This is a genomic window from Pseudoduganella sp. OTU4001, from assembly GCF_038440195.1.
GTDB lineage: Bacteria > Pseudomonadota > Gammaproteobacteria > Burkholderiales > Burkholderiaceae_D > Rugamonas.
In genome coordinates this window covers 1-55,056 of the sequence record NZ_JASATG010000026.1, presented here as the reverse complement: position 1 = coordinate 55,056, position 55,056 = coordinate 1, and the positions used below count along the sequence as shown (strand labels likewise).

Sequence of the window (55,056 nt, the reverse complement as noted above, 5' to 3'; positions counted from 1 at the left end):
GATGTCATCGGCGGCGAAACCAAGCTGCGCGAGATGGTTGACCGTTTTTACGACCTGATGGAGCTGGAGCCGGAATTTGCCGGCATCCGCGCCATGCACCCGCCCAGCACCGATGGCTCGCGCGATAAGCTGTTCTGGTTCCTCAGCGGCTGGATGGGCGGGCCTGACCTGTTCATCGAGCGCTTTGGCCACCCGCGCCTGCGCGCGCGCCACCTGCCGTTTGCGGTCGGCTCCAGTGAGCGCGACCAGTGGTTGCGCTGCATGGCGTGGGCCATGCAGGATGTCGGCATCGCCGAAGACTTGCGCCTGCGCCTGATGGAATCCTTCTACCAGACCGCCGACTGGATGCGGAACAAGGATGATTAATGGAGCTGTATATCCTGCTGGCGCTGGCCGCCGTCATCATCGTCCTGCAAATTGTGATGCTGCTGCGCAGCCGCGCTAGTGATGTGGCCGACCAGTTGGACCGGGTGGAACGCGAGGTGCGCATGCAGCTGCAGGCCACGGCCCAGGCGCAGCGCCAGGAGATGGGGCACACGCTGGCGCAATCGCATGCCGCCACCGTGCAGCAGCTGGAAACCATGCGCCGCCAGATCGAGGTGCTGACCGAGTCCAATACCCGCCGCCTGCTGGAAGTGCGCGTGGCGCTGGAAACCAAGATGCGCGAGCTGCAGGCCGACAACGGCGCGCGGCTGGAAGAAATGCGCAAGACAGTCGACGAAAAGCTGCACGAAACGCTGGAAACGCGCCTGACCGAATCGTTCCGCCAGGTGTCAGAACGCCTGGAGCGCGTACACCAGGGCTTGGGCGAGATGCAGCAGCTGGCGCTGGGCGTGGGCGACCTGAAACGCGTGCTGACCAATGTGAAAACGCGCGGTACCTGGGGCGAAGTGCAGCTGGAAATGCTGCTTGAGCAAATCCTCACACCCGACCAGTACGCGAAGAATGTCGAAACCGTGGTGGGCACCAACGCCCGCGTCGAATTCGCGCTCAAGCTGCCGGGCCAGAAGGAGGGCGGGGCGCCGGTGTGGATGCCGATCGACGCCAAGTTCCCGAAAGAACAGTACGAGCGCCTGCTGGAAGCGGCCGACCGCGCCGATGCCGAAGCGGTGGCCGCCGCCGGCCGCGAGCTGGAACGCGCGGTACGCAACGAAGCGCGCACCATCGCCGAGAAATACCTGTCGCCGCCGATGACGACCGACTTCGCGATCCTGTTCCTGCCGACCGAAGGCCTGTACGCCGAAGTGATGCGCCGTCCCGGCCTGGCCGACGAACTGCAGCGCGTGAACCGGGTCAGCATCGCCGGCCCGTCCACGCTGACCGCGCTGCTGAATAGCCTGCAAATGGGCTTCCGCACGCTGGCGCTGGAGAAGCGTTCGTCGGAGGTGTGGCAAGTGCTGGGTGCCGTGAAGACCGAGTTCGCCAAATTCGGCGACGTCCTCGCCGCCACCAAGACCACCCTCGAACGCGCCGCCCGCAACATCGAATCCGCCGAAGTGCGCAGCCGCCAGATGGCCCGCAAACTCAAATCCGTCGAAGCGCTGCCTGCTGAAGCGGCCCTGCTGATGCTGGGCGCCGCTGATGCTGCCGATGCCGCCGACGCGGCGGATGCCGACGCGCTTTAAAGCAGTCCCTCGAAGGTGATGACGTCCACCATATCGCCCTCGGCGACGTTACCCTGATCGTCGTGCAGCACCACCATGCAGTTCGCCTCCGACATGGAGCGCAGGATGCCTGAACCCTGCGAGCCGGTGATGCGGACCTCGCGGGTGCCGTCGAGGCTGGTGGTCAGGATGCCGCGCTGGTATTCGGTGCGTCCCGGTTTTTTGCGGATCGCTTGTGCGGAACGGACGCGCAGCAGCTGGTCCGGCGCTGCGTCGGCGCCCATCATGCGCAGCAGCGCGTGGCGGGCGAAGAAGTAGAAGGTCACCATCACGGCGACCGGGTTGCCGGGCAGGCCAAACAGGTAGGCGCTGTGGCCATTGGAGCGGATGCGTCCGAAGGCCATCGGGCGGCCGGGGCGCATGCCGATTTTCCAGAAGTGCACATCACCCAGCGTGGCCATGACCTGCTTGGTGTAATCCGCCGCGCCCACCGAGACGCCGCCGGAAGTGATCACGGCGTCGGCGCATTCGCAGGCCGTGCGCAGGGCGTCTTCCAGCGACTCGGCATCGTCTTTCACAATGCCCATGTCGACGATATCGCAACCCAGGCGCTGCAGCATGCCGAACAGGGTGTAGCGGTTGCTGTCGTAGACGCAGCCTTCGGCCAGCGGTTCGCCGATCGAGCGCAGTTCGTCGCCGGTGGAGAAGAAGGCCACGCGCAGGCGGCGCTGCACCGGCACTTCGGCCAGGCCGAGCGAGGCCACCAGGCCAAGGTCGGCCGGGCGCATCACTTTGCCGCGCTTCAGCGCAGCGCAGCCCGCGGCCAGGTCCTCGCCTTTGAAGCGGCGGTTGTCGCCGGTGCGGATGGTGCCGGGGGCGATCGTCACGGCGACATCGCTCAGGTCCGCCGCCAGCTCCTGCGGCAGCACGGTGTCGCAGCCTTCCGGCATGACGCCGCCCGTCATGATGCGCACGCATTCGCCAGGGCCCGGCTTGAGCGCCGAAGGGCGCCCTGCGTAGATGGTGCCGACGACTTTGAGCGTGGTGTTGCCGTCCGCCTTGAGCTGGCTGCCGGCAAAGGCGAAACCATCCATTGCGGAATTGTCATGCGCCGGCACATTGATCGGGGAAATCACGTCCGCTGCCAGCACGCGGTCCAGGGCGCTGCGCAGCGCCACTTTTTCGATGCCGCGCACCGGCTGGATGAAGTCGCGGATTATGCGTTGCGCGCTGCGCACCGGCAGCGCGTCCGGATCGTAGCCGGACAGGCAGCTGGCCACATCCTTCAGCGATGGATTGGCGGCAGCTTCTTCCTCTTTCTGCAGCTCGACCAGCGTATTGATATTGCGGAAGGCAGCTGCATCGTTGAACAGCACTTCCGCCACCTTGATCGACTTGTACCAGCCATCCATGCGGCGCGCGCCGGATTCGAGGTAAGCGTTCAGAGCGGGCAGGGCGCTCTTGCGCACCAGGCAGAACACCGGATGCAGCTGCGTGTGCGTGCTGCCCGTTTCGTCGGTTTCCAGCGTGGCGGCAACGGCCAGGTCGGCGCCCTGCGCGTGCAGCGCTTCATACAGGCGCTGCGCCAGGTCGGCTGGCAGGAAGGGCGAATCGCAAGGAGCGGTCAGCAGGAACTCGGTCTCGCAGTGGCGCAGGCCAGTCTGCACGCCGGCCAGCGGGCCTTCGTAGCCTTCCAGTTCATCCTGCAGGACTTTGACGCCCAGCGCACTATAGGCGCCCAGGTTGCGGTTGGCGTTGATGGTGACGCTGGCCACTTGCGGCGCCAGCCTTTGCAGTACATGTGAAGCGAGCGTGCCGCCGCGGAAGGGCTGCAAGCCTTTATCCACGCGGCCCATGCGGGTGCCGCGGCCGCCCGCCAGGATCAATGCACTGATGCTGTTTTCCATCGCCAGCTTATCCCCCGATATAAGACATTTCGACTTTGCGGCCGGCGCCTTGCACCAGGCCTTCGGTATTGATGGTGCGCAGTTCTGAGTAGCGGTCGCCGCGCACGCGCCACAGCGCGCCGATGGCGGCCGAGATTTCGGCATCGCTGCGCCCTGCGCGCACCAGTGCGCGCAGGTCGTGGCCGCGCGTGGCGAACAGGCAGGTGTACAGCTTACCCTCGGTCGAAAGGCGGGCGCGCGAACAGTCCTTGCAGAAGGCTTGCGTCACGCTGGAGATCACGCCGATCTCGCCGCCGCCGTCGACGTAGCGCCAGCGCTCCGCCGTTTCACCGCTGTAGTTCGGGTCGACGGTGGTGAGCGGCATTTCGGCGCCGATCATGCGCACCACTTCGGCCGACGGTATCACGTCGCGCATATTCCAGCCGTTCGAACTGCCGACGTCCATGAATTCGATAAAGCGCAGGATGACCGGCGTGCCTTTGAAATGGCGCGCCAGCGGCAGGATCTCCTGTTCGTTCATGCCGCGCTTGACCACCATATTCACCTTGACCGGGCCCAGGCCGACGCTGTGCGCCACGTCGATCCCGTGCAGCACGTCTGCCACGGCGAAGTCGACGTCGTTCATTCGTTTGAAGATGGCGTCGTCCAGCGCGTCGAGCGAGACGGTGACGCGTTGCAGGCCGGCGTCTTTCAGCGACTGCGCCTTGCGCGCCAGCAGGGAACCGTTGGTGGTCAGGGTCAGGTCGAGCGGCTTGCCGCTCGGCGTGCGCAGGCCCGCCAGCATTTCAATCAGGCGTTCGATATTCTTGCGCAGCAGCGGCTCGCCACCGGTCAGGCGGATCTTTTCCACGCCATGTTCGACGAACAGGCGGGCCACGCGGGTAATTTCTTCAAACGTCAGCAGGGCGTTGTGCGGCAGGTACTGGTAGTCCTTGTCGAACACTTCCTTCGGCATGCAGTAGACGCAGCGGAAGTTGCAGCGGTCGGTGATCGAAATGCGCAGGTCGTGCAGCGGACGGGCGAGCTGATCCCGCAGGCTGCCGCTGGGCGCCTCGAGCGTTTCGGGGATGGCGGGCGTCTGGCTGCGGCCATCATTCAGGAGGATGATTTTTTCGGTCATGCTGGGTGTTCGGTTACACCCAGTACGATAGCACGACGCCAGCAATTGCACAGGCAAGCAGAACGCGGATCGTGCCTTGCTTGAACCGCATTAGCGCCAGGGCGGCTGCGGCAGCGATGGCCATGGCCGGCCACTCCCAGCGGCTGGCCGGGTGGAACACGTGCATGCCGAAAAATAGTGCCAGGCTGGCAATCACGCCCACCACGGCGGCGGAGATGGCGGTGAGCGGGGCGGTCATGCGGATATTGCCGCGTGTGGATTCGACCAGCGGGCCGCCGGCCAGGATGAAGATGAACGAAGGCACGAAGGTGAACCAGGCTGCCACCACCGCCCCCAGCACGCCGGCCAGCGCAGGCTGGCCGGCGATGGCTTCGTGCGTCCAGGCGCCGACGAAGCCGACGAAGGCCACCACCATGATCAACGGGCCGGGCGTGGTTTCGCCCAGCGCCAGGCCGTCCACCATCTGGGCGGCGCTCAGCCATTGGAAATGCTCGACGCCGCCCTGGTAGACGTAGGGCAGCACGGCGTAGGCGCCGCCGAAGGTCATCATGGCGGCTTTGGTGAAGAACCAGCCCATCTGGGCCAAGATTTTGTCGATGCCGAAGATCCAGGCCAGCAGCAGCCAGGCGCCGGCCATCAGCATGATGCCGGCGGCGGCGGCGCGCGCCAGTCCGGTCCAGCTGAAGCGGGCATGCGGTGGCGTGGGTGTGCCGTCGTCGATCAGGGCCGGCACGTGCGGGGCCGCCGGCTCCGTCGTGGGGGCGCTCGCGTGGGCGCTGCCGCCAAGGGCGAATTGCTGCGGGCGCAGGCGGCCGCCGAGCCATCCCAGCAGGGCGGCGCTGGCGACGATGGCGGGGAAGGGCAGATGCAGGACGCTGATCGCAATGAAAGCGGCGACGGCGATGGCGCCGAGCAGGCGGTTGCGCAAGGTGCGCTGGCCGATGCGCCAGGCGGCGGCCAGCACAATGGCGACCACTGCGGGCTTCATGCCGTACAGGATGCCGGCGACGGCGGGCAGGCTGCCATACGCCATATAGGCCCACGACAGGCCGATCAACAGTAACAGCGAGGGAAGGACGAAAAGTACGCCGGCAATGATGCCGCCCAGCGTGCGGTGCATCAGCCAGCCGATATACACCGCCAGCTGGGTGGCCTCGGGGCCGGGCAGCAGCATGCAGTAATTCAGGGCGTGCAGGAAGCGCTGTTCGGAAATCCAGCGGCGGCGTTCAACCAGTTCGGCGTGCATCATGGCGATCTGGCCGGCGGGACCGCCGAAGCTGATGAAGCCCAGCTTTAGCCAGTACAGGATGGCTTCCGATAAGGGGACGTAAAAAAGGGAAGCACCTGGCTTCCCTTTTTCGTTGGCATCTGGCCGATTAGCCATTCACCTTGGTTTCAACCTGTACCAGCGGCTCGTTGGCGATCGGTGCTTGCGGCTTGCGCTCGCGTGGCACACGGATCGGCTGCGCGCTGGCGGCAGCGTTGGCTGCTTCCTGTGCGGCACGGACTTTGGCTGGGTCGGTCACTGCCATCGACAGGCCGGCGGCCGCCAGCATGGAGTCGACGTCGGCCGCGGCCGGCGCTGGTGCGGCGGCTACTGGTGCCGGGGCCGGTGCCGGGGCTGGCGCGGCGGCTGGAACCGGCGCGGCAACTGGGGCCGGCGCTGCGGCGGCAGGTTCCACCACTTCAGCGGCGACTTCCTCGGCGGTGGCTGGTTCGGCAGCGGCTGGAGCAGCCTCAGCGAATGGCAGCACGCCTTGTGGCGATGCCGGAGCGGCAGCTTCGACTGGTGCTGCTTCAGCGGCCGGGGCGGCGACTGGCAGGTCTGCAGCAGCCGGCTCGGCAGTGACTGGTTCAGCGGCGGCAGGCTCGAGCGCGACGGTAGGCTCGATCGCGACGGCTGGCGCTGGAGTCGCTGGCGCAGCAGCGGCAACCGGCTCGGCTGCAACTGGGGCTTCGACTACTGGCGCTGCGACGACCGGCTCGGCAGCGGCTGGTGCCTCGACGGCTGCAACAGCTGCAGCTTCGGCAGCGGCGCCTTCCACGGCAGCAGCGGCAGCAGCTTCGCTGGCGGCAGGAGCAGCGGCAGCGGTCACGGCAACACTCGCAGCAGCCGACGCTTCGCCTTCAGCCGGAGCCACGGTGAAGGTGGCTTCGGTCATGCCTTCCGCCCCTTCAACGCCTTCCGCGCCATCGCGCTCGCGACGGTTACGGTTACGGCCACCGCGACGGCGGCGGCGGCGTGGCTCATCGCCACCTTCCGCGCCTTCGTGTTCTTCACCTTCCGGACCCACGTTGGCTTTCACCAGGACTGGAGTCTCAGGCGCGCCGGTGCCGGTGCCCACTGGGCCGACGCCTGCTGCTGCCAGTGCCAATTCTTCCGCCTTGGCTTCCGCTGGAACTGCTTTCTCGGCGCGTGGTTCGCGTGGCTGGCGCGGCTGGCGTGGTTCACGCGGCTCGCGTTCAGCGCGTGGCTCGCGCTCGGCGCGCGGCGCCTGTGCTTCAGCGCCTTCACGCTGCTCACGTGGCTCGCGTGGTTCACGCGGCGGGCGAGGTTCGCGCGGCTTGCGGGCTTCCGCTGCCGGTTTGGCCTCCTCGGCTCCTGGACGGGAACCTGGCTCGCGGTCTTCACGCTCGCCACGGCCGCCTTTGCCGCCACGGTTACGGCCACGCTGGCCACGGTCCTTGCGCTCGCCGCGTTCGGCGTTGGCAGGAGCCTTGGTAACGATGACCGGCGCTTTCGGCTGCACTGGCTCTTCCTTGTCACCACCGGTGAAGAAGGAAACCAGCTTGGCGAAGAAGCCTTTTTCAGCTTTTGCGGCTGGCGCGGCGGCAGCGCGTGGCGCAGCGGCCTTAACAGCTTCCGGCTTGTGCTCGACCAGCGGTGCAGGTTGTTCTGGAGTAATGGTCTTGACGACAGCTTCCTGGCGCGGCTTCGACTCTTCCTTCTGGCGCTTGCTGAAGGACATGTCGGTCTCGGCAGCTTCCGCCATGGTGTAGGACGCAGCGTGGTCTTCCAGGCGTGGATCGTCGTGCTTGATGCGTTCCAGCTTGTAGTGCGGGGTTTCCAGATGCTTGTTCGGGATCAGGATCACGGTGATGCGGTGACGGGTCTCGATCTTCAGCACTTCGCCGCGCTTCTCGTTCAGCAGGAAGGCAGCCACGTCGACTGGCACCTGCACGTGGATGGCGGCGGAATTTTCCTTCATCGCCTCTTCCTGGATGATGCGCAGCACCTGCAGGGCGGACGATTCGGTATCGCGGATGTGGCCGGTGCCCGAGCAGCGCGGGCAAGTCACGTGCGAGCCTTCCGACAGGGAAGGGCGCAGGCGCTGGCGCGACAGTTCCATCAGGCCGAAGCGGGAAATCTTGCCCATCTGGACGCGCGCGCGGTCGTGGTGCAGGGCGTCTTTCAGGCGCTGTTCCACTTCACGCTGGTTCTTCGACACTTCCATGTCGATGAAGTCGATCACGATCAGGCCGCCCAGGTCGCGCAGGCGCAGCTGGCGGGCCACTTCGTCGGCGGCTTCGCAGTTGGTGTGGAAGGCGGTGGTTTCGATGTCCGAACCGCGGGTCGCGCGGGCCGAGTTGACGTCGATCGACACCAGGGCTTCGGTGTGGTCGATCACGATGGCGCCGCCGGATGGCAGCGGCACGGTGCGCGAGTAAGCGGTTTCGATCTGGTGTTCGATCTGGAAGCGCGAGAACAGCGGCACGTCGTCGCTGTAGCGTTTCACGCGGTGCACCATGTCCGGCATCACGTGCGACATGAACTGGTGCGCCTGTTCGTAGATCTCGTCGGTGTCGATCAGGATCTCGCCGATATCAGGCTGGAAGTAGTCGCGGATCGCGCGGATCACCAGCGACGATTCCTGGTAGATCAGGAACGCGCCGGAGGCTGCCTTGGAGGCGCCTTCGATTGCGCGCCACAGCTGCATCAGGTAGTTCAAGTCCCACTGCAGCTCTTCCACGGTACGGCCGATGCCGGCGGTACGGGCAATCACCGACATGCCTTGCGGCAGGTCCAGCTTGTCCATGGTTTCGCGCAGTTCCTGGCGCTCTTCGCCTTCCACACGGCGCGAAACACCGCCGCCACGTGGGTTGTTCGGCATCAGCACCAGGTAGCGGCCGGCCAGCGAAATAAAGGAGGTCAGTGCCGCGCCTTTATTACCGCGTTCTTCCTTCTCCACCTGCACCATGATTTCCTGGCCTTCGCGCAGCGCTTCCTTGACGGATGCATTGCGGACGTCGACGCCTTCGCGGAAATAAGAGCGGGCAACTTCTTTAAAGGGGAGGAAGCCGTGGCGGTCTTCGCCGTAGCTGACGAAGCAAGCTTCGAGGGAGGGTTCGATTCGAGTGATGACGCCTTTGTAGATATTGGACTTGCGCTGCTCTCGTCCGGCGGTCTCGATGTCGATGTCGATCAATTTTTGACCGTCGACAATTGCTACGCGCAGCTCTTCCTGCTGCGTAGCATTAAACAACATGCGTTTCATTTTTATTAACTCCGCGACCCTTGGGCCATGTCAAAGCCGCCTCCACAGAGGCGGCGAAGTACAAGGATATACGCGTGAATTAAGGAGGCTGTAGGGGGAAATGCCTCGTCATGCGGCGCAGCTGCGCGAAGCGCTGCCGCCGCATTGGGCGCATGAAGCCGATCGTCTTGCCGAGTTTGCGCACAGCGTGCAACACCATCCAGCGGCCCGAAACGTGTCGGGGGGCAGGAGAGTGCAGGCGTGCGCACATCGTCGGGCCAGGGCATCTTGTATGGTGCCTTGGCGAAACGGCAAGCGTTATCCACTTCATCAAACCAGCGAGCAACGACTGTAGTGCTTGCTCACCGGACTTATCCTAACAATCCAGCCAGTCTAATCCAGCACCCGCGCGCTCAACCCGATGACAACAGTGGTTGCGACCCTGATCGGCGCACGAATGTGCGTATACAATTTTTTCCACTGAATTTGCGTTTGGCGAGGCCAGTAGATACGCCCCTGTGTAAAATGTCTGTTTATTCTCTTACACATGCAGCAGTTAAAACCGCGGCAAAACGATTATATATTCAAAATGAAGGACTTAGAGAGATTTTCTGGGAAGTCGGGCCAAAATAAGGCGCAAAAAGCCGATTCCGCTTCCGCCCAACAGGTCCTGCCGCAAGCGCAATTCGTCACCATTACTGAGGAAGAGGCCGGTCAGCGTATCGATAATTACCTGTTGCGTGTTTGCAAAGGCGTACCCAAGAGCCACGTCTACCGCATCCTGCGCTCGGGTGAAGTGCGTGTCAACAAGGGCCGTATCGACCAGCTGTACCGCCTGAATGCCGGCGACTTGGTCCGTATTCCGCCGATCCGCATTGCCGAAAAGCAAGAGGCGAGCGTTCCTGCTGCCGAATTCCCGGTGGTGTTCGAAGACGCCCACCTGCTGGTGATCGACAAGCCGGCCGGCGTCGCCGTGCACGGCGGCTCCGGCGTGTCGTTCGGCGTGATCGAGCAGCTGCGTTCGGCCCGCCCGGATGCCAAGTTCCTGGAACTGGTACACCGCCTGGACCGCGAAACCTCTGGTATTTTGTTGATCGCAAAGAAACGTTCTGCCCTGAACAGCTTGCACGACCAGATGCGCGACGGCCTGACCGACAAGCGCTACCTGACCCTGTGCGTGGGCGACTGGAAGAACAAGCGCCAGCACGTCAAGTTGGCATTGCATAAATACACGCTGCCGGACGGCGAGCGCCGCGTGCGCGTGCAGGCCGACGGCCAGGCTTCCCATACCGTCTTCAGCCTGCTGAAAAAGTTCGACGGGTTCGCCCTGCTGGAAGCCGAACTGAAAACCGGCCGCACCCACCAGATTCGCGTTCACCTGCAATCTTCGGGCTTCCCCATCGCAGGTGATGACAAATACGGCGATTTCGCACTGAACAAGGCGCTGCAAAAGGCCACCGAGACGCGTGGCGCCCTCAAGCGCATGTTCCTGCACGCCCACCAGATTACGTTTACCCACCCGGAAACCGGCAAGCCGATGACGCTGAACGCGCCTTTGGCCGCCGAATGCCAGCGATTCTTGGTAAGCTTGGGTAATCCATTGAATTGAGAAAAAAATAATGCCGAGAAAGCAATTTGACCTGATCGTTTTCGATTGGGATGGCACGCTGATGGACAGCACTGCCACCATCGTGAAATGTATCCAGGCCGCCGCCAAGGACCTGGCCTTGCCGATCCCGAGCCGGGACCAGGCCGCCCACGTGATTGGGCTGGGCCTGGGCGAAGCCATGCAAGTGGCAATGCCGAATATCGATCCGAAGTATTACCCGCGCATGGTGGAACGCTACCGCTACCACTACCTGGCCAAGGACCACGAACTGACGCTGTTCGACGGCGTTCCTGAAATGTTGCAGGATTTATCACAGCAAGGCTTCTTCCTGGCCGTCGCCACCGGCAAGAGCCGCGTCGGCCTGAACCGCGCCCTGAATGCGGCCGGCCTGCTGTCGACCTTCGACGCCACCCGCTGCGCCGACGAAACCTTCTCCAAGCCGCACCCGGCCATGCTGCAGGAACTGACCCGCGAACTGGGCCAGGACCTGAAGCGCACGGTCATGATCGGCGACACCACGCACGACCTGATGATGGCGCAAAATGCGGGATCTTCCGGTATCGCCGTCGAATATGGCGCCCATCCGGTCGACCAGCTGACGGCCTGCAACCCGGTGTTCTCGGCGCGGACCGTGCCGCAGTTGCACCAATGGCTGAATGAGAACGCGTAATGACGGCTGAAATCCTGGTGTGCGCGGCTGACGCGCTGCTGGATGGCGGCAAAGGTATCCGCTTCCCGCTGCGCGCCGGTGGCGAAGACACGACGGGCTTCGTGGTGCGCTACGGCGGCAAGGTGTACGGCTACCTGAACCGCTGCGCCCATGTACCAATCGAGCTGGACTGGGCAGAAGGGGAGTTCTTCGAATCCAGCGGCTTATATATTATGTGTTCCACACACGGCGCTATTTATATGCCGGAGAATGGACAATGTGCCGGCGGTCCATGCAGAGGCGGCCGCCTGCGCCCGATCGCAGTGAGCGAGCACGACAACAATATTTACTGGCAGCCTGACGATTACGTAGGCCCGCGACCATGAGCGACAACAACGACAATACCGGCCAGCCGACCCCGCCACCTGCGCCCGGCCCGGCCCCAGCCCCGGCCCCGGCCGACAACCCGCCGATCAAGTGGGAACGCGAAGTCCTGGAAAAACTGGTCTTCGCCACCTTGAAAGAGCAGCGCGCCAACCGCCGCTGGAGCATCTTCTTCAAGGTCTCGATGCTGGCGATCATTTTCTTCGCCGTGGCCAATTATTTCGGCATCAACCTGATGGGCGGCGATGCGGAGGCGCTTGGCCGCCACACTGCCCTGATCGAGATCGAAGGCAGCATTGAGTCCGAAGGCAGCGGCGCCGCCGACACCGTGATTCCGTCGCTGAACAAGGCGTTCGCGGATACCGGCTCGGTGGCCATCGTCCTGCACATCAATAGCCCGGGCGGCAGCGCCGTCCAGGCCGGCATGATCGTGGACGAGATCCACCGCCTGCGCCGTGGTTACCCGCAGAAGCCGCTGTACGTGGTGGTGGATGAGATTTGCGCCTCCGGCGGCTATTACATCGCCTCGGCCGCCGACCGCATTTATGTCAACAAGGCCAGCATCATCGGCTCGATCGGCGTGTTGATGGATGGCTTCGGCTTTACCGGCACCATGGAAAAGCTGGGCGTCGAACGCCGCCTGCTGACGGCCGGCGAGAACAAGGGCTTCATGGACCCGTTCAGCCCGCAGTCCGAAAAGCAGAAGCTGCACGCCCAGACCATGCTGAAGGAAATCCACCAGCAATTCATCGACGTGGTGCGCACCGGCCGCGGCAAGCGCCTGAAGGAAACGCCGGACATGTTCTCCGGCCTGTACTGGACCGGCGCCCGCGCCATCGAGATGGGGCTGGCCGACGACCTGGGCAGCGTGGACAGCGTGGCGCGCGACGTGGTCAAGGCGGAAGACATTGTCGACTACACCCAGCATGAAAACCTGCCTGAGCGCGTGCTGAAGAAATTTGGCGCGGCCGTAGGCCACGGCGCCATCAAGGCTGCAGCGGAAGCGGCCAAGCCAAGCCTGCGTTAAGGTGTCGCCGGGCTTGGCTCAGCAGTCAACATTGGCATTTTTGCTTGCCATTTCCCCGAGGTGGACTATATTGACGGTGTAGTTCGAGATCAAGGGGAGGGCGACAAGCAATCAATTCTTGAGGCAGACTACGCAGCCGCATCACGGATGCGGAGTTGAGTGAATTTATATTCCTCGTCACTGTCTCTTTGGGAGGCAAGAGAACGGCGGCCATTGGCCGCTGTTTTCGTTTCTGACGGGGCAGCGGCGCCGGCAAAGCCGCCATGCACCAGCCACTGTTCCAGCTCGACCTGGCGCTGCCGGCGCCACGCGGCTTGCGGCATCGCTTCCGGCCGGCCGCTCCAGCGCGCCATCGCCAGACGGGTTTCCAACGACGCGGCATAGGCTTGCGCCAGGGACTTACGGTTGATGATGTCTTTCATTTTGCTGAGATCTCCCTAAGGTATTCCTATAGCCCATTCAGCAGATTCCTAATGCTATTTAAGTGTAACAACTCGATCAGCACACCCTTTGATCTGCATCAATAGGAAGGCTTGCGGTAGCGTAAATCCGGTAAAATCCCGCCCCATGAGCAAATTATCCCTGGACCGAATCCTGCAGTCGCAAGGCTTCGGCACCCGAAAGTACTGCCGCGCCCTGATCGAAGACGGTGACGTCCTCGTCGGCGGTGAGGTGCAGGACAACTACAAAGCGACTTACGAGGCCGAAGGCCTGGTTCTGGAAGTATTCGGCGAGGAATGGGTGGTGCGCGAGCGCGTCTATATCGCCCTGTACAAGCCATCCGACTACGAATGCTCGCGCAAGCCCAGCCACCATCCCGGCGTGCTGACCTTGCTTCCAGAGCAATTCACTTGGCGCGACGTGCAGCCGGTTGGCCGCCTCGACCACGACACCACGGGCATGCTGCTGATGTCGGACGACGGCCCCTTCATCCACGCCCAGTCTTCGCCCAAGCGCCACGTGCCTAAGGTCTACCAGGCCACCACCGCTGAACCTGTAACGGACGAGCTGGTGGCCCAGTTGCTGGCGGGCGTCCAGTTGCACGACGAACCGGCGCCGCTGGCGGCCGTCACCTGCATCAAGCGCGGCGAGCATCAGCTCGAAATCGTGCTGGAGCAGGGCAAATACCACCAGGTCAAGCGCATGCTGGCCGCCGCCGGCAACCACTGCGCCGCGCTGCACCGTTCCGCCATCGGCGGGCTGGAACTGGCCTCCCTTGGCATCCAGGAAGGCGAGTGGTGCTACCTCACGCCTGAACAGCTGGCGCTGCTGGCTCCCGTCTGATTCATTTCTTCAGCATGGCCGCGTGACCCGCGGCCATTTCTTCCTTGCTCAGCATGCCGTCCTTGTTCGCGTCCATTTTTGCGAACATGGCTGCGGCGCCTGCTGCGTGCTCTTGTGCTGTGAGCACGCCGTCGCCGTTGTTATCCACCGCCTTGATCTTGTCTGCCGCCGACATATCGCCTGGCTTCGTGTCCTGACCCGTGATCGCCTTGTGCGCAGCAGACATCTCCGTCGCCGTCACCTTGCCGTCGCGGTTGCCATCCATGGTGTCAAACATCGACTTCGCGCCTGCCGCATGTTCGACGGCTGAGACTTTGCCGTCATGGTTTGCATCCATGCCTGCAAATTCCTTGTCGATCGCGGGTCCCGCCAGCAGCGCGCCAGCAATAATGAAAAGTGCATTCATGCCAGCCTCCTATCCGCTCCCAATGCTGAGGATATTGCCCTCCGCATCCCGGAACCACGCCACCTTCATCTGGCCGCCGGAATGGATATCGCCATCGCGCGTCAGGCCCGGCATGTCGTAGTGCTCAAAGACCACGTCCTTCGCCTTCAGGCGCGCCGCAATCGTCTCCAGTTCGCTGCCCACATTCCACATCACACAGGTGGCCTTATTGGTCCCCGCGTACTCCGAACGATATACATTGATCTTGCTCGCGCCGCTGCGATAAATCAGCACTTCCTCCTCGGGACTTTCCAGTTTCTCCAGGCCAAGCACCTCGCCATAGAACCTGGCCGCCGCTGCGAGATCCTTCACCGCGATCATTCCTATCGCATCCTTGTCAGCAAGCATGATGCGTCTCCCGGTTGCTATTGACTCGTGGAGCGTAGCCCAATCGCTCCGCCCCCTCTGTTCGCTGACACACGCCGAAATTTGAACTCTCTTTGTGCTGCGCCAAAACTCCCAAGGCTTTCCACTTTTAGACTGCTAGGATGGCATTGTCATCGGATTCCGGGTTCAAGCAGCTATTCGCCTTCCCAGAGTTGGTGCTGGAGTTGTTGCGCTGCGCAGTATTCGAAGGCTGGACAAAGCGCTTGCATCTATCGAGCCTGGCGCATATGAATGGCAGCTATGTCGGACCGGGAGGCCTGCAGCGTCATGATGATATGGTCTGGCGAGTTCAGGTGAACAGGAAGCAATGCGTTTATATGGTTTTGGAGTTTCAGGCGCGACAGGATAAATTGATGACAGCACGCATACGAAGCTATATATCTTTATTGGGCGAGGATCTGTTACGACAGGGCGGCGTTAAGGCAGTGAGCCACCCAATTTTGTTGCCGATCGTACTCTATGGTGGACGAGCCCAGTGGAAATATCCTGAGGATCCGGAATCCCTGGCGGGACAAAATTTTCTTGGTCTCGCGAACCTCCAAGGGGAACAAAAGTATCTCGTTGTAGATCGAAGCACTCGGTCAAGTGTGATTAAGGCTTTGATTGAGTTGGATTACGGCGATGATCGGACGACTGATCCTCGGCGCTCAATTGCAGCACTAAAGACTTGGCTGCGCCGGAAAAATAATGACGCGTTGACACGTGGGGTGACCGACTGGGTCAAAGCACGTGTAACAAGGCAATTTCCGGATCTCTGCGTGGAAGGTATTTGCGATTTGGAGGACATTCATATGATGTTTGAACATGACTTCAAGACATACAAAGAGCTACTTGAGTATCAAACGCTTATGCGTGGACGCGAAGAAGGGCGTGAAGAAGGGCGTGAACAAGGGCGTGAACAAGGGCGTGAACAAGGGCGTGAACAAGGGCGTGAAGAAGGGCGTGAAGAAGGACGGCGGGAGGGACAGTGGGAAGCGACGCAGCGTGAGCGCCGGAATACGGTAATGCTGCTAATGAAGCACACTGGAGCGCCACTTTCGACTAGAGGCGCTGATTGCCTGGCCGATGCGGGCTCCGAGCAATTGCTGGATTGGATTAACCAGCTCGATGCAGGGTGCGCGCCGTCGGAGCTTGTTGAATAGCTACTTCGCAGACTTATTCATCTCTGCGACTTTTTTCTGCATTTCCTCACGCGGCATGACCCCGTGGGCTTGCCGCTCTGCGTCTGAGACAGCCGACTCGTCGAGTTGGTAGACTTCCCACAGCGCTTTGCCGTGCGGTTTGGTGATTTGGGTGCCGTACCATTGCGGTTTGCCGAGATTCATCATGTGGCGATCCCAGGCGGCGGCCATCAGCCATTTGCCGCTTTTGTAGGCTGGTGTGAAGCTTTTGCTTTCAGGGTCGATTTCGGCGCTGATGTTGGCGAGCGAGAAGGCGAGTTTGTAGTCCTGCACTTCGCTGCCATGCTGCATGATCAACGCGGCATTGTAGAAATCCTCGGCGGTTTTCACGCTGCCAGCGGCCAGCATGGCGCGTACGCGTACGCGCCGTTGCGTGTCCTCGGCGCCAAGCACATCCCAGTTGATGTTGCCGGCTTTTCGGCCCGCCTGGTCGGCCTGTGTCATGGCGCGTAGTTCAAGGTTGCTGTCGGCTGCCCACGACAGGGATGGCAGCAGCAGGAATAGGGGAAGTAGATTGCGCATATGCGGGAGAATAGCAGCCCGCATGCCGCTCAAATTGCGCCAATTGTCACGCAGCGGCCGCCACTGTGGCGGTGCGCAGCACGTGGCGCTCGAACAGGCGGTCGTGGAAGGGCAGGGCGATCACGTTGATGATCGGCTCCAGCACCGCCGCCAGGCCGCCGAACGCCAGCGAGCCGGTGGCGGCGTACATCATGCCGAAAGCGACGCCGGCATGCATGACCGTTTGGGAAGCCTTCTCGGCCGCCAGCAGCGCCAGGCGGCGTGCGGCGAAGCGCGCTCGCAGGGCGTGCCAGCCACGCTCATGATAGGGCAGCAGCGCCACATTGATCACCGGCTCGAGCACGGCCGCCAGGCCGCCGAAGGCCACCGAGCCGGTCAGCAGGTACATCAAACCGAACGCGATCCCCATGTGGGTGGTGACTTGACTCATCTTTTTCGCTGCGATTGCCATGATCGATTTCCTTTCCAGATGAGCCAAATGGTAATGATTCTCACCTAAGAGGTAAAATTGATTATCTCTACCGAATCAATAGCATTCCTATGAAACTCGCCACCCTCAAAGACGGTACCCGCGACGGCCAGCTGATCGTCGTCTCCCGCGACCTGAAGACCGCCGTGGTCGCTGACGGCATCGCCCGCAGCCTGCAGCGCGCGCTGGACGACTGGGCCTTCATCGCGCCCCAGCTCGACGACCTGTACCGCCAGCTGAACGAGGGCAAAGCCCGCCGCAGCTTCGATTTCGAGCCGAAAAACTGCATGGCCCCGCTGCCGCGCGCGTTCCAGTGGGCGGACGGCTCGGCCTACGTCAACCACGTGGAGCTGGTACGCAAAGCGCGTAACGCGGAAATGCCCGCCTCCTTCTGGGAAGACCCACTGATGTACCAGGGCGGCAGCGATGACTTCATCGGCCCTTGCGACGATATCGTGCTCAAGCACGAAGAGTGGGGCATCGATTTCGAATCGGAGATCGCCGTCATCACCGACGACGTGCCGATGGGCGCCACCCCCGACCTGGCCTTCCAGCAAATCCGCCTGCTGATGCTGGTGAACGACGTCTCCCTGCGCAACCTCATCCCCGCAGAGCTGGCGAAGGGCTTCGGCTTCTTCCAGTCCAAGCCCGCCAGCAGCTTCTCGCCGGTGGCCGTGACCCCGGACGAACTGGGCGAGGCGTGGAAAGACGCCAAGGTCCACCTGCCGCTGCGCTCGACCTGGAACGGCAAGCTGGTCGGCCAGCCGAACGCCGGCGTCGACATGGTGTTCAATTTCGCCCAATTGATCAGCCACCTGGTCAAGACGCGCAACGCCCGCGCCGGCACCATCGTCGGTTCCGGCACCGTGTCCAACAAGGATGCGAAAAAGGGCTACTCCTGCATCGCCGAAAAGCGCTGCCTGGAAATGATCGCTGATGGCAAACCGACAACATCCTTCATGTCCTTCGGCGACACCATCAAGATCGAAATGCTGGATGCCGACGGTAAATCGATCTTTGGCGCGATCGACCAGCAAGTTTGGGAGCTGGGCCGCGCCAAGGCCACTCCGGAGGCCGAGCAGGCCGCCAAGCTGGCCGAGGAAGCCGAGTAAAGCCCGATTTCCCTCCCTTTTCCATCGATAGCTTTTGCCCGGCCGCAGCGATAATGGCACGGTCGATAACAGGAGCGGTGAATGGCTGAAGACAGCGAAGCCGAGAAAACAGAACCCGCGTCACAGAGGCGCCTCGAGCAGGCGCGTGAAGAAGGGGACGTACCCAGGTCGCGGGAAGTCGCGACCTTTACCGTCCTCATGGCAGCGGGTGCCGGCCTGTGGATGACCGGTTCCGGCCTGGTGCGCGAATTGAGCCGCAGCCTCACCTCGGGGCTGTCGCTGACGCGCGAGCAAGTCTTCAATCCCGACGTCCTGGTCACCCGCATCCTGTCGGACGTGGTGCAGGTCATGCTGGCCTGTCTGCCGGTCGGCCTGGCCGTGATGGTGGTGGCCCTGGCATCGCCGCTGCTGGTCGGCGGCTGGCTGTTTTCCAGCAAGGCCTTCACCCCGAATTTTATGAAGCTCAATCCCCTGACGGGCTTGGGCAATATGTTCTCCACCAATTCGCTGGTGGAATTGATCAAGGCGATCATCAAGTCCATCGTGGTGGGCGTGGTGGCGTACATGGTCATCTCGCGCCAGCAGCAGGAAGTGATCGGCCTGATGGCCGAGCCGCTGCATATGGGCAGCGTGCACGTGCTGAACATGCTGGCCTTCAGCTTCATGGTGATCGTCGGCGCGCTGGGCCTGATCGCCGCCATCGACGCGCCGTACCAGATGTGGCACTACGCGAACAAGCTGAAGATGACCCGCCAGGAGTTGATCCAGGAATCCAAGGAATCCGACGGTAACCCGCAGATCAAGGGCAAGATCCGCCAGCTGCAGCGCGAAATGGCGAAGAAACGCATGATGCAGGAAGTGCCGACCGCCGACGTCGTGGTGACCAACCCGACCCACTATGCGGTGGCGCTGAAGTACACCGAAGGCGGCCAGGGCGCGCCGCGCGTGGTGGCCAAAGGTACCGACGAAGTGGCGGCCAAGATCCGCGAGCTGGCGAAAGAACACCGCGTCGCCATCCTGGAAGCGCCGCCGCTGGCGCGCGCCCTGCACAAGCACACCGAAATCGGCGACGAAATCTCGCCGCGCCTGTACGCCGCCGTGGCGGAAGTGCTGGCGTATGTGTTCCAGATCAAGGCCTATCGTCCAGGCCTGCGTTACCCAGACCGTCCGACCAAGCTCGATGTACCGGACGATATGGACCCATTGAACAAGAAATAACGGAGTAGAACAGTATGAACGCCCTGAATATGCCGCCATGGATGAAAGGCCTTTCCGGTAACGGACAAGCCTTGGCTGCGCCAATCCTGATCATCATGCTGCTGGCGATGATGATCCTGCCGCTGCCGGCGTTCGTGCTGGACCTGTTCTTCAGCTTCAATATCGCGCTGTCGATCATCGTGCTGCTGACCAGCCTGTACACGGTGAAGCCGCTGGACTTCATGGCTTTCCCGACCGTGCTGCTGATTTCCACCATGCTGCGCCTGGCCCTGAACGTGGCGTCGACCCGCGTGGTGCTGACCGAAGGCCACACCGGCCCGGATGCGGCAGGCAAGGTGATCGAGGCCTTCGGCCACTTCCTGATCGGTGGTAATTACACGGTCGGTATCGTGGTGTTCGTGATCCTGACCATCATCAACTTCGTGGTGGTGACCAAGGGCGCGGGCCGTATCGCTGAAGTGGGCGCACGATTCGCTCTGGACGCAATGCCTGGTAAGCAGATGGCGATTGACGCCGACCTGAATGCGGGCCTGATCGGCGAGCCGGAAGCACGCCGCCGCCGTAACGAAGTGGCGCAGGAAGCGGAATTCTACGGCGCCATGGACGGTGCTTCGAAATACGTGCGCGGCGACGCGATCGCGGGCATCCTGGTGACCGTGATCAACGTGGTCGGCGGCCTGCTGGTGGGCATGATCCAGCACGATATGGGCTTTGCCGATGCGCTGAAAAACTACGTGCTGCTGGCAATTGGTGACGGCCTGGTGGCGCAGATCCCTTCGCTGGTGATCTCGATCGCAGCCGGTATCGTGGTGTCGCGCGTAGCGTCCGAATCCGACATCGGTACCCAGGTGATCAGCCAGCTGTTCGCCAAGCCGCAAGTCATGTACATCACCGCCGCCATCATCGGCGGCATGGGCCTGATTCCCGGCATGCCTAACCTGGTGTTCATCCTGCTGGCCGCTGCACTGGGCGGTACCGGCTACCTGCTGCAGAAGCAGGCCAGGGAAAAAGAGCAGGCGGCGGCCGCGGAAAAGGCGGCGGGCCCCGGCGGCGCAGGCGGTCCTGGCGGCGCTGCGCAGGCCGCGCCGGAGCAGGAAGAGGCGACTTGGCAGGACGTGCTGGCGGTCGATACCCTGGGCCTGGAAGTGGGTTATCGCCTGATCCCGCTGGTCGACAAGACCCAGGGCGGCGAGCTGCTGAAGCGTATCAAGGGTATCCGCAAGAAGTTCGCGCAGGAGGTGGGCTTCCTGTCGCCACCGGTGCATATCCGCGACAACCTGGAACTCAAGCCTTCGGCCTACCGCATCACGCTGAAGGGCGTGGAAGTCGGCACCGGCGAGGCTTTCAATGGCCAGTTCCTGGCGATTAACCCGGGCATGGCCAGCGGCACGCTGCCCGGCATGGTGACCACCGATCCGGCCTTCGGCCTGCCGGCGATCTGGATCGACGCTTCGCTGCGCGACCAGGCGACCGGCATGGGCTATACCGTGGTCGATGCGGGCACCGTGGTGGCGACCCACCTGAACCACTTGATCACCACCCATGCTTCCGAGCTGCTGGGCCGCGCCGAAGTGCAGTCGCTGCTCGACCACCTGGCCAAGGAATCGCCGAAGCTGGTGGAAGACCTGGTGCCGAAGATGCTGTCGCTGTCGGCCTTGCAGAAGGTGCTGCAAAACCTGCTGGCGGAAGGCGTGCATATCCGCGATATGCGTACCATTATTGAAACCCTGGCGGAATTCACCCCGCATACGCAGGATCCGAATGAGCTCACCGCGCAGGTGCGTATTGCGCTGGGCCGCGCGATTGTGCAGCAGCTGTTCCCGGCCGGCGGCGAGCTGTCGGTGATGACGCTGGATAACCGCCTGGAACGCTTGCTGTTGCAGGCGATGCAGACCGGCGGGGCGGATGCTGCCGGCATCGAACCAGGCCTGGCCGACACTATCGCGCAGCAGGCCGCGTCGGCCACCGCGCAGCAGGAGGCGCTGGGCGTGACGCCGGTGCTGCTGGTGCCGGGCGCTTTGCGTCCGCTGCTGTCCAAGTTCCTGCGCCGCGCGCTGCCGCAGCTGAAAGTGCTGTCGCATTCGGAAATTCCGGAGACGAAGACCATCCGCGTGACCTCGCTGGTAGGCGCACAATAAGGGGCCATTTCCGCAGCTATTCCTTCGATTGTTTCTGTCGTGCATCGTCAATAATTTGACCATGTGAGCAATCTGCGGAGTAGCTGGAAATGAACGTCAAAAAATTTACCGCCCCAACATCGCGTGAAGCGCTGCGCAAAGTGCGGGAAGCACTGGGCCCGGATGCGGTGATCCTGTCCAACCGCGCTGTCGACGGCGCGGTGGAAATCCTGGCCCTGGCAGGCGACGATGCCGCCTCCCTGGCCCCGCATTCCGCCGATTCCCCAATGTCCGCCCCGGCGCCGCAACTGGAGCTGCCTACCACGGTTGCCCCGGCCTTCGTCCCGCCGATGGAAGCCACGCCAGCCCTGGTCGCCCAGCCCGTAGCGCCGGTGGTACGCGCCACCACCCCACGCCCAGCCCCACGCGCCGCCGCCCCCGCAGCGCCGGTCGCACCGGCAGTGGACATGGACCGCGTCGCCGCCCTGGTCGCCGAAGCCGTCGCCAGCGCCAAAGCCAATGCCGCCGCCGAAATGAGCAGCATGATGAGCGAACTGCGCGCCATGCGCGGCATGATGGAAACCCAGCTTAACGAACTGTCCTTCTCGAACACCGCCCAGCGCGAACCGCACAAGACCGCGGTGATGCGCGAACTGCTGGCCGCCGGCTTCTCCGCCAGCCTGGCGCGCTACCTGGCCGACAAGCTGCCGGCCACCCGCGACGCCGCCGAAGCGCTGCAATGGTCGCGCACTGCGCTGGCCCGCAATATCAACGCCATGAACAACGAAGACGCGCTGCTGGAAAAGGGCGGCGTGTTCGCCCTGGTCGGCCCGACCGGCGTCGGCAAGACCACCACCACCGCCAAGCTGGCCGCGCGCTGCGTGATGCGCCACGGCCCGGAAAAGCTGGCCTTGATCACCACCGACGCCTACCGTATCGGCGCCCACGAACAGCTGCGCATCTACGGCAAGATCCTGGGCGTGATGGTGCATTCGGTGAAAGACGAGGCCGACCTGCGCATCGCCCTCAATGAACTGAAAAACAAGCACACCGTCCTGATCGACACCGTTGGCGTCAGCCAGCGCGACCAGATGGTGGCCGAGCAGGTCGCCATGCTGCAGGGCGTCGGCACCGACGTGCAGCGCATCCTGTGCATGAACGCTACCTCGACCCAGGAAACCCTGTCGGAAGTGGTGCGCGCCTACCAGGGCAGCGGCCTGGCCGGCGCCATCATCACCAAGCTCGACGAAGCCGCCTCGATCGGCTCCGCGCTGGACGTGGTGATCCGCCACAAGCTGCGCCTGTTCTACGCCTCCAACGGCCAGCGCGTGCCGGAAGACCTGCACCTGGCCGATCCGGCCGCCCTGGTGGAGCGTGCCTTCGGCGGCCAGTCCGCCCCAAAATTCGGCGACGCCGAACTGCCGCTGCTGATGGCCGGCGCCGCCCAAGACCCGATGCTGCGCGAGGTACGCCTTGGCTAATTTCGATTTCGACCAGGCCGAAGGCCTGCGCCGGATGCTGGCCGGCCCCCGGCCACGCATCATCACCTTCCTGTCGGCCACCCCGCAGGACGATAAAGGCGCCATGCTGGTTAACCTGGGCGCCTCGCTGTCGCAAGCTGGCAACGATGTGCTGCTGGTCGACGCCTGCGCCAGCGCCCACGGCGTGGCCTCCCGCCTCGGCCTGGATGCCGGCGGCAGCCTGCTCGACGTGGCGCGCCAGCGCAGCGCCCTGAACCAGGTGCTGCACGCCGCCCCGCAGGGCTTCAATGTGGTGTCGATGACGCGCGGCGAGGCGCGCCGCGGCCCGGACGAAGGGCGCCGCCTGGCCAAGGCCTTCGGCGTGCTGGCCAGCCAGAGCGGCATCGTGCTGGTCGATGGCGAGTTCGATGGCGAGGCCTTCCCGGTACCGGTCATGGCCAGTTCCGAGATCGTGGTGCAAGTGTCAAACAGTGCCACTTCCATCAAGAATGCTTATATGATGATCAAGCGGCTCAACCATGAGCTGGGCCGCCGCCCGTTTGGCATCCTGGTCACCGGCGCTTCCGAGGCCGAAGCGAGGGTGGTTTACGATAATATGGCGCATGCGGCAAGCCGTTACCTGGCAGTCAACCTCGTTTCCATGGGGTCGGTGCCAGCCGACGAATACCTGCAGCGCGCTGCCCGGCTGGGTCGTGCGGTGGTGGACGCCTTCCCGCTGGCCGGGGCTTCAGTAGCCTTCCGCCAGCTGGCGGGCCGTTTCGCGATGGGGAGCTGCAACCATTTTAGAGCCTGATAAGAATTAGAACCTTTATGTACACGGTCAAAGGGAAGGTGGATAAGGATTCCTTGCTGACGGAGCACATGCCGTTGGTCAAGCGCCTGGCCCACCATATGAAGGCAAAATTGCCGCCCAGTGTGGAAGTGGATGACCTGGTACAAGCAGGCATGATCGGCTTGCTCGATGCGATCAACCGCTATGAAGAAACCCACGGCGCCCAGTTCGAAACGTACGCAGTGATGCGTATCCGTGGCGCCATGCTGGATGAGCTGCGCAGCTCCGACTGGATGCCGCGCTCGATGCGCCAGGACATGCGCAAGATCGAAAACGCGATGGCCACGCTGCAGCAGCGCCTGGGCCGCCCGCCGACCGAGTCGGAAGTGGCGAAATCGCTAAAACTGTCGCTGTCCGACTACCAGGAAATGCTGTCCGAAGGCGGCGGCCACCAGCTGGTGTATTACGAAGATTTTCACGAGGAAGACGGCAACGACAGCTTCCTCGACCGCTATGCCCATGATGAAGATGCCGATCCGCTGCGCGCGCTGCTCGACACCGACTTCCGCCAGGCTGTGATCGATGCGATTGATGCGCTACCGCCACGCGAGAAAATGCTGATGGGCCTTTACTACGAGGAAGAGCTGAACCTGAAAGAGATCGGCGCCGTGATGGGTGTTTCCGAGTCGCGGGTTTCGCAGTTGCACACACAAGCCGTGGCGCGCCTGCGTGCCTCGCTGCGGGAGCAGGCATGGACTGGTCCAGCGTAGCCGGCGTACTGCTGGCGCTGGCCGGCATCATCGTCGGCCAGGGGCTGGAAGGGGGCAAGATCACCTCCCTGCTGCAGCCGGCGGCCTTCGCCATCGTGGTGATCGGCACCTTCGGCGCGGTCATGCTGCAAACCCGTACGCCGACCTTGCGCCGTGGCTTGTCCATGCTGCGCTGGGTTTTCAAACCGCCGGTCGATACGCGCGCCCAGCTGGCGCGCGACATCAACAACTGGAGCCACATCGCCCGCCGCGACGGGCTGCTGGCGCTGGAGCGGCCCATGCTGGGTGCCAAGGACAAATTTGTCGCCAAGGGATTGCGCATGATCGTGGACGGCATCCAGCCGGACAAGATGCGCCAGATCCTGGATATGGAAATCACAGCCTTTGAAACGGCTGAGCGGCAGGCGGTGCGTATCTGGGAATCGGCGGCCGGCTATTCGCCGACCATCGGCATCCTCGGTGCGGTGCTGGGCCTGATCCATGTGATGGAAAACCTGACCGACCCGAGCAAGCTCGGTTCCGGCATTGCGGTGGCCTTCGTTTCGACCATCTACGGCGTCGGCCTGGCCAACCTGTTCTTCTACCCGATTGCCAACAAGCTCAAGACCATCGTCACACGCCAGGTTTACCTGCAGGAGCTGACGGCGGCCGTGTTCTACGATATCGCCACCGGCGACTTTACCCGCGTGGTGGATGAACGCATTGCGACCCTGATGCGGGAGCCGTGATATGCAATACCGCCGCGCGCGCCGCAAGTTCGATGACGATCCGGAAAACCACGAGCGTTGGCTGATCTCCTACGCCGACTTCATCACGCTGCTGTTTGCCTTCTTTGTCGTGATGTATGCGATTTCCTCGGTCAACCTGGGCAAGTACAAGGTGTTTTCGGACGCGCTGGGCGATGCCTTTGGCGGTGCCGGCGCGGCGCCGCCCACTACCACCGAGGTGCAGAGCCTGCCCATTCCGAATCCGGCCCAGCGCAAGCGCAATGAGCAGATCAAGCGCGAGAAGGAGCAGATGCAGCGGCTGGCCAAGGATTTGTCCAGCACCCTGGCGCCTTTGGTGAAAGAAGGGAAGGTGCGGGTGACGCAGAATTTGCGCGGGGTCAGCGTGGAGATCAACGCTTCCGTGCTGTTCAATCCGGGCGACGCGCGCCTGACCGACGAATCGCGCGAGGCGCTGACGGCGGTGGCGACCTTGCTCAGGGATGACCCGCATGCGGTGCAGGTAGAGGGGCATACCGATAATGTCCCGATCCGGAATACGCTTTATCCGTCGAACTGGGAATTGTCGGCGGTGCGGGCAGGCAGTGTGGTGCGCCTGTTTATTGAATCGGGGATCGCGCCGTCGCGCATGACGGCGGTCGGGCATGCTGATAACCAGCCGGTCGCACCCAATACCGATCCGGAATCGCGCGCGCGCAACCGGCGGGTGGCGGTGACGATCTTGTCGGGGATTCCTGATCCGGGGACGGAGATTCCAACCCCTCGGTTCTAAATTAAAAGCGAAAATTCAGCCAGCGATAAACCCGCGGCGGGTCGTCCCGCCGGAAGTCATCCCACTTGGCCCATAAACCGTGGTCTGCTGCGGCCGCAGCGCTTGCAGCGCGCCCTGGGTCTGCCCCAGGTGCTTATTGATCAGCACGCCATTCAGGCGATTCAATTCCTTGGCCGCCCGGGTCTGGTCCAGCAGCCTTTGCCACAGCATATTGGCAGCATCATCGTGCTGGACTTCCAGCCACGACTCCATGCCCGCTTCCATCGCAGGGAAGCCGGCCTCAGCCAGCGCCTGGTGGCGTGCGGTGGCCAGCGAGGCCATTTCATTGACCAACGCCGACTTTTGCGGCGTGAGCGAGGTCAGGTGCTCAATGTCCGCCGCGACCAGATCCTGCTGCTCCTGTTTCAGGACTACCAGCAATTCCGTGATCTTGTCCAACTCAGCCTGCAGGCTGTGTTTCGGCGAGACAGTTGCCATTATTTGAATCCTTAGCGTTGCTTACGCGAGTGCAGCAGGTCGCGGACTGTTTCCAGCAAACCGTCTGCCACTTTTTCCGAATTGACCTGGAACTGGCCGTCAGCAATCGCCATCTTGATACGTTCGACTTTCTTGGTATCGAATACGGCATTGCTACCGGCAGCGCCACTGGCCGCCAATGCCTGTCCTTGCGCGGACAGGCGCACATTGTCGGTACTTGCCTGCGGTGCGGCAGTGTTCGTTGCGGCGGCCTTGTCCGCGCCGCGCGCGTTCCCGGTCGTCGCGGGCGAACTTGGCAAGCCCGGCGTGTTCTTCAATGTATCGTTGATCTTCACAGCTTTATCCTCGTCTGGTTGGAGGCCTTTACCCCGGCATACGAGTCTATAACGGCAGCCTGCCGCCAAACTTTAGCTGGCTGTCGGCAATTCCTTATTACTTTTTGTCAAAATGTCACTTCAACCAAGCCACCAGTGCGGGCAATTCCGCTGATTTGCTGGCCGTTGCCAGTGCGCACAGCCACCACCTGGCCCTCGGCCGCCGAACCGGCTGCCTTACCCTCGGCCGAGACCGAGAAACCGTTGCCTTTCGACACCAACTTGACCAGCTGGCCCTGCAGGATCACCGGTTTGGCTTTCACCAGGTCCAGCCGCAGCGGCGTACCTGCCGAAATGGAAAGATTGCTGGTGCGTCCAATCAGCTGCGCCTTGTCGGTGGCAATGCCCGGCGGCAGGGCGGTCAGTTCGCCCTGCATGATGGCCAGCTGGCTTTCCTCGATGGACTGGCCCTGTACCAGCGGCACGGCGGCGGCGACATAGCTGCCAAGCACGGATACCTGGGATTGAATATATACCGTCCACGGCGAAGGCGCCGCACAGCGCACGCCCACCGTGGTCTTGCCCCAGGCGCGTGCACCCGGCATCAGGAAAGCTTCCGGCGCCGGGCAGGGCGCCAGGTTCAGGCGCGGATCGACGGCGCCCACGCTGACCGTGACCTTGCCGGGCAGGCCGGCCGTCTGCACGGTCAGGAATTGCTCGGCGACTTGGCGCAGCGCGGCGTGATCCATGCGGGCCGGGGCGGCCGGCGCCGGCGCGGCGATGGCCACGGCGGTGACGGCAATAGTGGCTGCGAGCAGGGCGACGGTAATGAGTTTGCGTTTCATGCAGCACATCTTAGCCTTCGCGCGAGGCGGGCAAGCCATGAATAGGGGCAAAAACCCCGTCTTTCTCTTCCGATCAAGCAAGGGCATTGCTCCGTATCATCGAACCTGTCATCAAGCGGAGAAGCGCCATGTTAGGCAAACTCGACAACCACCTGCTGTTCAACGAAACCGCCCTCAGCCTGCGCGAGAAGCGCCAGGCCGTGCTGGCGTCGAATATTGCCAATGCCGATACGCCGAACTACAAGGCGCGCGACATCGACTTTTCCGCCAACCTGCAGGCGGCGCTGGACCGCGCCAAGAACCCGCCGCCGCTGAATACCACCGCCAGCAAGCATTTCCCGCGCCCCCAGCAAGACGGCAGCACGCTGCCCGACGGCACGCCGCTGCTGTACCGTACGCCGGCCCAGGGCGCGGTGGATGGCAACACGGTCGACATGGACGTCGAGCGCAATAACTTTGCCGACAACGCCCTGCGCTATGAAGCGGGCGTGACCTTTATCAATTCGCAGATCAAAGGCCTGCTGGCCGCGATCCAGGGAGGCCAGTAATGTCCTTGTTCAGTATTTTCAATGTATCCGGTTCGGCCATGAGCGCCCAGGCCCAGCGCCTGAACGTGGTGGCCTCCAACTTGGCCAACGCCGACAGCGCGACCTCGGCCAGCGGCGAAGCCTACCGCGCCAAGCAGGTGGTGTTCGAAGCCACGCCAAGCGCCAACGGCGCCGCCACCAGCGTCAAGGTGCGCCAGGTGGTGGAAGACCCGTCGCCGATGAAGCAGGTCTACGACCCCAAGCACCCGCTGGCCGACGACAAGGGCTATGTGACGATGCCGAACGTGAACGTGGTCGATGAGATGGTCAATATGCTGTCGGCCTCGCGCTCCTACCAGACCAATGTGGAAACCATGAACGCAGCCAAGACCATGCTGCTGAAAACCTTAACGATTGGACAGTAATCATGGCCGTCACCGCAACCGATACCTCCGCCGGCGTACCGGCAGCCCTGCTGAATACCATGAATCCGAAGGCCAAGACCCAGACGGGCGTGGAGGCCGAGCAGGACAAATTCATGACGCTGCTGATCACGCAGCTGAAAAACCAGGATCCGCTGAATCCCCTGGATAACGCCCAGGTCACCAGCCAGCTGGCGCAGCTGAACACCGTGACCGGCATCAACAAGATGAATGAGACGCTGGCTTCGCTGAAGACCGACTACCAGAGCACGCAGAACCTGGCGGCCACCAACCTGATCAACCGCGGCGTCCTGGTGGACGGCAACAAGCTGCAGCTGTCCGACGGCAAATCGCTGTTTGGTGTTGAGCTGGGCTCGTACGCCGACAAAGTCCAGGTCGACATCGTCGCCTCGGGCGGCAAAGTGGTGCAGACCGTCACGCTGGACAACGTCGAGCCCGGCGTGCTGCCGCTGACCTGGGATGGCAAGCTGCCCGACGGCACCACCGCCGCCAACAACCAATACACCTTGAATATCACCGCCAGGTCCGGCGGCAAGGAATTGAAAGACGCCAAGACGCTCGAACTGGGCACGGTCGCCAGCATTTCGACCGGTGCCGGCGGCGTCAAACTGAATATCCCGTCCGTTGGTCAGGTGACCATGGACGCGATCAAGCAAGTACTGTAAGCGCAATCTGAATAGGGGAATACCATGTTTCAACAAGGTCTCAGCGGCCTGAACGCCGCCTCCAAATCGCTGGACGTGATTGGTAACAACATCGCCAACGCCAGTACCGTTGGTTTCAAGGGGTCGTCGGCGCAATTTGCCGACCTGTACGCGAACTCCCTGAACGGCCTGGCCGGCAATAATCCGGGTATCGGCGTATCGATCTCGCGGATTGCGCAGCAGTTCACCCAAGGTAATATCGAAACCAGCAACAACCCGCTGGACGTGTCGATCAATGGCGGCGGCTTCTTCCGCACCGTGACCCCGGGCGGCTCGGTGCAGTACAGCCGCAATGGCCAGTTCCAGCTGGATAAGAACGGCACCATCATCAACGCCCAGGGCGCGGCCATCACCGGCTACCTGGCCAACAACGATGGCGTGATCCTGGCCGGCGCGCCGAAGCCAATCACCATCGACTACTCCGACCTGGTGCCGGTGGCGACCACCAAGGCCAATTTCCAGCTCAACCTGAGCTCCAACGCGGTGCCGCCAACCAAGGTGCCGTTCGATGTGAACGACCCGCTGACCTACAACAAGCAGTCCGTGCTGGACGTCTACGACAGCCTGGGCAACGCCCACGTGATGTCGATGTTCTACGTGAAGACGGCCGCCAACAACTGGGACGTCTATACCGCCATCGATGGCGTTGAACAGACTGCCCAGGCAGCCTCGGCCTTCCTGTTCACCGATCCGGCTTCCGCTGCGGTGGAAGCGGCGGCGCGCCAGGTGTACCTGGACGCGGTGGCCACCGGTGGCGATATTGCCGCCGCCAACCTGGCCTATTCGGCTGCCGTCGGCCCGATCATTTCCGGCGCCGCCGCCGCCGCCAACGCCACCGCGGCCCAGATCGCTGCGATCGACGCCACCTATACCGGCACCACCGATGTGGGCGCCATCGCCGGCACCAACCCGGACAAGATACTGGCCGCGATTGCCGCTTCGGTCCAGGTGCCTGCCGTCAAGACCGGCAGCCTGATCTTCAGCCGCGAAGGCCAGCTGGACACCGCCGCCATGGCGGCGCTGCCGGTCCCGCAGACCCTGCCATTCTCGATCAGCCTGCCGCTGTTCCCGGACAAGGGTTCGGTCATGCCGCTGGTGGTCAGCACCGACTTCGTCGGCACCACCCAGTTTGAAGGCGCGACGGCCGAGAAATTCTCGACCCAGGACGGCTACTCGTCCGGCCAGCTGCAGCGCTTCAGCACCGGTCCCGACGGTGTGATCACCGGCCAGTACAGCAACGGCAAATCGCGTGCGCTAGGCCAGTTCGTGCTGGCGAACTTCGCCAATCCCGATGGCCTGATCCCGCTCGGCAACAATGCCTGGACCGAGAGCGATGCCTCCGGCCAGCCGCAGATCGGCACGCCGAACACCGGCCAGTGGGGCCAGCTGCGTTCGTCCTCGGTGGAGACCTCCAACGTGGACCTGACCGAAGAACTGGTCGACATGATCACTGCGCAGCGCGTCTACCAGGCCAATGCGCAGACCATCAAGACCCAGGACTCGGTGCTGCAAACCCTGGTCAACCTGCGTTAAACGCCGTAAGCGAGTAAGCCATGGACCGTCTGATCTACACCGCCGCCACCGGCGCCCGTCACCTGCTGGACCAGCAGGCGACGACGTCGAACAACCTGGCCAACGCCACCACCACCGGCTTCCGCGCCCAGCTCGATTCGTTCCGGGCGGTGCCGGTGGTGGGCGACGGCGGCTTGCCGACCCGCACCTTTGTGGTCGACAACACGGTCGGTTCGGACTTCCGGCAGGGCGCGATGCAGACCACCGGCCGCGCGCTCGACGTGGCCCTGCGCGGCGATGGCTTCATCGCCGTGCAGTCCGCCGACGGTTCGGAAGCCTACACCCGCAACGGCAGCCTGAAGGTCAGCGAAAACGGCATGCTGCAAACCGCCGCCGGCCTGACCCTGGTGGGCGAGAACGGTCCCATCGCGATCCCGCCCGATGCCCAGGTGGCGATTGCCGCCGACGGTACCGTGTCGGCCATCGACACCACCCAGACCCAGCCCGGCCCATCGAATGTGCTGGGCCGCATCAAGCTGGTCAATCCCGACACCAAGGGCCTGGTGCGCGGCGACGACGGCCTGTTCCGCCAGCAAAGCGGCCAGCCGGCCGATGCCGACCAGGCGGTGCGCCTGGTGGACGGCACGCTGGAAGGCAGCAACGTCAACGCCATTGATGCCATGGTCAATATGATCACATTGGCACGTTCTTTCGAAACGCAGATGAGTCTGCTGAAGAACGCCGAAAACAATGCCGCCAAGGCTACACAAATCCTGGCCTTGAATTAAGGCACCTGCAATTTCGTTGCTTTCTGGTAACAGCATAGACTTTCGTACATTGCGCACACGGCAGGGAATGCGCATCATGGGAACTTTCTACCCTACTGGCCAAGCCCATGCGTTCGTCCCAGGAACGATATGCCGCCGTGGTATTGCCGTTTGCGCTGGCGGTCGCCGCGCTGACGCTGGTGGCTGTGCTCAGCGTGTCCATCATGTCCACGCTGCGCGCCTATGTGGCGGGCGAAAGCCACTGGTCCAAGGGCCAGAAGGCCGCCATCGCCACGCTGCAGCGCTACCTGGTCACCGCTGACGAGCAGGACTTCCACCAATTCCGCACCGAACTGGCCGTGCCGCTGGCCGATCTCAGCGCCCGGCGCGAGATGGACAAGGCGCAGCCCGAGTGGGACGTGGTGCGCGCCGGCTTCCTCGGCGGCCGCAACGCCGACGAAGACATCCGCGGCATGTATTGGCTGTACCGCAATTTCAACGGCCTGCCGCTGATGGCGCGTGCCATTGCTTACTGGAAGCACAGCGACGAACACCTGCTGCGCCTGCGCGACCTGGGCGAGCGCCTGCACAGCACGCCGATTGCACAGCGCCCGTCGCAGGACGTGTTCCTGCTCGAGCTGCAGGAAATCGACCGCCGCCTGTCGCCGCTGGCGCTGGGCTTCCACTCCGCCATCAACGAAGCGGCGCGCCAGGTCACCAATGCCTTGCTGGCGCTGCTGGTGCTGGCGGCCGCCGTGCTGGCGGTGAGCGGCCACCGCTACCTGCGCCGCTCCTTCGTGCGCCGTGCGCGTCTGATGGCGCAGCTGCAGCAAAGCGAGGCGGAAGCCTTTGCCGAGAAAGAACTGGTGCAGGTGACGCTGGGCTCGATTGCCGACGCCGTCATCACCACCGACCAGCAGCACAACATCAGCTACTGCAACCGCAACGCCGAACAGATGCTGGGCTTGCCGGCTGCGGCCATGCTGGGCCGCCCGCTGGCCGAGGTGTGCCGGCTGGAAGGCGCGGCCGGCAACCTGCAGCTGCTGGCCGCCGACGGCCGCCAGCTGCCGGTCGAGCGCTCGCTGGCGCTGATCCACGCGCCGGACGGCCAGCCGATCGGCCAGGTCATCGTGCTGCACGACGCCAGCGAAGCGCGGCGCCACGCGGCCCAGCTGTCCTACCAGGCCACGCACGACGAGCTGACCGACATCCTGAACCGGCGCGAGTTCGAACGCCGCCTGTGCGAACTGCTGGCTGGCATGCAGGACGGGCGGGACGGCGAGCACGCCGTGCTGTATCTCGACCTCGACCGCTTCAAGGTGATCAACGACACCAGCGGCCACGCCGCGGGCGATGAATTGATCCGCCACGTCAGCCAGCTGCTGCAGGCCACCTTGCGCGAGCGCGATATTGTCGGCCGCCTCGGTGGCGACGAGTTTGGCGTCGTGCTGACCTACTGCACCCACGCCGATGTGCTGCGCGTGGCCGAAAAGGTGCGGCAGGCGGTGGTCGACCTGCGCTTCGTGTGGGGCGTGCGCAGCTACCGCGTCGGCGTCAGCATCGGCGTGGTGCTGCTGGCCGGGCGCCAGGGCAACCTGAAGGAAGTCATGAAGTCGGCCGACGCCGCCTGCTATATGGCCAAGGAAAAGGGCCGCAACCGCATCCACCTGTACAGCGACGACGACGCCGAACTGTCGGTGCGCCAGAACGAGATGGAAGCCGTCTCCCGCATCCGCGCCGCGCTGGAAAACGACCGCTTCTGCCTGCACCTGCAAACCATCGCCCCGCTCAAGCCGGGCGGCCAGGCCCACGCCGAAGTTCTGGTGCGCATGATCGACGAGCAGGGCGGCCTGGTGCCGCCGATGGCCTTCATCCCCGCCGCCGAGCGCTACGACCTGATGCCGCTGCTCGACCGCTGGGTGATCCACCATGCCTTCGCCGCCCTGGCGCAGCAGCCGCGCGGCACCAGCTGGGCCATCAACCTGTCCGGCGCCTCGGTATGCGACGAAGGCTTGCTGGAATACGTGCTCGAGCAGCAGCGCGCCAGCGGCATCGCGCTGGAAGACGTTTGCTTTGAAATCACCGAAACCGCCGCCGTGGCCAACCTGGCCCACGCCGCCAGCCTGATCCAGGACTTGCAAGCCCAGGGCTGCCGTTTCGCGCTCGACGATTTCGGCGCCGGCATGTCCTCATTTGCCTACCTCAAACACTTGCCGGTCGATTACGTGAAGATCGACGGCAGCTTCATCAAGGGCATCCTGCACAGCCCGACCGAACGCGCCATGGTCGAATCGATCAACCAGATCGCCCACGTGATGGGCAAGCAAACCATCGCCGAGTTCGTCGAGGACGATGCAATTCTGGCCTGCCTGCGCAGCATGGGCATCGATTACGCCCAGGGTTACGGGGTAGGGCGCCCGCAACCGTTGTCAGCGTGGCAAGCGGCGAATAAGGCCGCGAAAACCAGCCAGATCGACGCTTTGAGTTGACCCGCCCCAACGGATAATGCCTGCATAGGAAAACCGTATTTGGAGCAGGCAAATGATTCGATCACTGTGGATTGCCAAGACTGGCATGGAAGCGCAGCAGACCCAGATGGACGTCACGTCCAACAACCTGGCGAACGTGCAAACCAACGGCTTCAAGAAGTCGCGCGCCGTCTTCGAAGACTTGCTGTACCAGAATATCCGGCAGCCGGGCGCGGCCTCGTCGCAGCAGACCCAGCTGCCATCGGGCATGCAGCTTGGCACCGGCGTGCGTCCGGTGGCCATCGAGCGCATCCACACCCAGGGCAACCCGCAATCGACCGGCAACGACAAGGACCTGATGGTCAACGGCAACGGCTTCTTCACCGTGCTGCTGCCGGACGGCACCCAGGCCTACACCCGCGACGGTTCTTTCCAGCGCGATAACAACGGCCAGATGGTGACCTCCAGCGGCTTCGTGCTGCAGCCGGCCATCACCATCCCGATCAATGCGCAGAGCATCACCGTGGGCCGCGACGGCACCGTGTCGGTCACCTTGCCGGGCCAGGTGGCGCCGCAGCAGATCGGCAACATCCAGCTGGCGACCTTCATCAACCCGACCGGCCTGGAATCGAAGGGTGAGAACCTGTACGTGGAAACCGGCGCTTCCGGCGCGGCCACCGTCAACCAGCCGGGCACCAACGGCACCGGCGTGATCCTGCAGGGCTATGTGGAAACCTCCAACGTCAACGTGGTGGAGGAAATGGTCAATATGATCCAGACCCAGCGCGCTTACGAAATCAATTCGAAGGCGATCACCACCTCCGACCAGATGCTGCAGCGCCTGTCGCAGCTGTAAGGATCCGCCATGCGCTCCGTCTCCGCCATCGCCGTTACCGCCGCCGCGCTGCTGCTGTCCGCCTGCGCGGCCGCGCCGTCTTCCATCGTCGCCGGCCCGACTTCCGCGCGCCCGCTGCCGCCGCCGTACCCGCCGGTGGCGCAGAACAATGGCGCGATCTACCAGACCAACAGCTACCGTCCGGCCTTCGAAGACCGCCGTGCGCGCCATGTGGGCGATGTGATCAACGTCGTCATCACGGAAAACACCGCCGCGGTGAAGAACGGCGCCAGCTCCGGCAGCAAGTCGGGCAGCGTCAACTTCGGCATTCCGGGGGTGTTCCAGAACAAGCTGGGCACCAATGTCGCCACCAGCGCCGACAACAAGTTCGCCGATGCCGACAACCAGAGCATGAGCAATACCTTCACCGGCACCATCGGCGCCACCGTGGTGGAAGTTCTGCCGAACGGCAACCTGATCATCGCCGGCGAAAAACAGGTTGGCCTGAACAAGGGCACCGAATACATCCGCATCAGCGGCATGGTGAATCCGGACTCCATCGTCAACGGCAACTCGGTCACCTCGACCGCGATTGCCGACGCGCGCGTCGAATACCGCACCAAGAGCAATCTCGACCGCGCTGAGGTGCAGTCGATGCTGTCGCGCTTCTTCCTCAGCCTGCTGCCATTCTGACCATGAAGACTTTCAAACTCCTCGCCCTCGCCGCCGCACTGGCCTTGACGCCAGCCGTGCAGGCTGAACGCCTGAAGGACCTGGCCAGCATCGCCGGCGTGCGCCAGAACCAGTTGATGGGCTATGGCCTGGTGGTCGGCCTGGACGGCTCCGGCGACCAGACCACGCAAACCCCGTTCACCGTGCAGTCGGTGGCCTCCATGCTGCAGCAGATGGGCGTGGCGCTGCCGCAGGGCACTACCTTGCAGCTGAAGAATGTGGCGGCCGTGATGGTCACCGCCAGCCTGCCAGCGTTTGCCCAGCCGGGCCAGCAGATCGACGTTACCGTCTCCTCGATGGGGAACGCCAAATCGCTGCGCGGCGGCACGCTGCTGATGACGCCGCTGAAAGGCGCCGACGGCCAGGTCTACGGTATGGCGCAAGGCAATATCCTGGTCGGCGGCGTGGGTGCGCAGGCCCCGGGCGGCGGCGCTTCCGTGGTGGTCAACCACCTGTCGGTGGGCCGCATTTCGGGCGGCGCCACGGTCGAACGCGCGGTCCCGACCACGCTGGGTGACGGCAACCAGATCCGCCTCGAACTGAACAACACCGATTTCGCCACCGCCAGCCGCGTGGTGGCCGCCATCAACGACAAGTACGGCGCCGGCGTGGCGTACGCGCAGGATGGCCGCACCATCCGCGTCACCGCGCCATCGTCGAGCGACGCGCGGGTGGCCTTCATCGGCGACCTGGAAGGCATGGACGTGCGCCCGGCGCGCCAGGCCGCCAAGGTCATCATGAATGCGCGCACCGGTTCGGTCGTGATGAACCAGGAAGTTACGCTGGAGACGTGCGCCATCTCGCACGGCAACCTGTCAGTATCGGTTAGTGCCGATACCCAGGTCAGCCAGCCCAACGCGCTCAGCGGTGGCCAGACCGTCGTTTCCCAGCAGGGTAACGTGGACATCAAGAAAGATGCCGGCAAGGTCATCATGCTGAAAGGCGGCGCTTCGCTGGCCGATGTGGTCAAGGCGCTCAACGCCATCGGCGCCTCGCCGCAAGATTTGCTGGCCATCCTGCAGGCGATGAAGTCAGCGGGTTCGCTGCGCGCCGAGCTGGAAATCATTTGAGGACGCCGCCATGATCCCTCGCACCGTCTCCAACGACTTGAACAACGGCCTGGCCATCGACAGCAAAGGCTTCGGCGAGCTGCGCCAGTCGGCGCGCGCCGGTTCGCCGGAAGCGCTGAAGACGACTGCCGTGCAGTTCGAAGCCATGTTCGTCAACATGATGATGAAGAGCATGCGCGACGCCACCCCGCAAGATGGCATGTTCGACAACCAGCAGACCAAGATGTTCACCACCATGCTGGACCAGCAAACCAGCCAGGACATCGCCAAGAAGGGCATCGGCCTGGCCGACGTGCTGGTGCGCCAGCTGTCGAAGACCCTGCAGCAGCAGGACGTCAGCGAAGGCGACCCGATGGCGCGCGCCTTGCTGGACCAGGCCCGGCTGCAGCGTTCGATCGAAGCCAGCGGCGGCGCCGCGGCCATGAAGGGCGCCGAGGCCAGCGCCTCCAGCAAGCCGGCCCATGTGCGCGCCTTCCAGGAAAAACTGGGCAGCCACGCGGAAGAAGCCAGCCGCGCCACCGGCATCCCGGCCAAATTCATGCTGGGCCAGGCCGCGCTGGAATCGGGCTGGGGCCGCCGCGAGATCAAGGGTCGCGACGGCAGCAACAGCCATAACTTGTTCGGCATCAAGGCCGGACCGGACTGGAAGGGCCGCGTGGTGGAAACCGCCACCACCGAATATGTGAATGGCAAGCCGCAAGTGCGCGTTGAAAAATTCCGCGCCTACGACAGCTATGCCGACAGCTTCAAGGATTATGGGCGCCTGATCAGCAGCAACCCGCGCTATGAAAAAGCGCTGGCTGCCGCCACCGGCACCGATGCCGCCGGCTTTGCGCGCAACCTGCAGCGCGCCGGCTACGCCACCGACCCGAATTACGCCAACAAACTGGCCAGCATTATCAAAAGGACATTGGCGTAGTTGAGCCATTTCAAGTTTTGCTGCGCCGCGCCGTAAACTAAGACATCATGACTGCACTCTTTGGTATCGCTAAAACCGGCTTGATGGCCGCCCAGACCGGGCTGACCACCACCGGCCACAATATTGCCAACGCATCCACCCCGGGCTACAGCCGCCAGGTGGTGGTGCAGGGCACCCCGGCGCCGCTCAACGTCGGCGTCGGCTTCATCGGTACCGGTACCGAAGTGGCGCAGGTCAAGCGCATCTATGACGACTTCCTTAACAAGCAGTTGCTGGGCGTGCAAGCACAGCAGGCTTCGGTCGATACCTACCTGAACCAGATCAGCCAGATCGACAATATGCTGTCGGATGCCACAGTCGGCCTGTCGCCGGCCTTGCAGGGCTTCTTCAAAGGTATCCAGGATGCCAACTCGGCGCCGGCCTCGTCGGCTTCGCGCCAGGCCATGCTGTCGGCCGCCGAGACGATGACGGGGCGTTTCCATTCGATGAACGACCGCCTGAGCGACTTGCAGAGCGGCACCAACAACGCCATCGCCGCCAATGTGTCGGAGCTGAATGCGTTTGCGCGCAAGGTCGCCGACCTGAACAACCAGATTGCCGGCCTGTCGATCGACCCGTCGCGCATCCCGAACGACCTGCTGGACCAGCGCGACCAGATCATCAGCGAGATGAACAAGATCATCAAGGTCAATGTGCAGCAGACCGACAACCACATGCTGAACGTGTCCTTCGGTACCGGCCAGCCGCTGGTGCTGGGCGGCACCTCGCAGGCGCTGGCGGTCGGCACCTCGGATACCGACCCCAGCCGCGTGGTGGTGGGCTACCAGACCCAGAACCGCCTGGCCGTGCTGCCGGATTCGGTGCTGATCGGCGGCAGCCTGGGCGGCCTGGTGCAATTCCGCAATGAAGGCCTGGACAAGGCGCAGAACCAGCTCGGCCTGATCGCCGCCGGCCTGGCCGACACCTTCAACGACCAGCACCAGCTGGGCCTGGACCAGAATGGCCAGCCCGGCGGCAAGTTCTTCAACGATATCCAGGCCTTCGTCGGTTACGACCGCGACAATGCCGACATCAGCACGCTCGATGTCCAGGCCACCATCGTCGACGGCACCGCACTGACCGGCGACGACTACGACATGACCTTCAACGGCACCGACCTGGTGGTCACGCGCCGTTCCGACAACCAGCAAACCATCATCAACCCGTTCCCGCAGGGCGGGGTGCCGCAGGTGATCGATGGCGTGTCGTTCAACATCACCGGCGCGCCGTCCGATGGCGACCACGTCGAGATCCGCCCGACCTATACCGCCGCCTCGCGCCTGCAGGTGGCGATTGCCGACGGCGCGAAAATTGCGCTGGCAGCGCCGATCAGCACGGCGGTGCCCAGCTCCAATACCGGCAACGTCAAGATGAGCCCGGGCCAGGTCGATGCCGCTTACCTGTTGCCGGGCAATGCGCTGGCGGCGCCGGTCAACCTGACCTATGACCTGGCCAGCAACACGCTGAACGGCTTCCCGGCAGTAGACGTGACCGTGACCGACGAAGCGGGCGTGGCGACCGTGTTCCCGGCCGGCACGCCGGTGACTTTTACCTCGGGCGCCAAGATCAGCTTCGGCGGCATCAACGTCACCCTGACCGGCACGCCGGGCGACACCGACCAGTTCAATATCAATCCCGGCAGCGGGGTAGGCGACAACCGCAATGGCGTGCTGCTGGCGGGCCTGCAAACCAGGAATATGATGTTGGGCGGCAGCGCCACTTACCAGTCCACCTACGCCGGCCTGGTCAACATGATCGGCAACCGCACGCGCGAAGCCGATATCGGCAGCGCCGCTTCGGAAACCGCCGTGGCCCAGGCCACGGCCGTACAACAATCGGTATCGGGCGTGAACCTCGACGAAGAGGCCGCCAACCTGATCCGCTACCAGCAGGCCTACCAGGCATCGGCTAAAGTGATGGCAACCGCCGCCACCCTGTTCGATACCTTGTTGTCGCTGGGCGGTTAAGCAATTTGAAGGAATAGCATCATGGTCATGCGCATCAGCTCCCAAACGATTTACAACAGCGGCGTCAGCCAGCTGAATACCTTGCAGTCGCAATTGCAGCGCACCCAGCTGCAGCTGTCGACCGGGCGCCGCGTGCTGACTCCCGCCGACGACCCGGTGGCCTCGGCCCGTGCACTGGAAATCAGCCAGTCGAAGGAACTGAACACCCAGTTCGTGACCAACCGCAGCAATGCGCGCAGCTCGCTGTCGCTGGTCGACCAGTCGCTGCAGAATACCGACGACCTGCTGCAGGACGTCAAGCGCCTGATCGTGAACGCCGGCAACCCGGCGCTGTCGCAGCAGGACCGCCTGTCGCTGGCCACCGAGCTGGAAGGCCGGCTGGACGACTTGCTGGGCCAGGCCAATGCGGCCGATGGCACCGGCGGCTACCTGTTCTCGGGTTATAAGCTGAACACCGAACCGTTCCCCAAGACTTCCACCGGCGCCACCTACCAGGGCGACCAGGGCGCGCGCGAACTGCAGGTCGCCAGCTCGCGCAAGCTGCCGATCAGCGTGTCGGGTTCCGCGATCTATGAGGAAGTCCTGACCGGCAACGGCAGCTTCGTCACCGGCGCCGTGGCCGGCAATCAAGGCCGGGGCGGCACCGGCATTATCTCGCCGGGCTCGGTGACCGATACCGCGGCGCTGACCGGCCACCAGTACACCATCGATTTCACCGTGGTGCCGGCGACGCCAGGCGTGCCGGCGGTCACCACCTACACCGTCAACGACGTGACGGCCGGCACCCAGGTGCTGGCGAACCAGCCGTACAAGCCGGGCGAACCGATTGCGTTTGACGGCATGCAGCTTGACATCAAGGGCGACCCGGCGGATCTTGACCAGTTCACGGTCGATCCGAGCACCAACCAGTCGCTGTTCACCACCATGCGCAACCTGATCACGTCGCTGCAGGCCAGCCCGTCCAATCCACCGGCCGACGCCCAGCGCACCAACGACCTGAACCTGGCGAACCAGAACATCAACAATGCGTTGGACAAAGTGCTGTCGGTACGCGCCAGCGTCGGTTCGGGCTTGAAGGAACTGGATCACCTGGACAGCGCCGGTGACGATCTGAACATCGCATATGAACAGCAGATTGGCGACCTGATCGATGCCGATCCGGTGGAAACCATTTCCCGCTTCACCCAGCTGCAAACCAACCTGGAAGCGGCGCAGAAATCCTACAAGGCCTTGACTGGCTTGTCGCTGTTCAACTTCATCTGAGGTTTCCTGCTATCCCATTCGCGCGGCAATTGCCGCGCTTTTTCTATGCCCTGGTTGACCAGGGTTTGCACCGGCATGGCCATATAGGGCAGGGTCATGGTCAGCGTCAGGAAACCGACGCCGAGCGTGATCGGGAAGCCGATACCAAACAGGTTCAGCTGCGGCGCGGCGCGCGTCAGGATGCCCAGCGCGACGTTGGTGATCAACAGCGCGGCCACAATCGGCAGCGACAGCTGCAGGCCGGCCGAAAAGATCTTGGCGCCCCATAGCGCCAGGACCCAGAAGCCGTCGTTATTGAATGAAATCGCCGCCACCGGCAGCGTAAAGAAACTCTCGGCCAGCGCTTCCAGCAGCACCAGGTGGGCGTTCACGGCCAGCACGGCCAAGGTCACCACCCACACCAGGAATTGCGATACCGCCGACGAGCGGCCCTGCGACATCGGGTCGAAGAAGCTGGCGAAACCCAGGCCCATGGTCAGGCTGGAAATCTCGCCCGCCATTTCCACCGCGGCGAATATCAGGCGCATCGCAAAGCCCATGCCGGCGCCGATCACGATTTCGCGCGCCAGCACCGACAGCCCAGCCCAGCCGGCCGGATCGAGCGCCGGCATCGCCGGGACGCCGGGCGATACCACGATCGCCATCAGCACGCCCAGCGCGACCTTCACGCGCATGGGGATGCGGGCGTTACCGAAGATGGGGGAGGCGGCAATCAGCGCCAGGATGCGCGCCGTCGGCCACAGCAAGGCGGCAATCCAGGCGTTCAGTTCGGCGGTGGTGACGACCAGCATTGGTCAGCTGACAAAGGTGGGGATATTGGTCAGTACCTGGCGCATGTAGTCGAGCATGACGGACAGCATCCACGGCCCGGCCACCACCAGGGCGACGAACACGCCCACCAGCTTGGGGATGAAGGACAGCGTGGCTTCGTTGATCTGGGTCGCGGCCTGGAAAATCGAGACCACCAGGCCGATCACCAGCGCCACCAGCAGCAGCGGCGCCGCCACCATCAGCGTGACTTCCATGGCCTGGCGGCCCATGGTCATGACGGTTTCCGGATTCATGGCGCGCCTCCTAGTAGAAGCTCTGGGACAGCGAACCCAGCAGCAGTTGCCAGCCATCGACCAGCACGAACAGCATCAGCTTGAACGGCAGCGAGATCACGGCGGGCGACATCATCATCATACCCATCGACATCAGCACCGACGCCACCACCATGTCGATGATCAGGAAGGGGATGAAGATGGCAAAGCCGATCTGGAACGCGGTCTTCAGTTCGGAAGTGATAAAGGCCGGCACCAGGATTTTCAGCGGCACGTCTTCCGGTCCCTGCAGGGCAGGGCTGCGCGAAATCTTGACGAACAGCGCCAGGTCGGACTGGCGGGTCTGCTTCAGCATGAAGGTTTTCAGCGGCGCGGCGGAGCGCTCCATCGCCTGCTGCATGGTGATCTTGTTGTCCTGCAGTGGCACCCAGGCGTCGGTGTAGATCTTGTCGAACACCGGGCTCATGACGAAGAAGGTCAGGAACAGCGACAGGCCGACCACCACCTGGTTGGGCGGCGCCGACTGCGTGCCCAGCGCCTGGCGCAGCAGCGACAGCACGATCACGATGCGGGTGAAGCCGGTCATCATCAGCAGCGCTGCCGGGATGAAGGTCAGCGCCGTCATCAGGATCAGCGTTTGCAGCGTCAGGCCGTAATTGGTGCCGCCGCCCGGTGCCGGCGTGCTGGTGAAGGCGGGGATGGTGGGTTCGGCGCCGGCGGCCAGCGGCAGCAGGACCAGCGCGGCGCCGGCGGCTGCGGCAGCCACGGCGCCGCGGCGCAGGGCGACCTTATTTGCCATTGCGCTTTTCAATCGTCTGTTTGAACCATTCGGCGAAGTTGGCGCCCGCCACCGGTTGCCCGCCTGCCAGGTCGGCGTCGTCGATCTCCTGGCGCGGCATGGTGGCCAGCGAGTTCATGCGGCCGGGCGAGGCGCCCACCACGATCCACTGGTCGCCGACTTCCACCACCAGGATGCGTTCACGCGCGCCGACGCTGAGGGCGCCCACCAGCTTGACGGTGGTGCCGCCGGTGATGTGTTTCGGGCCGAAGCGCTTCAGCAGCCAGGCCAGGCCGACCAGCAGGGCCACCACGAAGCCGAGCGAGAGGATGGTCTGCACCAGCGAGCCGGCCGCCGATGGCGCCTGCGCGGCCAGCACATTGGCGGGGGCAGGGGCGTTGGCGGCGCGGGCGCCGGCCAGTGCGGCTTGCTGCTCGGGCGTGGCGGCGGGCGCTGCGGGCGAGTTCGGCGCGGCGGCGCTGGCGGCCTCGGCCGGAGCGGCCTGGTTGCTGGTGGCGATGGTGTCGGGAGCGGGGGCTTGCTGCGCCAGCGCGGATGCGCTGGCGAGACAGAGGGCGGCTGCGAGGGCAGTAATGCTTTGCTTCATTTATTCAGTTTTCGGATGCGTTCGGAAGGCGTGATGATATCGGTCAGGCGGATACCGAACTTATCGTTCACCACCACCACCTCGCCCTGGGCGATCAGGCAGCCGTTGACCAGCACGTCCATCGGTTCACCGGCCAGGCCGTCCAGTTCCACCACCGAGCCCTGTGCCAGTTGCAGCAGGTTCTTGATGGCGATCTTGGTGCGGCCCAGTTCCACGGTCAGCTGGACCGGGATATCGAGGATGAAGTCGATATCGTTATGGGTTTCGGTCTTGTTGGGCTGCTTGGAAAAGTCCTTGAACACGGCGGCCGTGGCAGCCTGGTTCTGCATAGCAGCAGCCTCGGCAGCGGCCTGCTCGGCAATCGCGGCACCCCACAGATCCTCTTCCATGCTTGCGTCGTCGTCTTGATTATCCGACATGATTCTCTCCTAGCCTTTATTTCATATTATCCGTGTTTGCCAGCAGTTTCTCCACTTTCAATGCGTATTGCCCGTTCAACACACCGTAGGTGCAGTCGAGAACCGGCACGCCATCCACGGTCGCCTCGATGGTTTCCGGGATCGAAAGGGGGATCACATCGCCGACTTTCATGTTCAGGATTTCGTCAAAGCTCACTTTGGCGGTGCCGAGCTTGGCGATCAGTTCAACCTCGGCGATCTGGATCTGCTGCGTCATCAGGCGGATCCAGCGCTTGTCCACTTCCAGCGCTTCGCCCTGCAGCGAGGACGTCAGCGCGTCGCGGATCGGCTCGATCATCGAGTACGGCATGCAGAAGTGGATCTGGCCCGACACCGAACCGAGTTCGATGGTGAAGGTCGATGCCACCACCACCTCGTTCGGCGTGGCGATGTTGGCGAACTGCGTATTCATTTCGGAACGGATGTACTCGAATTCGACCGGGTACACCGGCTCCCACGATTTGGTATAGGCCTCGAACACGATATCGAGGATGCGCAGGATGATGCGCTGCTCGGTCTGGGTAAAGTCGCGGCCCTCGACCCGGGTGTGGAAGCGGCCGTCGCCGCCGAACAGGTTGTCCACCAGCAGGAATACCAGGCCCGGGTCGAACACCATCAGGGCCGTGCCGCGCAGCGGCTTCATGTGTACCAGGTTGAGGTTGGTCGGCACCACCAGGTTACGGATGAACTCCGAATACTTGGAGACGCGCACCGAACCGACCGACACTTCCGCGCTGCGGCGCAGGAAGTTGAACAGGCCCACGCGCAGCAGGCGCGCGAAACGCTCGTTGATAATTTCCAGGGTCGGCATACGGCCCCGGACGATGCGTTCCTGCGTCGCCAGGTTATAGGTCCGGACACCGGTCGACTCCTCGGGCGCCGCGACGTCGTCCTGATCGCCGTTAACGCCTTTTAAGAGGGCATCGACCTCTTCCTGGGAGAGAAAATTATCAGCCATGCTTCACACAGACCTTACTGGATGATAAACGCCGTGAACAATACTTCCGACACTTCCTGGGGCTCGCCGCCGTTTTCAAACGGCTGGTTGACGGCTTCCAGGATTTCCTTGCCCAGCTGCTGCTTGCCTTCCGGGGTGTTGATTTCGGAGGCGTGCTTACTCGACAGCAGCAACAGGATGCGGCTGCGCAGCTTGGGCATGTTTTCCTTGATGATGGCCGACTCTTCCAGGGTGCTGGACTGCAGCGTGATCGCCAGCTGCAGGTACTGCTCGCCGTTTTCCGGCTGCAGGTTCACCGTGAACTGGTCGACCGGCACATAGACCGGCGGGCCGGCTGGCTTGGCCTTCTTGGCTTTCTTGTTCGGCTTGGCTTCTTCGGCGTGTTCGCCGTCATCGCCCTTCAGCATGAACCACGCGCCGCCGCCGCCGGCCAGCGCAAGCACCAGCACGCCAGCCAGGATAAAGACCAGCTTCTTTTTAGAACCACCGCCTACCGGTGCTGCCTCTGCCTTAGCATCAGCCTTCATTTTTGGATTCGCTTTCAAATCTTCTGCCCTGGATGCAAGAGTTGGATCATGACGCCATTATGTCATTATCGCGAAAGCTTTCGGGAGCTGATGCGCCGAAAAGAGGCAGGAAGCCGTGCTATCTCTGCCTTAGGCGAAGGTATCGACCGCACCGAGCACGCTGCGGCGGGCTTGGTGGGCAGGCTGGTCGGCGTTGCCGGCATCAGTGGAGTTGTCGTTTTGGCCATTTGCCACGCCGCGGCCGCGGCCGGCCGATGCCATCTGCTCGAAGGTTTGCTGCTGCTCCTTGCTGCCCGACGAAACACTGGCGTCACCGAGCTTGATGCCGGCGTCGCCCATGGTTTCGCGCAGTTTTGGCAAGGCCTGCTCCAGTGCTTCACGCACCTCCGGCTGGGCTGCCGTGAAGGCGACGCTGGCCTGGTCGTTGGAAACGTTCAGCACCACTTGCAGCGGGCCCAGGTCGGGCGGGTTCAGGGTCAGGGTGGCGCTTTGTTCGGCGCCCTTGATCATCCACACCACTTTCTGGCCGAGCTGGTGATCCCAGCCCTGGCTGCCGACGCGGGCGTGCAGCTGGTTGCTGGCCAGCGCCTGGGCAGCTTGCGCATGGGCGGCGCCGGCTGGCGCCTGGGCCGTGGTGGCTTGCAATGCGGCGGGCGCCGCCTGCACCGGCAGGGCCGCATCGCGTGCGGCGGCTTCGGTGCGGGCCTGGGCCTGGCCGAGGGCGGCCTGGAAGTCGGCTTTCGGCGCGTTGGCGCTGCCTTGCTGTGCAGCAGCGCTGTCTTGCGCTGCGGTGGCGCCGCCTTGCAGCGCGTCTGCAGCGCCGGCGCTTTGCTGGCCTGCTGCCAAGTCAGCCGCGCGTGCGTCCAGCGCCGCAGCGGTTGGCAATTGGCCAGCTTGCGCCAGAGCGGCTGGTGCTGGTGTGGAAAGTTCCGTGGCGGGCGGCGCCAGAACGGCAGCGGCAGGGGCGAGCGCGGCTTCGGCTGGGACGGCGCTGCCCTGTTGCGCAATGCGTGCCTCGATTGCCGCCAGCGTCTGGGCCATGGCGGCGTTGTTGACGACCGGCCCGTTTTTGCCAATTTCATCGACAGCGCCCATGATCGCGCGCAGACCGGCCGCCGCGCTTTCTGGCGACATCTCAGCCGGGGGCTCAGCCCCTGCTGCCATACCGGGCCATTCACCTGGACGGGCGATGTCGACCGGCTTGCCTTGCAGCGCAGCGGCGTCAGCGCCGGCGCTGCTTTGCAGGCTGGCGATGGCGGCGTCACCCGCGACAGGTGCAGGTGCCGGTGCTGCAGATGCTATTGCACCGTCACCTGCTGTGGCAGGCATGGGCTGGTTCAGGCTGGCCATCAGTGCCAGCATGTCGGAAATCGGGTCGCTGGCCGGTTCGCCGGCAGCGGCGTCGACGGTTGAGGTTTCGCCGCTGGCTTGCGCGGTGGTGGTGTCGGGCGCGTCGGCGCCGTCAGCGGCCGGATTGCTGGCGGCCGGCTGCTGCGCTGCCGCGCTGGCGGCAGCGTCGTTGGCGGCGGCATCGGCAGGGCGACTGGCTTGGGGCTGGCTGGCCGGTTTGGCGGCCTGCGGGGCCTGGGCGCGTTGTGCGGCCGGCGCTGGTGTCGCTTGCGGCTGGCGCGCCTGCTGGGCTGGCGCATGCTGAGCATGGGCTGGCTTGGGCGCGTCGGCGCGGCGCGCGGCCGGGGCGGTTGGCGCCGGAGTCGGCGGCAGGGCCGCAGCCTGGCGCTCGATCTGGCGGCTCAGCGCCTGCTGGAACTGTCCATCATCCTGCGCCGCCGTGGCCGCGCCCGAGCGTGGGCTGGCAGCGTTGCCGGAGAGGAGGGGATTGGTCTGGACAGTCTGGGTATTCATGGTTCGAGCCTAGCGTTTGAAAAATGCCTGCCGGGTGGCGTGTTCATCCATAGCCTTCTGGTCGCGCTTGGCTTCCTTTTTCAACTCCTGGGCGTGCGCCCGGTCGCGCAGGGTGGAGAAGGACATGCGCTTGCGCTCCGCTTCCTGCCACGCCTGTTTCTCCTGGTCGCCGCGCGCCTTGCTGTGGCGTACCACTTCCTGCTGACCCTTGATGGCCGTGTCCAGTTTTTCCATGAAAGCCTGGAAATTACGGTATGCCATCGGCGTAATGCCTTGCTGCTGCGAAGCATCGAAGCGGCGGCCATACTCGTCGCGGTAGCCGATCAGCATGTTCAGCTTTTCTTCGGCGTCCGCCACGGCTTTCAGGGCCGCGCCAAGGCGCTTGGCCGCATCGTCGGTTTCCCGCCGGGCCAGGTCGATCAGGGTTTCAAGTTGCTGAGTTGAGGCCATGGTTCATTATAGGCAAGGCCGGCGCGGTCAATCAGTCGAACAGAGTGGTTAATTGCCCCAAACTCTCGGGCATGTTCACTTGCTCGGTGATCTTTTGTTGTAAAAAATGCTCGATCTTGTCGTGCAGGCCGATGGCCTGGTCCAGCACCGGGTCGGTGCCCGGCGTGTAGGCGCCGACAGCGATCAGGTCGCGGCTGCGTTCGTAGCGCGAAAACAACTGTTTCAGCTTGCGCGCCTGGTCCTGGTGGGCGTGCGAGGTGATCGAATGCATGGCGCGGCTGATCGACTGTTCGATATCGATGGCCGGGTAGTGGCCGGCTTCGGCCAGGCGGCGGTTGAGCACGATGTGGCCGTCCAGGATCGCGCGCGCCGAGTCGGCAATCGGGTCCTGCTGGTCGTCGCCCTCGGTCAGCACGGTGTAGAAGGCGGTGATTGAACCGCCGCCCAGCTCGCCATTGCCGGCGCGCTCGACCAGCACCGGCAGCTTGGCGAACACGGACGGCGGATAGCCCTTGGTGGCCGGCGGCTCGCCAATCGCCAGCGCGATCTCGCGCTGTGCCATGGCGTAGCGGGTCAGCGAATCCATGATCAGCAGCACATTCATGCCCTTGTCGCGGAAGTGCTCGGCAATTGCGGTGGCGTAGGCCGCGCCTTGCATGCGCATCAGCGGCGGCGTGTCGGCGGGCGCGGCCACCACGCAGGAGCGGCGCAAGCCTTCCTCGCCAAGGATCTGCTCGATGAATTCCTTGACCTCGCGGCCCCGTTCGCCGATCAGGCCGACCACGATGATGTCGGCTTCCGTATAGCGCGCCATCATGCCCAGCAGCACGGACTTGCCGACGCCGGAGCCGGCGAACAGGCCCATGCGCTGGCCGCGTCCCACGGTCAGCATGGCGTTGATGCAGCGCACGCCCACGTCCAGCGTTTCCACGATGGGCGCACGGCCCAGCGGGTTGGCCGGGCGCACATTGATCGGCGCCGAATCACTGGTCTGGATCGGACCCAGGCCATCCAGCGGACGGCCGGCGCCATCGACCACGCGGCCCAGCAGTTCCGGGCCGACCGGCAGGTGGCGCGCGCGGTCGCTCGGGCGGCGGCGCGGATGGGTGACGCTGCCCGGCTTCGGCACGCTTTGCTCAACCGGGAACACGCGGGTGCCGGGCACAATGCCTTCGACATCGCTTTGCGGCATCAGGAACAGCTTGTCGCCTTCGAAACCGACCACTTCCGCTTCCACCTTGCCGCCGGAGGGCAGGGGCACGGTGCAGGCCGCGCCGACGGCCAGGCGCAGGCCGACCGCTTCCATCACCAGGCCCGCCACGCGCGTGACGCGGCCCGAGACTTGCATCGGCTCGACGAAGTCGACCAGGGTGGCGCAGTCGTTCAGGTAAGAACGCCAGCGGCCGGCATGTACTTGCGGGTCAGGCGCGCCCATCTCAGTCGATCCAGTCCACATCCTTGCCGAGCGCGTGGCTCAGGCGTTGCCAGCGCGACTGTACGGTGGCGTCGATCTGGTTGGAGGCGGTATCGACCTTGCAGCCGCCACGCTCGATGGAGGGGTCGTCGATCACGCGCCAGCCGCCCTTGTCCAGCTCTTCCGCGATGCTGTCGCGCACCACGGCGGCGTCTTCCGGATTCAGGATCAGCAGGGCCGGCTGCTGCAGCACTGGCAGGTATTCGATGGCTTCGCGCACGATCGGCAGGATCAGTTCCGGCTTCACGCGCAGCGCGTTTTTCAGCATGCCGCGGGCCAGGTGCAGGGCCAGTTCCAGCACCTCGTTGCTGATGGCCTGGTCGGCATCGCGCAGGGCGGCGCTGAAGTTGTCGGCGATCTCGCGCACCGGGGCCAGTGCCTGCTCGGTGGCGGCGCGCTGCTCGTCCAGCGCCTGCGCCATGCCTTCGTCGTGGCCGGCCTTGAAGCCGGCGTCATAGCCTTCCTGGCGCGCCGCCTCGCGGATGGCGGCCAGTTCCTCTTCGCTAGGGTACTCGGGAACAGGCGGGTTGGCGGCCGCATAGGCGGCTTCCTCGGCCTCAATGACGGCCGCTTCTTCTGCCGCAGCGGCGGCACGCGCTTCTTCTTCCTCGCGTTCGCGCTGGGCCACGATGCTCGGACGCGTGTCGCCGAAGGATTGCAGTTCCCAGCGCTGGTAGGCGGTCTGCTGTTCTTTTGGAATATTCGACATCAAACGAAGGAATCCTCGCCTTTACCACCCAGTACGATCTGGCCTTCATCGGCCAGGCGCCGCACAATCTGCAGGATCTGCTTCTGCTGCGTTTCCACTTCGGACAGGCGTACCGGGCCTTTGTTTTCCAGGTCTTCGCGCATCATTTCCGAGGCGCGCGCCGACATGTTCTTGAAGATCTTGTCGCGCAGGTCCGGCGACGCGCCTTTCAGCGCGATGATCAGCATTTCCGACTGCACTTCGCGCAGCAGCAGCTGGATGCCGCGGTCGTCGACATCGATCAGGTTGTCGAACACGAACATCTCGTCCATGATCTTCTGCGCCATATCGTTGTCGTAGTTCTTGATATTGTCCATCACGTTCTGTTCCTGCTCGCCGGACATGAAGTTCAGGATCTCGGCCGCCGCGCGGATACCGCCCAGCGTGGACTTCTTGATGTTTTCGTTGCCGGATAAGAGCTTGGTCAGCACGTCGTTCAGTTCGCGCAATGCGGCCGGCTGCACGCCGTCCAGGGTGGCGATACGCAGCACCACGTCGTTGCGCAGACGGTCGGTGAAGTGGCCCAGGATTTCGCAAGCCTGGTCGCGTTCCAGGTGCACCAGGATGGTGGCGATGATCTGCGGGTGCTCGTTGCGGATCAGTTCGGCCACCGAGTTCGAATCCATCCACTTCAGCGATTCGATACCGGACGCGTCCTTGCCGCCGAGAATACGCGACAGCAGCACGGAAGCCTTGTCGTCGCCCAGCGCCTTGGTCAGCACCTGGCGGATGTACTCGTCCGAATCGAGGCCGACGGTGGAGGCGGCCGCGTACTGGTCGCGGAAATCGTCCAGCACATCGACCACCATTTCATGCGGGATGTTCTTCATGGTTGCCATCGAGGCGCCCAGCTTCAGCACCTCGCGCGGGCCGAGGAATTTCATGACTTCGGCCGCTTCGGCTTCGCCCAGGGCCAGCATCAGGATAGCGGCCTTTTGCAGGCCGGTGTTTTCACTAGTCATTGTTGCCTATCCATTCCTTGAGCACGTTGGCGACGATGCGCGGGTCTTCCGAAGCGAGTTTCTTCGCCAGCGCCAGGTTGTCGCGGTAGGTGCGGGCAGTGTTTTCTTCCATCTTGGCGATTTCCTCCGCCAGCAATTCTTCCGGGGTCGGGCCGACAGGTTCCACGATAGGCTCCGGTTCTGGTTCCGGCTCCGGTTCATTGATCTCGTCGATCTTCTTGAAGACCGGACGCATCATTGGACGCACGATACGCAGCAGGATGTACAGCAGGATCAGGGCCGTGATCAGGAACTTGGCCAGCTCTTTCGCCAGCGGCAGGTTGGACGGATCGCGCCACCATTCCATCGGTGGTTCAGGTTCTTTGTCGACGCCGTCGAATGGCGCATTGGCCACGCTGACGGAGTCGCCACGGTCCTGGTTGTAACCCATGGCTTCCTTGACCAGGCTGTTGATCTTGGCCATCTCATCCGCGCTCAATGGCTTGACGATGACCTTGCCGTTCTTGTCGATGGTCCGACGATAGTTTACTACGACGCCGACGGTCATGCGTTTCAGGCCGGCCATGGCTTTCTGCTCATAGCGTACGGTCTTGTCGACTTCGTAATTGGTGGTCGATTCCTTATGGCTCGGGCCGGCGTTGGCGGCGGCCGCAGCGGTGCCAGGCTGGCCCGGCGCACCGGCCGTGCCGGGCGGATTGGTGGTCAGCGGGGCGGTGGCCACGCCTGGCGGCTGGTTCGACAGCGCGCCCGGGATGCCGCCTGGGTTCTGGTTGGCATTGCCGGTGGTTTCGGTGCTCTGCTGGCTGCGGATGGCCGAGGCGGCCGGCGGCGAATTCGGCTTATAGGTTTCAGCGGCCTGCTCGATGGCGGAGAAGTCGACGTCCGCCACCGCCTCGGCGCGCACATTGCCTTCGCCGACGATCGGGGTGATGATCGATTCGACCTGCTTGATGACTTGCTTTTGCATCTCCTGCACATACTTGAGCTGGGATGCGTCGAGGTTCTTGGCGTTGTTGGCGGCGTTGCCGTTTTTGTTGATGTCCGACACCAGGTTGCCGGCCTGGTCCACCACGGTGACGTTGGCCGGCGACAGTTCCGGCACGGAAGAGGCCACCAAGTGCACGATGGCGCTGACCTGGGCCGGGTCGATCATGCGGTTGGCGTGCAGCGTCAGGACCACGGAAGCAGTCGGCTTTTGCTGGTCGCGCACGAAGACGGATGGCTTCGGCATGGCCAGGTGCACGCGGGCCGACTCGACGGCGCCGATGGACTGGATCGAACGCGCCAGTTCGCCTTCCAGGGCGCGCTGGTAATTGACCTGTTCCAGGAACTGGGACACGCCCAGTTTCTGGTTTTCCATGACTTCAAAGCCGACGTTGCCGCCTTTTGGCAGGCCCTGCTGCGCCAGGCGCAGGCGCACATTGTGCACCTGGTCGGCCGGCACCAGGATGGCCTGGCCGCCCTCGGCCAGCTTGTACTTGATCTGCGCCGCGTCCAGGGCGGCGGTGATGGCGCCGCCATCCTTGTCGGTGAAATTGGCGAACAGGACCTTGTAGTCCGGTTCCTTGTTCCACATCCACAGGATCAGGATAAGTGCCAGCACGCCGGCCACGGCCGCACCGCGGATCACCATCTTGCCCATCGGGGTCTGGAAGAAGGCGAAGCGGCCCTTGGGCGCTTGCTGGGCGTCTGGATCGTCGATATCGAGTTGTTCGGCGGCTGCAGCCATGGGTAATCACTGTGGGTTAATGGGCCTGTTGCACATTATGGGCTGTCCAGCCGCCCGGTAAAGGCCTGAATAGGCGCCCGTTTGCCATGCTGCTCAGGGCTATCCCCTTGCTCGTGGGCGGATATTCTGGAAGCCTGCAAACAGGAATATTGTATCTTGGAGTCAACTAATGAGAACAGGCGGCATTGATTCAAGCCAAATACAGGCCATGATAGCCCAGCTGAAAGCTGCGGCGACCCGGCCCGCAGCCACGCCCCCGGCGATCCAGACCGAGAAGGTGGCGCAAAAGCCGGATTTTACCGACGCCCTGAAAGGCGCCCTGGACGCGGTCCAGGCCAGCCAGGACAAGGCGGAAGGGCTCACCAAGCGTTTCCAGATGGGGGATGACTCGGTCAACCTGTCGGACGTGATGATTTCGATGCAAAAGGCCAGCATCAACTTCCAGGCCACCGTACAGGTGCGCAACAAGCTGGTGCAGTCGTATCACGACATTATGAATATGCAGGTATAAAAAGTCGGGGTCATGTCTGACATTCGGACACGGGCTCAGCCGCAGGGCGGCTGAGCCCGTGTCCGAATGTCAGACATGACCCCGACTTTTCTAACGCCAATTAACCGAGGCCCGCGATGCGGGCGTTGCGCTCGCGCTCGAGCTTGGTGATGTAGCGCTGCACGGCGTTCAACGCCGAGCGCGGCAACTCGACAAACTGGCAGCCGAGACGGCGGTTGGATTTGTTGTTTAAAAGCGTCAGATCGAGCGAATTACGGATCTGCAGGCCGGTGGTGATCGGTCCCACTTCAGGAAGTTCAATGCGGCAGTCGGCATATACCTTGCCGATGGTGTCGCCCAATACCAGGCTGTTGTCAAGAATGGCAATGCCGCCGCAGCTGATATCCGCCAGGGGAAATGCCTTGCTGCCGCCGCCCAGTTCGGCCGGCTGCGGGATCATCACGCGCACCGGATTGCTGACCGGCGTGGCCATGCGGTAGAACTCGCGGCGCTGCAGGCGGATGAGGCTGGCGGGCAGGGCCATCTTGAACGCCGGGCTGCCTTCAAACGTGCACGATTCGATGTGCTCGCCACCGAACATGATACGGATCTTGTCCAGCGTGGTTTCGAAAGAAATCCTTTTGGCGCCTAGGATGCGGCGGTTCTGGTCGGGACTGATCGAGCAGTCGAGGATGACGTTGCCGGCATCGGCATCGACTTCGAGGATGGACGTGACGCACACGTCGGACTCGCCATGCACCAGCATGCGGATCAGCTGGTTTTTCTCGCCTATGCTGCGCAGCAGGGCAATGATCTCACGGCGTGAGGACACCTCGAAATCATGCCAGTTCTCCAAGTCCGAGTCCGAAATATAGCTGTGCATCAAAGTCCGTTGTCTGGGGATTCATTCGGTACGCTGAGATCCGGGGCCGGGGGCGGGGGCTGTCCAGTCTTTTGCGCTGCTTCAATATGATATAGCCACGCTAACAGTTCCGCAATTACACGGTAGAGCAGGGGCGGGATCTGGTGGTCCAGGTCCACTTCCATCAGCAGCGAGACCAGTTCCTTCGACTCGTGGATGTAGACGCCGTGCTCGGCCGCCACGGCGATGATCTGCTCGGCCACCAGGCCGCGTCCTTTGGCGACGACTTTTGGTGCCGCCTGGCCGTCCTTGTAGGCCAGGGCGACCGCGCTTTGCAGCGGCTTGCGCGGCAGGTCGTTGGCATCACTCTGCGCCATCTTGGCCTTCCGCATTGATGGCGAGCGAGGTCAGCGGCGCACCGGCGGCGTCCAGGGCTTGCTGCAGGGCGCTGGCCCAGGCGCGCAGGGTGGCGGCCGTGTCTTCGCTGCCGGACTGGACGGCGATGTGCACTTGGTCGCCGACCAGGGTGACGTTGGCGGCGACTTTGCCCAGCAGCGGGAAGCGGAAGCGTACGCCGCTGCGCCAGACGGTGTCGGGCTCGCCGTCGCGTCCTTCGCGCCGGCCGCCCTGGCCGTCACGCTGCTGTTCGCGTTCGACCAGCCATTGCATTTGCTGGCCGGGCCAGGCTTCGCCTTGCCACAGGACTTTACCTTGCTCCTGGGTGTGCAGTTGCTGGTTGATCATCTGGGCGGCCGACAGGTCGGGGCCGGCGGCCAGCTTGGCGGCGGCTTCGAGCGGACCCGGGTTGGCGCCGTGGGCGGCGGCGTGGCGCTGCATTTGCGGTTCGCGCTGCAGGTCGTGCAGCGGGCGTTTTCCTGCCGCCCATTCGGCGACGTGGGATTCGTAGAACAGGCCGCTATCCCCTAGGGCGCGCTGCAGGCCTTCGCTCAGTTTGCCGGGGTCGGGCGGGCCGCCGGCGGTCAGCGGCGTCTTGCCGTTGATGGTGACCGGGACACCGGGCGTGGTGTAGGCGCTGGCCAGGGCGCTGCTGATGGCGCGCGCGGCCGGGCTCAGGGCGGCTTGCGGGGTGTCTTTGCCGAGGCTGGGGAGCTGGTCGGCTGGAGTGAGGGGGGCTTTGCTGAGCAGGGCGGCGCCGGGCGTCAGCGGGCGGGCCTGGGTCTGGGGCGCACCGGGT

Annotated in this window: 57 protein-coding genes (1 of these 57 only partly in view); 29 read left to right on the top strand and 28 right to left on the bottom strand. The window is 63.6% G+C overall.

The annotated features are described in order from the left end of the window. On the top strand, nt 1–366 hold the 3' portion of the coding sequence (locus tag AAHE99_RS20175; RefSeq protein WP_342119150.1) for a group II truncated hemoglobin. Its footprint begins 27 nt before the window's first position; only the last 366 of its 393 coding nucleotides appear in the window; its start codon lies beyond the left edge, outside the window; its stop codon occupies nt 364–366. Further along, nucleotides 366–1,625, top strand: coding sequence for a DNA recombination protein RmuC (locus tag AAHE99_RS20170; protein ID WP_342119149.1), 1,260 nt, complete (start codon nt 366–368; stop codon nt 1,623–1,625). The genes AAHE99_RS20175 and AAHE99_RS20170 overlap by 1 nt, the downstream gene beginning before the upstream one ends. On the opposite strand, the gene moeA is transcribed toward AAHE99_RS20170, so the two are convergent. The 4 genes from moeA to AAHE99_RS20150 are packed head-to-tail and all read right to left on the bottom strand — an operon-like array spanning nt 1,622 to nt 9,127. Then, nucleotides 1,622–3,511, bottom strand: a complete 1,890-nt coding sequence (gene moeA / locus AAHE99_RS20165; RefSeq protein ID WP_342119148.1) for a molybdopterin molybdotransferase MoeA — start codon at nt 3,509–3,511, stop codon at nt 1,622–1,624. The genes AAHE99_RS20170 and moeA overlap by 4 nt on opposite strands. 7 nt (nt 3,512–3,518) lie before the next feature. Beyond that, the gene (gene moaA / locus AAHE99_RS20160; protein WP_342119147.1) at nt 3,519–4,631 is read right to left on the bottom strand and encodes a GTP 3',8-cyclase MoaA; all 1,113 of its coding nucleotides are present in this window, start codon (nt 4,629–4,631) and stop codon (nt 3,519–3,521) included. A 13-nt stretch (nt 4,632–4,644) separates the two neighbouring features. After that, nucleotides 4,645–6,015: a chromate efflux transporter gene (gene chrA / locus AAHE99_RS20155; protein WP_342119146.1), complete on the bottom strand. Its 1,371-nt coding sequence runs from the start codon at nt 6,013–6,015 to the stop codon at nt 4,645–4,647. Next, nucleotides 6,008–9,127, bottom strand: coding sequence for an Rne/Rng family ribonuclease (locus tag AAHE99_RS20150; protein ID WP_342119145.1), 3,120 nt, complete (start codon nt 9,125–9,127; stop codon nt 6,008–6,010). The genes chrA and AAHE99_RS20150 overlap by 8 nt, the downstream gene beginning before the upstream one ends. Before the next feature lie 568 nt (nt 9,128–9,695). On the opposite strand from AAHE99_RS20150, the gene AAHE99_RS20145 reads away from it, so the two are divergent. The 4 genes from AAHE99_RS20145 to AAHE99_RS20130 are packed head-to-tail and all read left to right on the top strand — an operon-like array spanning nt 9,696 to nt 12,775. Next, nucleotides 9,696–10,715, top strand: coding sequence for an RluA family pseudouridine synthase (locus AAHE99_RS20145; RefSeq protein ID WP_342119144.1), 1,020 nt, complete (start codon nt 9,696–9,698; stop codon nt 10,713–10,715). 10 nt (nt 10,716–10,725) lie between these two features. Continuing rightward, a complete protein-coding gene (locus AAHE99_RS20140) occupies nt 10,726–11,385 on the top strand; it encodes an HAD-IA family hydrolase (RefSeq protein WP_342119143.1) in 660 nt (219 codons plus the stop codon). Beyond that, nucleotides 11,385–11,750, top strand: a complete 366-nt coding sequence (locus AAHE99_RS20135; RefSeq protein ID WP_342119142.1) for a Rieske (2Fe-2S) protein — start codon at nt 11,385–11,387, stop codon at nt 11,748–11,750. The genes AAHE99_RS20140 and AAHE99_RS20135 overlap by 1 nt, the downstream gene beginning before the upstream one ends. Next, entirely contained in the window at nt 11,747–12,775 is a 1,029-nt protein-coding gene (locus AAHE99_RS20130) for a S49 family peptidase (protein WP_342119141.1), read from the top strand. The genes AAHE99_RS20135 and AAHE99_RS20130 overlap by 4 nt, the downstream gene beginning before the upstream one ends. Nucleotides 12,776–12,903: 128 nt before the next feature. Here the strand turns inward: AAHE99_RS20130 and AAHE99_RS20125 are convergent, their stop codons facing one another. After that, a complete protein-coding gene (locus tag AAHE99_RS20125) occupies nt 12,904–13,197 on the bottom strand; it encodes a hypothetical protein (protein WP_342119140.1) in 294 nt (97 codons plus the stop codon). A gap of 145 nt (nt 13,198–13,342) precedes the next feature. Here AAHE99_RS20125 and AAHE99_RS20120 point away from each other — a divergent pair, with 145 nt between their 5' ends. Further along, nucleotides 13,343–14,059: a pseudouridine synthase gene (locus AAHE99_RS20120; protein ID WP_342119139.1), complete on the top strand. Its 717-nt coding sequence runs from the start codon at nt 13,343–13,345 to the stop codon at nt 14,057–14,059. Nucleotide 14,060: 1 nt separating this feature from the next. Here AAHE99_RS20120 and AAHE99_RS20115 read toward each other — a convergent pair whose 3' ends face one another. Then, nucleotides 14,061–14,465 (bottom strand): EF-hand domain-containing protein, encoded by a 405-nt coding sequence (locus tag AAHE99_RS20115; protein WP_342119138.1) that lies wholly within the window; start codon nt 14,463–14,465, stop codon nt 14,061–14,063. A gap of 9 nt (nt 14,466–14,474) precedes the next feature. After that, nucleotides 14,475–14,852: a VOC family protein gene (locus AAHE99_RS20110; protein ID WP_342119137.1), complete on the bottom strand. Its 378-nt coding sequence runs from the start codon at nt 14,850–14,852 to the stop codon at nt 14,475–14,477. A 140-nt stretch (nt 14,853–14,992) separates the two neighbouring features. On the opposite strand from AAHE99_RS20110, the gene AAHE99_RS20105 reads away from it, so the two are divergent. Continuing rightward, the gene (locus tag AAHE99_RS20105) at nt 14,993–16,033 is read left to right on the top strand and encodes an Rpn family recombination-promoting nuclease/putative transposase (protein WP_342119136.1); all 1,041 of its coding nucleotides are present in this window, start codon (nt 14,993–14,995) and stop codon (nt 16,031–16,033) included. Here AAHE99_RS20105 and AAHE99_RS20100 read toward each other — a convergent pair whose 3' ends face one another. Further along, complete coding sequence (locus AAHE99_RS20100) at nt 16,034–16,618, bottom strand: hypothetical protein (protein WP_342119135.1); 585 nt, start codon at nt 16,616–16,618, stop codon at nt 16,034–16,036. Between the two features lie 22 nt (nt 16,619–16,640). Next, the gene (locus AAHE99_RS20095; protein WP_342119134.1) at nt 16,641–17,045 is read right to left on the bottom strand and encodes a DUF2061 domain-containing protein; all 405 of its coding nucleotides are present in this window, start codon (nt 17,043–17,045) and stop codon (nt 16,641–16,643) included. A gap of 89 nt (nt 17,046–17,134) precedes the next feature. On the opposite strand from AAHE99_RS20095, the gene AAHE99_RS20090 reads away from it, so the two are divergent. The 8 genes from AAHE99_RS20090 to motD all read left to right on the top strand — a co-directional run bounded on the left by AAHE99_RS20090 (nt 17,135) and on the right by motD (nt 26,030). Beyond that, a complete protein-coding gene (locus AAHE99_RS20090; protein WP_342119133.1) occupies nt 17,135–18,175 on the top strand; it encodes a fumarylacetoacetate hydrolase family protein in 1,041 nt (346 codons plus the stop codon). Between the two features lie 81 nt (nt 18,176–18,256). After that, entirely contained in the window at nt 18,257–19,393 is a 1,137-nt protein-coding gene (flhB, locus tag AAHE99_RS20085; RefSeq protein ID WP_342119132.1) for a flagellar biosynthesis protein FlhB, read from the top strand. 14 nt (nt 19,394–19,407) lie between these two features. Then, on the top strand, nt 19,408–21,531 hold the full coding sequence (gene flhA, locus AAHE99_RS20080; RefSeq protein WP_342119131.1) for a flagellar biosynthesis protein FlhA: 2,124 nt from the start codon (nt 19,408–19,410) through the stop codon (nt 21,529–21,531). A gap of 89 nt (nt 21,532–21,620) precedes the next feature. Beyond that, a complete protein-coding gene (gene flhF / locus AAHE99_RS20075) occupies nt 21,621–22,991 on the top strand; it encodes a flagellar biosynthesis protein FlhF (RefSeq protein WP_342119130.1) in 1,371 nt (456 codons plus the stop codon). Beyond that, the gene (locus tag AAHE99_RS20070; RefSeq protein WP_342119129.1) at nt 22,984–23,784 is read left to right on the top strand and encodes a MinD/ParA family ATP-binding protein; all 801 of its coding nucleotides are present in this window, start codon (nt 22,984–22,986) and stop codon (nt 23,782–23,784) included. The genes flhF and AAHE99_RS20070 overlap by 8 nt, the downstream gene beginning before the upstream one ends. A gap of 17 nt (nt 23,785–23,801) precedes the next feature. Next, nucleotides 23,802–24,533, top strand: coding sequence for an RNA polymerase sigma factor FliA (locus tag AAHE99_RS20065; RefSeq protein ID WP_342119128.1), 732 nt, complete (start codon nt 23,802–23,804; stop codon nt 24,531–24,533). Further along, nucleotides 24,515–25,261, top strand: a complete 747-nt coding sequence (locus AAHE99_RS20060; RefSeq protein ID WP_342119127.1) for a flagellar motor protein — start codon at nt 24,515–24,517, stop codon at nt 25,259–25,261. The genes AAHE99_RS20065 and AAHE99_RS20060 overlap by 19 nt, the downstream gene beginning before the upstream one ends. 1 nt (nt 25,262) lies before the next feature. Further along, nucleotides 25,263–26,030, top strand: a complete 768-nt coding sequence (motD, locus tag AAHE99_RS20055; RefSeq protein ID WP_342119126.1) for a flagellar motor protein MotD — start codon at nt 25,263–25,265, stop codon at nt 26,028–26,030. 15 nt (nt 26,031–26,045) lie between these two features. Here motD and AAHE99_RS20050 read toward each other — a convergent pair whose 3' ends face one another. The 3 genes from AAHE99_RS20050 to flgA all read right to left on the bottom strand — a co-directional run bounded on the left by AAHE99_RS20050 (nt 26,046) and on the right by flgA (nt 27,666). Further along, complete coding sequence (locus tag AAHE99_RS20050; RefSeq protein ID WP_342119125.1) at nt 26,046–26,507, bottom strand: flagella synthesis protein FlgN; 462 nt, start codon at nt 26,505–26,507, stop codon at nt 26,046–26,048. Between the two features lie 11 nt (nt 26,508–26,518). Beyond that, nucleotides 26,519–26,842, bottom strand: a complete 324-nt coding sequence (gene flgM, locus AAHE99_RS20045; protein ID WP_342119124.1) for a flagellar biosynthesis anti-sigma factor FlgM — start codon at nt 26,840–26,842, stop codon at nt 26,519–26,521. A gap of 107 nt (nt 26,843–26,949) precedes the next feature. Further along, a complete protein-coding gene (gene flgA, locus AAHE99_RS20040; RefSeq protein WP_342119123.1) occupies nt 26,950–27,666 on the bottom strand; it encodes a flagellar basal body P-ring formation chaperone FlgA in 717 nt (238 codons plus the stop codon). Nucleotides 27,667–27,794: 128 nt separating this feature from the next. On the opposite strand from flgA, the gene flgB reads away from it, so the two are divergent. The 12 genes from flgB to flgL all read left to right on the top strand — a co-directional run bounded on the left by flgB (nt 27,795) and on the right by flgL (nt 40,912). Next, entirely contained in the window at nt 27,795–28,214 is a 420-nt protein-coding gene (gene flgB / locus AAHE99_RS20035; RefSeq protein ID WP_342119122.1) for a flagellar basal body rod protein FlgB, read from the top strand. Beyond that, nucleotides 28,214–28,618, top strand: a complete 405-nt coding sequence (gene flgC / locus AAHE99_RS20030; RefSeq protein WP_161024858.1) for a flagellar basal body rod protein FlgC — start codon at nt 28,214–28,216, stop codon at nt 28,616–28,618. Before flgB ends, flgC begins: the two co-directional genes overlap by 1 nt. 2 nt (nt 28,619–28,620) lie before the next feature. Continuing rightward, entirely contained in the window at nt 28,621–29,301 is a 681-nt protein-coding gene (locus AAHE99_RS20025) for a flagellar hook assembly protein FlgD (RefSeq protein WP_342119121.1), read from the top strand. A gap of 24 nt (nt 29,302–29,325) precedes the next feature. Further along, a complete protein-coding gene (locus AAHE99_RS20020; RefSeq protein ID WP_342119120.1) occupies nt 29,326–30,873 on the top strand; it encodes a flagellar hook protein FlgE in 1,548 nt (515 codons plus the stop codon). A 20-nt stretch (nt 30,874–30,893) separates the two neighbouring features. After that, the gene (flgF, locus tag AAHE99_RS20015) at nt 30,894–31,640 is read left to right on the top strand and encodes a flagellar basal-body rod protein FlgF (RefSeq protein WP_342119119.1); all 747 of its coding nucleotides are present in this window, start codon (nt 30,894–30,896) and stop codon (nt 31,638–31,640) included. A 107-nt stretch (nt 31,641–31,747) separates the two neighbouring features. Then, nucleotides 31,748–34,108 (top strand): EAL domain-containing protein, encoded by a 2,361-nt coding sequence (locus AAHE99_RS20010; RefSeq protein ID WP_342119118.1) that lies wholly within the window; start codon nt 31,748–31,750, stop codon nt 34,106–34,108. A gap of 52 nt (nt 34,109–34,160) precedes the next feature. Beyond that, a complete protein-coding gene (gene flgG / locus AAHE99_RS20005) occupies nt 34,161–34,943 on the top strand; it encodes a flagellar basal-body rod protein FlgG (RefSeq protein ID WP_342119117.1) in 783 nt (260 codons plus the stop codon). A gap of 9 nt (nt 34,944–34,952) precedes the next feature. Beyond that, a complete protein-coding gene (locus tag AAHE99_RS20000; RefSeq protein ID WP_342119116.1) occupies nt 34,953–35,615 on the top strand; it encodes a flagellar basal body L-ring protein FlgH in 663 nt (220 codons plus the stop codon). Nucleotides 35,616–35,617: 2 nt separating this feature from the next. Next, nucleotides 35,618–36,724 carry a flagellar basal body P-ring protein FlgI gene (locus tag AAHE99_RS19995; protein WP_342119115.1) on the top strand — a complete coding sequence of 369 codons (1,107 nt, stop codon included), beginning with the start codon at nt 35,618–35,620 and terminating at the stop codon, nt 36,722–36,724. Nucleotides 36,725–36,734: 10 nt separating this feature from the next. After that, a complete protein-coding gene (gene flgJ / locus AAHE99_RS19990) occupies nt 36,735–37,643 on the top strand; it encodes a flagellar assembly peptidoglycan hydrolase FlgJ (RefSeq protein WP_342119114.1) in 909 nt (302 codons plus the stop codon). Between the two features lie 47 nt (nt 37,644–37,690). Then, complete coding sequence (flgK, locus tag AAHE99_RS19985; RefSeq protein ID WP_342119113.1) at nt 37,691–39,649, top strand: flagellar hook-associated protein FlgK; 1,959 nt, start codon at nt 37,691–37,693, stop codon at nt 39,647–39,649. Between the two features lie 21 nt (nt 39,650–39,670). Next, on the top strand, nt 39,671–40,912 hold the full coding sequence (gene flgL, locus AAHE99_RS19980; RefSeq protein WP_342119112.1) for a flagellar hook-associated protein FlgL: 1,242 nt from the start codon (nt 39,671–39,673) through the stop codon (nt 40,910–40,912). On the opposite strand, the gene fliR is transcribed toward flgL, so the two are convergent. From fliR to fliF, 13 genes are all read right to left on the bottom strand, one after another. After that, on the bottom strand, nt 40,870–41,703 hold the full coding sequence (gene fliR, locus AAHE99_RS19975; protein WP_342119111.1) for a flagellar biosynthetic protein FliR: 834 nt from the start codon (nt 41,701–41,703) through the stop codon (nt 40,870–40,872). The genes flgL and fliR overlap by 43 nt on opposite strands. 3 nt (nt 41,704–41,706) lie before the next feature. Continuing rightward, a complete protein-coding gene (gene fliQ / locus AAHE99_RS19970) occupies nt 41,707–41,976 on the bottom strand; it encodes a flagellar biosynthesis protein FliQ (RefSeq protein ID WP_342119110.1) in 270 nt (89 codons plus the stop codon). A 10-nt stretch (nt 41,977–41,986) separates the two neighbouring features. Then, nucleotides 41,987–42,754, bottom strand: coding sequence for a flagellar type III secretion system pore protein FliP (fliP, locus tag AAHE99_RS19965; protein ID WP_342119109.1), 768 nt, complete (start codon nt 42,752–42,754; stop codon nt 41,987–41,989). Continuing rightward, complete coding sequence (gene fliO, locus AAHE99_RS19960) at nt 42,744–43,340, bottom strand: flagellar biosynthetic protein FliO (RefSeq protein WP_342119108.1); 597 nt, start codon at nt 43,338–43,340, stop codon at nt 42,744–42,746. Before fliO ends, fliP begins: the two co-directional genes overlap by 11 nt. After that, nucleotides 43,337–43,759, bottom strand: coding sequence for a flagellar motor switch protein FliN (fliN, locus tag AAHE99_RS19955; protein ID WP_342119107.1), 423 nt, complete (start codon nt 43,757–43,759; stop codon nt 43,337–43,339). The genes fliO and fliN overlap by 4 nt, the downstream gene beginning before the upstream one ends. A gap of 16 nt (nt 43,760–43,775) precedes the next feature. Next, nucleotides 43,776–44,756, bottom strand: coding sequence for a flagellar motor switch protein FliM (gene fliM / locus AAHE99_RS19950; RefSeq protein ID WP_028104774.1), 981 nt, complete (start codon nt 44,754–44,756; stop codon nt 43,776–43,778). Nucleotides 44,757–44,770: 14 nt separating this feature from the next. Further along, entirely contained in the window at nt 44,771–45,283 is a 513-nt protein-coding gene (fliL, locus tag AAHE99_RS19945; RefSeq protein WP_342119106.1) for a flagellar basal body-associated protein FliL, read from the bottom strand. Nucleotides 45,284–45,412: 129 nt separating this feature from the next. Beyond that, entirely contained in the window at nt 45,413–47,146 is a 1,734-nt protein-coding gene (locus AAHE99_RS19940) for a flagellar hook-length control protein FliK (RefSeq protein WP_342119105.1), read from the bottom strand. Between the two features lie 9 nt (nt 47,147–47,155). Next, nucleotides 47,156–47,596 (bottom strand): flagellar export protein FliJ, encoded by a 441-nt coding sequence (fliJ, locus tag AAHE99_RS19935; protein WP_342119104.1) that lies wholly within the window; start codon nt 47,594–47,596, stop codon nt 47,156–47,158. A 31-nt stretch (nt 47,597–47,627) separates the two neighbouring features. Beyond that, nucleotides 47,628–49,052: a flagellar protein export ATPase FliI gene (fliI, locus tag AAHE99_RS19930; protein ID WP_446728942.1), complete on the bottom strand. Its 1,425-nt coding sequence runs from the start codon at nt 49,050–49,052 to the stop codon at nt 47,628–47,630. Continuing rightward, nucleotides 49,033–49,779, bottom strand: a complete 747-nt coding sequence (locus AAHE99_RS19925; protein ID WP_342119102.1) for a flagellar assembly protein FliH — start codon at nt 49,777–49,779, stop codon at nt 49,033–49,035. The genes fliI and AAHE99_RS19925 overlap by 20 nt, the downstream gene beginning before the upstream one ends. Continuing rightward, nucleotides 49,779–50,780, bottom strand: a complete 1,002-nt coding sequence (fliG, locus tag AAHE99_RS19920) for a flagellar motor switch protein FliG (RefSeq protein ID WP_342119101.1) — start codon at nt 50,778–50,780, stop codon at nt 49,779–49,781. Before fliG ends, AAHE99_RS19925 begins: the two co-directional genes overlap by 1 nt. Next, nucleotides 50,773–52,509, bottom strand: coding sequence for a flagellar basal-body MS-ring/collar protein FliF (fliF, locus tag AAHE99_RS19915; protein WP_446728941.1), 1,737 nt, complete (start codon nt 52,507–52,509; stop codon nt 50,773–50,775). Before fliF ends, fliG begins: the two co-directional genes overlap by 8 nt. 169 nt (nt 52,510–52,678) lie before the next feature. Between fliF and fliE the strand changes: the two genes are divergently transcribed. After that, nucleotides 52,679–53,020 (top strand): flagellar hook-basal body complex protein FliE, encoded by a 342-nt coding sequence (fliE, locus tag AAHE99_RS19910; RefSeq protein ID WP_342119100.1) that lies wholly within the window; start codon nt 52,679–52,681, stop codon nt 53,018–53,020. Between the two features lie 100 nt (nt 53,021–53,120). On the opposite strand, the gene AAHE99_RS19905 is transcribed toward fliE, so the two are convergent. The 3 genes from AAHE99_RS19905 to fliK all read right to left on the bottom strand — a co-directional run. Next, a complete protein-coding gene (locus AAHE99_RS19905) occupies nt 53,121–53,855 on the bottom strand; it encodes a flagellar brake protein (RefSeq protein ID WP_446728940.1) in 735 nt (244 codons plus the stop codon). A gap of 26 nt (nt 53,856–53,881) precedes the next feature. Then, nucleotides 53,882–54,238, bottom strand: a complete 357-nt coding sequence (locus AAHE99_RS19900; RefSeq protein WP_342119098.1) for an EscU/YscU/HrcU family type III secretion system export apparatus switch protein — start codon at nt 54,236–54,238, stop codon at nt 53,882–53,884. Further along, nucleotides 54,225–55,056, bottom strand: an 832-nt coding sequence (gene fliK, locus AAHE99_RS19895) for a flagellar hook-length control protein FliK (RefSeq protein ID WP_342119097.1), incomplete at its 5' end; no start/stop codon positions are given. The genes AAHE99_RS19900 and fliK, both read right to left, overlap by 14 nt.

What these genes read in the sequence shown, in the direction of transcription:
- AAHE99_RS20170 (WP_342119149.1), top strand. Translation starts at nt 366, where the DNA reads ATGGAGCTGTATATCCTGCTGGCGCTGGCCGCCGTCATCATCGTCCTG.
- moeA (WP_342119148.1), bottom strand. Translation starts at nt 3,511, where the DNA reads ATGGAAAACAGCATCAGTGCATTGATCCTGGCGGGCGGCCGCGGCACC.
- moaA (WP_342119147.1), bottom strand. Translation starts at nt 4,631, where the DNA reads ATGACCGAAAAAATCATCCTCCTGAATGATGGCCGCAGCCAGACGCCC.
- chrA (WP_342119146.1), bottom strand. Translation starts at nt 6,015, where the DNA reads ATGGCTAATCGGCCAGATGCCAACGAAAAAGGGAAGCCAGGTGCTTCC.
- AAHE99_RS20150 (WP_342119145.1), bottom strand. Translation starts at nt 9,127, where the DNA reads ATGAAACGCATGTTGTTTAATGCTACGCAGCAGGAAGAGCTGCGCGTA.
- AAHE99_RS20145 (WP_342119144.1), top strand. Translation starts at nt 9,696, where the DNA reads ATGAAGGACTTAGAGAGATTTTCTGGGAAGTCGGGCCAAAATAAGGCG.
- AAHE99_RS20140 (WP_342119143.1), top strand. Translation starts at nt 10,726, where the DNA reads ATGCCGAGAAAGCAATTTGACCTGATCGTTTTCGATTGGGATGGCACG.
- AAHE99_RS20135 (WP_342119142.1), top strand. Translation starts at nt 11,385, where the DNA reads ATGACGGCTGAAATCCTGGTGTGCGCGGCTGACGCGCTGCTGGATGGC.
- AAHE99_RS20130 (WP_342119141.1), top strand. Translation starts at nt 11,747, where the DNA reads ATGAGCGACAACAACGACAATACCGGCCAGCCGACCCCGCCACCTGCG.
- AAHE99_RS20125 (WP_342119140.1), bottom strand. Translation starts at nt 13,197, where the DNA reads ATGAAAGACATCATCAACCGTAAGTCCCTGGCGCAAGCCTATGCCGCG.
- AAHE99_RS20120 (WP_342119139.1), top strand. Translation starts at nt 13,343, where the DNA reads ATGAGCAAATTATCCCTGGACCGAATCCTGCAGTCGCAAGGCTTCGGC.
- AAHE99_RS20115 (WP_342119138.1), bottom strand. Translation starts at nt 14,465, where the DNA reads ATGAATGCACTTTTCATTATTGCTGGCGCGCTGCTGGCGGGACCCGCG.
- AAHE99_RS20110 (WP_342119137.1), bottom strand. Translation starts at nt 14,852, where the DNA reads ATGCTTGCTGACAAGGATGCGATAGGAATGATCGCGGTGAAGGATCTC.
- AAHE99_RS20105 (WP_342119136.1), top strand. Translation starts at nt 14,993, where the DNA reads ATGGCATTGTCATCGGATTCCGGGTTCAAGCAGCTATTCGCCTTCCCA.
- AAHE99_RS20100 (WP_342119135.1), bottom strand. Translation starts at nt 16,618, where the DNA reads ATGCGGGCTGCTATTCTCCCGCATATGCGCAATCTACTTCCCCTATTC.
- AAHE99_RS20095 (WP_342119134.1), bottom strand. Translation starts at nt 17,045, where the DNA reads ATGGCAATCGCAGCGAAAAAGATGAGTCAAGTCACCACCCACATGGGG.
- AAHE99_RS20090 (WP_342119133.1), top strand. Translation starts at nt 17,135, where the DNA reads ATGAAACTCGCCACCCTCAAAGACGGTACCCGCGACGGCCAGCTGATC.
- flhB (WP_342119132.1), top strand. Translation starts at nt 18,257, where the DNA reads ATGGCTGAAGACAGCGAAGCCGAGAAAACAGAACCCGCGTCACAGAGG.
- flhA (WP_342119131.1), top strand. Translation starts at nt 19,408, where the DNA reads ATGAACGCCCTGAATATGCCGCCATGGATGAAAGGCCTTTCCGGTAAC.
- flhF (WP_342119130.1), top strand. Translation starts at nt 21,621, where the DNA reads ATGAACGTCAAAAAATTTACCGCCCCAACATCGCGTGAAGCGCTGCGC.
- AAHE99_RS20065 (WP_342119128.1), top strand. Translation starts at nt 23,802, where the DNA reads ATGTACACGGTCAAAGGGAAGGTGGATAAGGATTCCTTGCTGACGGAG.
- AAHE99_RS20060 (WP_342119127.1), top strand. Translation starts at nt 24,515, where the DNA reads ATGGACTGGTCCAGCGTAGCCGGCGTACTGCTGGCGCTGGCCGGCATC.
- motD (WP_342119126.1), top strand. Translation starts at nt 25,263, where the DNA reads ATGCAATACCGCCGCGCGCGCCGCAAGTTCGATGACGATCCGGAAAAC.
- AAHE99_RS20050 (WP_342119125.1), bottom strand. Translation starts at nt 26,507, where the DNA reads ATGGCAACTGTCTCGCCGAAACACAGCCTGCAGGCTGAGTTGGACAAG.
- flgA (WP_342119123.1), bottom strand. Translation starts at nt 27,666, where the DNA reads ATGAAACGCAAACTCATTACCGTCGCCCTGCTCGCAGCCACTATTGCC.
- flgB (WP_342119122.1), top strand. Translation starts at nt 27,795, where the DNA reads ATGTTAGGCAAACTCGACAACCACCTGCTGTTCAACGAAACCGCCCTC.
- flgC (WP_161024858.1), top strand. Translation starts at nt 28,214, where the DNA reads ATGTCCTTGTTCAGTATTTTCAATGTATCCGGTTCGGCCATGAGCGCC.
- AAHE99_RS20025 (WP_342119121.1), top strand. Translation starts at nt 28,621, where the DNA reads ATGGCCGTCACCGCAACCGATACCTCCGCCGGCGTACCGGCAGCCCTG.
- AAHE99_RS20020 (WP_342119120.1), top strand. Translation starts at nt 29,326, where the DNA reads ATGTTTCAACAAGGTCTCAGCGGCCTGAACGCCGCCTCCAAATCGCTG.
- flgF (WP_342119119.1), top strand. Translation starts at nt 30,894, where the DNA reads ATGGACCGTCTGATCTACACCGCCGCCACCGGCGCCCGTCACCTGCTG.
- AAHE99_RS20010 (WP_342119118.1), top strand. Translation starts at nt 31,748, where the DNA reads ATGCGTTCGTCCCAGGAACGATATGCCGCCGTGGTATTGCCGTTTGCG.
- flgG (WP_342119117.1), top strand. Translation starts at nt 34,161, where the DNA reads ATGATTCGATCACTGTGGATTGCCAAGACTGGCATGGAAGCGCAGCAG.
- AAHE99_RS20000 (WP_342119116.1), top strand. Translation starts at nt 34,953, where the DNA reads ATGCGCTCCGTCTCCGCCATCGCCGTTACCGCCGCCGCGCTGCTGCTG.
- AAHE99_RS19995 (WP_342119115.1), top strand. Translation starts at nt 35,618, where the DNA reads ATGAAGACTTTCAAACTCCTCGCCCTCGCCGCCGCACTGGCCTTGACG.
- flgJ (WP_342119114.1), top strand. Translation starts at nt 36,735, where the DNA reads ATGATCCCTCGCACCGTCTCCAACGACTTGAACAACGGCCTGGCCATC.
- flgK (WP_342119113.1), top strand. Translation starts at nt 37,691, where the DNA reads ATGACTGCACTCTTTGGTATCGCTAAAACCGGCTTGATGGCCGCCCAG.
- flgL (WP_342119112.1), top strand. Translation starts at nt 39,671, where the DNA reads ATGGTCATGCGCATCAGCTCCCAAACGATTTACAACAGCGGCGTCAGC.
- fliR (WP_342119111.1), bottom strand. Translation starts at nt 41,703, where the DNA reads ATGCTGGTCGTCACCACCGCCGAACTGAACGCCTGGATTGCCGCCTTG.
- fliQ (WP_342119110.1), bottom strand. Translation starts at nt 41,976, where the DNA reads ATGAATCCGGAAACCGTCATGACCATGGGCCGCCAGGCCATGGAAGTC.
- fliP (WP_342119109.1), bottom strand. Translation starts at nt 42,754, where the DNA reads ATGGCAAATAAGGTCGCCCTGCGCCGCGGCGCCGTGGCTGCCGCAGCC.
- fliO (WP_342119108.1), bottom strand. Translation starts at nt 43,340, where the DNA reads ATGAAGCAAAGCATTACTGCCCTCGCAGCCGCCCTCTGTCTCGCCAGC.
- fliN (WP_342119107.1), bottom strand. Translation starts at nt 43,759, where the DNA reads ATGTCGGATAATCAAGACGACGACGCAAGCATGGAAGAGGATCTGTGG.
- fliM (WP_028104774.1), bottom strand. Translation starts at nt 44,756, where the DNA reads ATGGCTGATAATTTTCTCTCCCAGGAAGAGGTCGATGCCCTCTTAAAA.
- fliL (WP_342119106.1), bottom strand. Translation starts at nt 45,283, where the DNA reads ATGAAGGCTGATGCTAAGGCAGAGGCAGCACCGGTAGGCGGTGGTTCT.
- AAHE99_RS19940 (WP_342119105.1), bottom strand. Translation starts at nt 47,146, where the DNA reads ATGAATACCCAGACTGTCCAGACCAATCCCCTCCTCTCCGGCAACGCT.
- fliJ (WP_342119104.1), bottom strand. Translation starts at nt 47,596, where the DNA reads ATGGCCTCAACTCAGCAACTTGAAACCCTGATCGACCTGGCCCGGCGG.
- fliI (WP_446728942.1), bottom strand. Translation starts at nt 49,052, where the DNA reads ATGTGGACTGGATCGACTGAGATGGGCGCGCCTGACCCGCAAGTACAT.
- AAHE99_RS19925 (WP_342119102.1), bottom strand. Translation starts at nt 49,779, where the DNA reads ATGTCGAATATTCCAAAAGAACAGCAGACCGCCTACCAGCGCTGGGAA.
- fliG (WP_342119101.1), bottom strand. Translation starts at nt 50,780, where the DNA reads ATGACTAGTGAAAACACCGGCCTGCAAAAGGCCGCTATCCTGATGCTG.
- fliF (WP_446728941.1), bottom strand. Translation starts at nt 52,509, where the DNA reads ATGGCTGCAGCCGCCGAACAACTCGATATCGACGATCCAGACGCCCAG.
- fliE (WP_342119100.1), top strand. Translation starts at nt 52,679, where the DNA reads ATGAGAACAGGCGGCATTGATTCAAGCCAAATACAGGCCATGATAGCC.
- AAHE99_RS19900 (WP_342119098.1), bottom strand. Translation starts at nt 54,238, where the DNA reads ATGGCGCAGAGTGATGCCAACGACCTGCCGCGCAAGCCGCTGCAAAGC.